Origin of the sequence: Acinetobacter sp. Ag2 (genome assembly GCF_001005515.1) — a bacterium.
GTDB lineage: Bacteria > Pseudomonadota > Gammaproteobacteria > Pseudomonadales > Moraxellaceae > Acinetobacter > Acinetobacter bereziniae.
This window is the reverse complement of sequence record NZ_LBNA01000053.1, coordinates 1-57671: the sequence shown is the minus strand read 5'-3', so window position 1 is coordinate 57671 and position 57671 is coordinate 1. Positions and strand designations below refer to the sequence as shown.

Below are 57671 nucleotides of genomic sequence, written 5' to 3'. Positions count from 1 at the left end.
CATAAATTCAAACGGCATCTCAACATCTTCAATACGTTTAAACTGCAAATGTTCAGCAGGCACTTTGGCTAAATAGTCTTTAGGCAAACGGGTCTTTTGATAGCGGTAAACACCATCAGTTTGAGTAACTTTGCCATGTGCCCCTGCACCAATTGCCAGATAATCACCAAATTGCCAGTAATTCAAATTATGCGCTGATGGTTGCTCTTTACGCCAAGCAGACACCTCATAATTGATAAAACCACTAGCTTTTAAATATTGCTCACCTTGTTCCTGTATCGCCTCTAAAACATCATCGACTGGCAAAATCGGTTGTGTACGGAAAAAAACTGTATTGGGTTCAATGGTTAATTGATACCAGGAAATATGTGTCGCACCATTTTCAACAGCCAGTTTTAAGTCGTATAACGCCTGTTCCAAGGTCTGTTCTGGTAATCCATGCATCAAGTCAACATTCACTCGTTGAAAGCCTGCTTCTCGAGCATTTCGAATCGCTGAAACAGCATCATCATTGGAATGAATACGCCCTAATTTCTTTAAATGTTCGGTATTAAAACTTTGCACGCCTATGGATAATCGATTAATACCTGCAGCTAAATAACTTGCAAAAGGATCATGTTCAACTGTTCCCGGATTGGCTTCTAAAGTAATTTCACAATCCGGCTCAAAAGGCAGTAAGGCTTTTAATTGAGAAAATAACCATTGATAACCTTGAGCTGAAATAAGTGACGGCGTCCCCCCACCAATAAACACACTATGAATTTCTCGCCCTTGGGCAAATTCAATTTGCGTTTTAAAGTCTTCAACCAATGCCTGTAAATATTCGTGTTCCAAATCTAAAGATAATTTTCCGTCGGGTACTGCATGCGAATTAAAATCACAATACGGACACTTACGCACACACCACGGCATATGGATATAAAGTGATAATGGAATATTTTGAGGGATTAAAGCAGTCAAAGAAAAGCTCAAAGCAACTAACAGAATAATTAATTTTAACATGACTTCTAGCTTCTGATTAGAACAACTCATCAAATTGCTTTAGACTGGATATGCGCAATAAAAAGTAGATGAACAAGAATGATGAAATTATCCAGTCAATTGTTATTTCTTTTACCACTCACCATGGGCATTGGTATTGCTATGGCGTTTCAAACAGCCATCAATACGCAACTGCGTGAATATCTTTACTCCCCTTTACAAGCCGCGCTTTTATCTTTTTTGGTGGGTACACTATTGCTCGTAGTTTTGGTAATCTTCCAGTCTGAACAAAAACCAACACTACACAGTTTAGCTGTGATTCCTTGGTATCTCTGGCTAGGTGGTTGTCTTGGGGTTTATGCCATTAGTATTAGTATTTATACTGCCCCCAAACTTGGTTTCTTAACCCTTTCAGGGTTGATTATCTTCGGGCAGATCGCCACATCAATGATCATTGATCACTTTGGTGTATTGGGTACAGATAAAGTGCCAGTCAACTGGCAACGTCTTTTAGGTGGCGTGGTGATTTTTATAGGTGTGCTTCTCACTCTACAACGCTAACCAGTTTATTTTTTCTTAAGCACATTTAAAACGAGTATTACCTGTGTCTGTATCAGTAAAAGCCACGACTACCCGCTTTGAATTAAAGCAACTTTTTCATTTGATGCTGCCGATTTTGATCACTCAATTTGCTGCCGCAGGTTTTGGATTGATTGATACCATCATGGCTGGGCATATGTCTGCCGAAGATCTCGCCGCAATTGCTGTTGGGGTTGGATTATGGATTCCAGTGATGTTGCTGTTCAGCGGTATCATGATTGCCACAACACCTTTAGTTGCCGAAGCCAACGGTGCACGTACACCTGAAAAAATACCATCCATCGTACGTCAATCATTATGGGTTGCTTTCTTACTTGGCTTGATTGGAATGATGGTTTTACAAATCATTCCATTATTATTGCCCATTGTCGGTGTCCCTGAGTCCCTGCTTCCGAAAGCCAGTTTGTTTTTACATGCGATTGCATTTGGTATGCCTGCATTTACCATGTATTCAACTTTACGAGGTTATTCTGAAGCCTTGGGCTATCCACGTCCTGTTACAGTGATCAGCCTCGTGGCACTGGTTGTGCAAATTCCACTTAACTTTATTTTTATGTATGGTATTGGACCGATTCCACATCTAGGGAGCGCGGGGTGCGGTTTCGCCACAGCATTATTGCAATGGCTCATGTTCATTACAATCAGTACTTATATTTTCAAAGCAAAGCGTTATCAGTCGACTCAACCCTTGAGTAAATTTGAGAAAATGGACAGTGCACTCATCAAGCGTATTCTTAAACTGGGTTTACCGATTGGCTTAGCGATTTTCTTTGAAGTGAGTATTTTTAGTACGGGTGCAATTGTGCTCAGTCCATTAGGGGAGATTACGGTTGCCGCACATCAAATTGCCTTATCCGTCACCTCTCAGCTGTTTATGATCCCAATGTCACTTGCTTTGGCACTAACGATTCGTACAGGAACCTATTTTGGTGAAAAAAATTGGTTCGCCATGCGTAAAGTGCAAAAAGTTGGATTAATGACCAGTACCTTATTTGCCTGTACCACCATGTTATTACTGTTGCTATTACGTCCAGAAATCGTTTCAGTTTATACGCGAGATTATGATGTATCTCAAGCTGCCATTTATTTGATTCTATTTGCAATTGGCTATCAGCTCATGGATGCTTGGCAAGTGAGTGCTGCTGGTTGTTTACGTGGAATGCAGGATACCAAAGGACCCATGTGGATCACCATGCTGGCTTATTGGATCATCGCCTTTCCAATTGGAATTTATTTGGCACGTTATACCGATATGGGTGCGGCGGGTGTCTGGACAGGTTTAATTATTGGATTAACGGTTGCTTGCGTCTTATTGCTTATGCGCTTATATAACAATAACAAGCGCTTAGCACAAAACCAATGATTAAAATTTTAAATAATGCTGTTTCATTAACAGCATTATTTTTTCTAAATCAAGTCAACTCAAACTGAGTTATATCATCTAAACAATACATCAACTGTCTAAATCCTCGGGTGACTTGACCAGATCATATCAAGTTCATGATGAACTTATATTCTTTCAGCTATTCAGATTGCAGTTGATAGGCCTGTTGAAATTTTTCAGACATTTCCGATACATCTGCAATCTCTTTGATGATTGCTTGCCCAACAATCACTTCAGTACCATTAAACGTCATGGTTGGCGCGCCGTATAGCGCATAACCTTCGTTAAGCGCTTTGCTCACCCTTGCACAAAAGTGAACATCATCTTTGCCCGTTAAATAACGATAAACTTTCATCCAACTACAACTATATAAATATGTGAAAACATTTTAATCCAAAATACACAAAAACAGGCTTATACTGTCCAACGAGTTTAAATATCAAAAATAGCCAAGCAGAAACAAACGCTTAACAAATTAGAGTAGGCAGTTTAACAATAGTCGCCTATGATCAAAATAAATGAAACATCTAATCTAAACTGAAGGATGATTACGAATGTCGAAAAGTACCAGTACACCCGGTCGCCGCTTTATGAAACTTGCCAGTATGACTGCAAGTATTGCGACAAAAACGGTATCAAATTCAATTCGTAACTTCAATGCAGATGAAGAGCAGAAAAATGAAGCGCGCAGCAAGCTGTTTCAAGATATTGGCGTACAAATCGCAGACACCTTAGGTGAAATGAAAGGTGCTGTAATGAAAGTTGGGCAAATCGCCTCTCAGTACAAAGATATTTTTCCGCCAGAAGTTGCTCGTGCCATTGCCAAATTACAACGCCAAGCACCTGCAATGCCCTTTATTGAAATTAAGCAGCAAGTCGAACGAGAGCTTGGCAAACCCATTGATCAAGCCTTTTTATATTTTGATGAGCAACCTTTTGCCGCAGCCTCAATTGGTCAGGTACATAAAGCAACTTTGAAAAATGGCACAGAAGTGGTGGTTAAAGTTCAGTACCCAGGTGTGGATGAAGCCTGTGAAAGTGATTTAAAACAAGTTCGCCTAGCATTACGTCTTATGGGGGTACTTAAAGTTGATAAGAAATTACAAGACCGCTTATTTAAAGAAATTCAAGACAGCCTGCATGAAGAATTGAATTACGAAATCGAAGCACAAAATTTACAAGTATTTCGAACTTTCCATCAGGCTTTGGATAGCAAAATTATTATTCCAAAAGTTTTTACTGAATACTCAAGTCGTCGAATCCTGACCTTAAGCCTTGAAAAAGGTGAAAGTATTGAAACTGCAAGCACTTGGGACTTAGATATTCGCAATGAAATTGGTCGTCGTTTGATTCTAGCACTGGGTCAACAGATCTTTTTCTTAAAACGCTTCCATTGCGATCCACACCCAGGCAATTTTGCTTTCCGTGAAGATGGCAGTGTAATTATTTATGATTTTGGTGGAGTAAAAACCTTATCCAATGAAATCATTACCCATTTTAAGGCTTTAGTCAGAGCTGCGAGAAAACAAGATATTGCTAGCATTGAAGAGCATTTAACCGCATTGGATGCATTGGCTGAAAAAGGCGAGTTCCCTGAAGAGCTTTATCAAGCATGGCTCGAAGTTTTATTACGCCCACTGACGACACATTATGATTTTGCTGAAAACTCAGCCCATCATGATGGTATTAAATTGGTGAAAAAATCTCTGAAATACTGGGATGTATTTAAGCCATCTCCAGATACTTTAATGGTAAATCGTACCATTTCAGGGCAATACTGGAATCTGATTCAACTGAAAGTTCATGATAATTTGAATGATCTTTTCGAAGAATTGGTTCCACTGCAAGATTAAGAAAAGGTTGATAACTAAGGTCATTTTACAGTGAGTGAATCAGGGGATGTATCGTTAAAACTCGAATTGAGTAATCATTCTCTCTCACGATAGTGATTAATTTTATTTTAAGTTAAGCATCTTAAATTAAAACCATATTTGAAACCTAAGCACCCTCCTCCTGCTTAGGTTTCTTTTTTATTTTCAGCAATATGAAATCATTTTTATCTGACAGATTTTACTCAAATTTAAATAGGCTTTACAAATTTAATGTTATATTATAATATTTCACTAAGTCAAAATAATGAGAGGATCAAATAATGCGTCCAGGTATCCATCCAGAGTATCGTGAAGTGTTGTTCCATGACACCAATGCAAATGCATTCTTCGTAATTGGTAGCACGATCAAGACTGCAAATACCAAAGAACATGAAGGTAAAATATATCCTTATGTAACATTAGATATATCGAGTGCTTCTCATCCTTTCTATACGGGTGAAATCCGTCAAGCAAGCAATGAAGGTCGTATTGCCAACTTTAATAAACGTTTTGCACGTTTTAAACGTTAAGTTTAAAACTGTTGTTCAAGCCTAAGTTACCTCTCTAAACTTAGGCTTTTTTTTATTCTTAGATTCTCTGATGAAGTGCAACAGAGATTTATATTATTTTGTTGATAAAATCATTTGCACAATATAAAAACCAATCGTTAAAAAGACGACACCGACAATAACACTTGAAACTGTATAGGCCAGCGCAATAGGAAAGTGTCCTTGGCGAATGAGTTGAAAGGTTTCTAAGCCAAAACTGGAAAAAGTCGTAAATCCACCGAGGATTCCCACCATGAAAAACAAGCGTGTTTCTTGTTGTAGAATTGGATAACGCAGGGTAAAAGCAAAGAAAACTCCTGCCAGAAAACACCCTAAAATATTAATTGACCATGTTGCCCAAGGAAAAAGGCTGAGAGGTTTAGAAATCAAAAAACCAGCCCCATAACGTAAGCTTGCACCAATTGCTCCACCACATGCGACCAATAGCCAATTCATGTTCTAACGTCCTTCAATCTTCTTTAAATCAATTCTTTTAACACTAACGACGCAATGCCACTTTGTTTGTGTATAACCCAATAGTTATCCACAATTTTACACAACAATAGTAAGCAATCTAATCGAGTGGTGTCTCATTTTTTACATAAAAGTTCAATGCAGGAACCACAAATGCAAAGACATCTTGTTCCCGAACTTCCCACTGTTGTAGTAATGGACAATCAATATTTAGCACCTGTGCTGCTTGAATTTGATTAAAATCAAAAGGCATTTCAATATCACCTTGTGACAAATGTTCAGGCTGATCAACCCATTCCACCCAAGCATGATCTTGATCCACAAGATAGGCAATAGCGTCTTTCCATGAAGGAAACAAAGGGTGCCAAGCTTGAGGGAGTTGCTGATCTGTTTTGATCTTAACTGCGCTGGAAAGTCGATAAAGTGCATCTAGCTCAATCTGTGTCTGAATAATATCATCTTGTCTTTCATGGACAAATTGCAAGGCATATTGTGCAGGCATCGCATCACTTGTTAAACGCCCACTGAGTACATAAAGTTTCTGATCAATCATGACCTGTTCAAAAATCACCGTTTTGTCTTGTTGCTCAGGTGCAATATAAAAACGCCAATTGCTTTGTCGAGGTGATGGCATGAGCTGACGTAAACGACCTAAAAAAGAAAAGCCAAAATGCTGGTGTTGGTAAGTCAAAATACTAAAAATCGTTTTACCTTGTTTTTCCCACAATTGAACATGACTCGGATAGCGTGAACGGACTTTTTCTATATCCACCAACCACGACAAATAAACAATATTTTTTACCTGACTTTGTAACTGCAAAAAGGGAATAAAACGCATCAAGATACGGCGTAAACGAAGTAAAAATGAGCATTGCGCAAAAAATGCAATGAGTTTTAAAGTAACGCCTGCAGTTTGTTTTTTAAGACGATGTCGGTTCATAAGGCACGATGACTGTTCCCTTCAAGCATTTGATTCTAACAAATAGCTTTAAAAAATAATTTATCTGGCAAAACACATAAGAACATTACTGATTTATAAACGATAGGTTATGCTATGTGCACGACTGAATATGGAATTCTCAAATCATGGTTCAAGATTTATTGAAACAACTTCAAGCTGGCGAAGCAAAATTTGCCGATGTTATTCAACATATTGAAGCGCGTTATACACATACCCCAACCGCATTTCAAAATGGTCAACAACATAATGCAGCAACAGAAAACCAAGGCAGTGCTAAAGTTTTTTCTTTTGCTCAGCTAAATCAACTCGACCAACAGCAAACCTTGAACTTGTTCGCAGAACACTATGCTTCTGTTTTGGCGACTCCAGATGCGTCAGATCATCAAAATATTCGTCAATTTATGCAAAATGGTTGGGATGGCATTCAATTTGAGGGTGTAGCTTTAACTGCGAAATAAGATCTATCATCATTGTAAACATCAATGAATTGGCTCAAGCTACATATCGCAATTAAAACAATAAAGGGATCAAATTGATCCCTTTATTCTGCGCTTATGGTCGCTCATCATATTGTGGCAAACCATCACAAATATGATCCCACTCTGCTTTATAGGCTGCATAAATATGCATGGTGGGTTGATGTTCCAATGCCGTGTCGAGTGTTCCAATTCTTAAACGATAGGTCTCTGGAGCTTCAGCTTTGATGCTGATAATCGGCGAGCCACACTCCTGACAAAAACATCGCGTGGTAGTCTCGGTTGATGCAAACTGTTTTAGCAACGACTCACCCTTTACGATTTTAAAGTCTGCTTTTTGAATGGGTGCATTGGTCGCAAATGCCGTACCATTTGCTTTTCGGCAACGTTTACAATGACATTGGATGACTGGACCTATTTCACCATGAACCTCATAATGAATCCCACCACACAAACAACTTCCTGTATACAATTTTTCAGCAGACATTTTTGAAAATCTCACCATGTGCAAAAATGATTAGTTACTCCATCAAATTAGCACAAAATATCTACTTTTAGCGGAAATAAATCCTTTTTTATAACAGGTCAGAAAGATATTGATGCACGCCTTCACCTGCCGCTCGACCAGTAGCAAAACAAGCCGTCAATAAATATCCACCTGTCGGTGCATCCCAATCCAGCATTTCACCACAACAAAACACAGAAGGATGAGATTTAAGTTGTAAATCCTGAGTCAATGCTTGTTCTTTGACACCACCTGCACAACTAATCGCCTCTTCGATAGGGCGGAATCCCTGTAATTCGATTTTGAGGTGTTTAATCTGTTGTGCCAACTGTTCTGGATCACTCCAGAGTGCTTTATTAACGAATTCACGCAGCAAACTTGATTTTGCTGTGTCTAAGCCTGCTTTACGCCAAATATTGGCAGTCGACTGCTTTTTAGATGGCTGTAATTTTTGTACCAATTGCTGAATAGATTGATCGGGTAACAAATCCAGATACATGACGAGTGGTTGACTTTGTTGAATCAGTTGACGCAATGAGCGTCCTTGCTTATAGATGAGCCCACTTTCCAAGCCATAATGGGTAATAACGATATCACCTTGAGTTTTAACCGAAGGCTCAACCCAAGCATCTACTCGCTTTAAAGGCTGACCAAAAACAGACTGCATATAGTCTGACCATGGATAAACTACACCCGCATTACTGGGTTGAAAAGTTTCAATTTCAGATGAGGACAACCATTTTTGCCATGCGCCATCACTGCCTAAACGAGACCATGACACAGCACCACAAGCCAAAATAATCGCATCAAATTTCTGCTCATTGATTTGATTACTTTTTAAATCAATCATCTTGAGTTGCTGATGTTTCAGGTCAGTAACTTGATGACGATAATGAAACTTAACCTGTTGCTCAACTAAATGCTTCAACCATGCTCTTAACAGTGGTGCAGCTTTCATTTCTACAGGAAAAATCCGCCCAGAACTGCCTACATAAGATTCAATGCCTAAACTTTGCATCCACTTTTGAATCCAAGCAGCATCCCACTTTTCAATCCAAGGTCTCAACCATTCCACTTGATCATAACGTTGAATAAATTGCTCAAAGGTTTCAGCATGTGAGATATTCAGTCCCGTTTTTCCCGCCATCAAAAACTTACGTGCTGCCGATGGCTTTTGTTCAAAAACATGAATCTCATAATTTTTATATTGGCTTAAAACATCTGCCGCCATTAAACCTGCAGGACCTGCACCAACAATTGCAACTCTCTTAATCGACATGTGCTTGCTCGGATGATGTCTCGGCTGCCTGCCCATGACGAGGTTGCATATCATCAAAACGAGTTAAATAATGCTCAGGCTTACGAATAATCAATTGCTGACACAACTCACCACGTTCTAAGTATTTAATTTCAAAATGTGTTCGTGCTGAATCTGATGCAATAATTTGTTTCTCGTAAGGAAGTTTCCAAACGTCTTGTAACTGTTGCTCTGCTTCAGCGATATATTCAGGAATATTACTGGCCAATGTAATACGACCATTTGGTTGTAGCCTAGATATCAAAAACTCAAAAAAAGGCATATTTAACCAGCGTTGTGCTGGATTATGCGGTTCAGGATTTGGATAGAGAATAAACAACTGTTGCACCTGCGCTGGGTATAATGCATGTACAACCCATGGCAATGCATCGGCATGAATTGGCGTTAAATTCGTTTGCCCTTCTAATTGATGCTGTTTTTGCATTGCCACAAATTTTTCTCGAGTCCGTTCGATTGCAATCAGGCTCAAGTCTGGATGTTGTCCTGAAAACAACAATGCATGTTTGCCTTTTCCCGCCCCGATTTCCACACAAATAGGAGTATTTTCAATACGTTGAAAATCACGAGGAGCATGCATACGCTGTGCTTGAAATTGACGAATCGGCATAATCAGATCAAACTAAGAAAAATCGCTGCAAGTTTAACAATTCTTTGCAGGTTTTGCTTTTCTAAATGAGAGTTTCTGTATGGCTAAAACATTTCCTTGTCCACGATGTGGTGAACCTTCAACATGGGAAGCAAATGAATTTCGCCCATTTTGTTCTGACCGATGCAAATTGATTGACCTCGGTGCCTGGGCGAATGATGAATATAAACTTCCTACTCAAGATGCACCTCAAATGGATCAAAAACGACATGAAGATGATTATGAGGATTAATCAATCATGTGGCTGCCCAAATTCGTTTAAGTACCTTAAGCCAATTTTTAAAGCATATTTGTTCAATCAATTGATCTGAATAACTGCGTTGTCGCATTGCACTGATGAGTTTCGAAACTCCCATAATATCTTTGAGTTCATTACTAATCAGTGCACCATCAAAATCAGAACCAAAGCCGACATGTTCTTCACCTAAGTAGCGCATCATATATTCCAAATGATCTAAAATAATATTGATGGTCGTATCGGCATTGCGCTGTCCGTCTGGGCGTAAAAATGCCACATCAAAATTTACTCCAACCATACCTTGACTATCGCGTATTGCCTTTAATTGAGTATCCGTTAAATTTCGTGCTTGTGGACACAATCCATAAGCATTGGAGTGAGTTGCAACAATCGGTTGCGCTAAAATCTCTGCTGTATCCCAAAAAGCACGCTCATTCATATGTGAGACATCAACGAGCATCTTTTTATCCGCACAACGTGCAATTAAAGCTTTACCCTCAACTGTAAGACCGGGACCTGTATTTGGAGAATGAGGAAATTTAGCATTTAAACCATGTCCAAACTGACTTGGTCTATTCCATAGTGGTCCTATACTACGCAGCCCTGCATCATATAAGACATCCAATAGTTTAGGATCTTGTTGTAAAGCTTCTGCCCCCTCCATATGAAGGACAATACTCAACTTTTTTTCAGTGATACAAAATTCAATGTCTTCAACAGATGTACAGATTTGAATATTGTGCGAACGTCTAGTCAACTGTTGAGCTAAATCAAGCTGCTGCAAACAAATCTCTTCAATCTGTTGTTGGGTAAACTCATCAATGCTTTGATCGAATAGTTTATTCGGATGATGTTGCTTTACATAATCAAATGGCGGTAGAAAAATAGCAAAAAAACCACCTGCAAAACCTGCTTTCTGACAGCGTTTGAAATCAAGATGCCCAGGCAATCCTTGGTGGATAAAAGCATCGACAGGATCATGATCATCAGATAACCACAGCCTTGTTAAAACATCATTATGACCATCGAAAATTGGAATTATATCGTGGCGCATACTGCACATCTCGCTAAAATCATCCATTTGAAATGTTTAGAACAGAAATGTGATTATTCATTCGTTTAGAATTTTTACTATTGCGAAAAATCAAATTACTGAGGGAAACAGCTTGTTCAGTTTCTGCTCGTGCTTGTTCAATCAAATGATGATATGGCGATTTAGCGCAGACTGGATCAGCATTAGATGCATTGCCCGTTAACATATAAGCTTGGCAGCGACAGCCACCAAAGTCACGGTCTTTATCAGGACATGTACGACAACCTTCAGGCATCCAAGCATCTCCACGATATTGGTTAAAAGCCTTAGATTCATACCAAATTTTTGCTAAAGATTGTTGACGGACATTCGGAAAAGTCATCGGTAATTGACGAGCCGCATGACATGGTAGTGCCATGCCATCAGGCGCTATCGTTAAGAATATTTTTCCCCAACTATTCATACATGCCTTTGGACGCTCTTCATAATAGTCAGGTACCACAAAAATAAGCTTACAAGGACGCTTTTGCAGACGTAATTTTTCTCGATAAGCATTGGTAATGTGCTCAGCACGTATTAACTGGGTTTGAGTAGGTAATAAATACTGACGATTTAAAAAAGCCCATCCATAAAACTGACAAATTGCTAACTCGACAGTGTCCGCATTCAATTCAAGACAAAGCTCAATGATCTGTTCAATCTGATCAATATTATGTCGATGAATGACAAAATTAAGCACCATTGGATATTCATATTTTTTAATAATACGGCACATATTGTATTTTTGTTCAAAGGCATATTTCGAACCCGCCAATGCATCATTTACCAACGGATCGCTTGCCTGAAAACTTACTTGTATATGATCAAGACCTGCTTGTTTTAAACTGCCTACTCTTTGTTCCGTCAACCCCATACCCGAAGTGATAAGATTGGTATAAAAACCTTGTTGATGTGCATGTGCGACTAACTGCTCTAAATCTTGACGAACCAAAGGCTCTCCACCAGAAAAGCCTAACTGCACAGCACCAAGCTGGCGAGCTTGATCAAAAACATCACACCATTGTTGGGTCGTTAACTCATTTTTATGTTGTGTATAGTCTAAAGGATTGGAACAATATGGACATTGTAATGGACAACGATAGGTTAACTCTGCAAGTAACCATAACGGTAGTCCAATATCGGTTGTCATTTAAAATCAATCCAATATTGTTGTTGAGCAACCAACATATAATCAAAAACATCATTGTCTATTTCAGCAATATCTCCAAATTGTTGTTTTAAATAAGTAATAATATCTAAAATACTATTTATCCCATCAATACATTGCCCAATCGCACCAGCGCTTTCATTTAACTTGATCATGCCTTCAGGATATAAAATAACAAAACTATTTTGCGCAGGTTCAAACTGAAAACGGTAGCCAGGTCGCCAAATAGGAATAAGATTTTGATCAAGTGCTTTATTGTTCATCTAAATAATCCTTTATGCCAAACTCGTTGTTTAGTCACAGTATGATAAGGCGCTTCATGATGTATATAAGCCAAAGTTAAAGCATCTAAAATGCTCCATAAAACATCAAGTTTAAACTGTAGTATTTCTAACATTCGTTGCTGTTGCTCATAACTGGTGAAGGAATCCAGTGTAATCGTCAAACCATGCTCAACATCTCGTCGAGCTTGACTTAATCGAGAGCGAAAATATTGATACCCCTGATCATCAATCCAGGGATAATGTTTTGGCCATGAGTCTAATCGCGATTGGTGGATTTTAGGTGCAAATAATTCAGTTAATGAACTACTTGCAGCTTCCCGCCATGACGCTCTGCGTGCAAAGTTGACATAAGCATCTACAGCAAAACGTACCCCTGGGAGGACGAGCTCTTCAGAAATTACCTGTTCACGTCGAAGACCTACAGCTTCTGCCAAACATAACCAAGCCTCTCGCCCCCCACCATCGGGATACGTACCATCTTGATCAATCATTCGTTGAATCCACTCCTGACGTACCCGTTGATCTGGACAATTTGCCATGATCGCAGCATCTTTAAGTGGAATATTAATTTGATAATAGAAACGATTTGCAACCCACGCCTGAATTTGCTGTTGGCTTGCCTTTCCTTCCGACATCATGACATGAAACGGATGATAAATATGGTAATACTGTCCTTTGTCTATAATCGCTTGTTTAAATTCTTCTAGTGTCAACGCTTTCGGTATTTGATTCATAGGGCATCTTATTAAAGTTCAATGTGCATTCCGTCGTAAGCAACCTCTACCCCATTTGCTTGAAGTTCAGCAAATTGGATGGAGTTCTCATTTAAAATTGGATTGGTATTATTAATATGAATCAGTATTTTTTTTACGTCTGAGAGCTGATTCAAATAAGACAATGATCCACCTTCACCACTAATGTATAGATGTCCCATTTCTCTTCCAGTTTTTACGCCTACACCACATTTTTGCATCTCATCATCTGTCCATAGTGTCCCATCAATCATCACACAATCTGAGTTCCTCATCGTCGCCATAATCATGTCATCAACTTTTCCAAGACCAGGCGCATAAAACAACTGCTTTTGTGTTTTTTGGTCTTTAATAATTAAAGCAATATTGTCACCCTCATGCGGATCATGGCGATGAGGTGAATATGGCGGAGCCGCACTTTGAATCAGCAAAGGAATGAATTCCAAATGCTTAAAACCATCTATTCGAAAAGCATGATTTGGGTCAATCTGGCGATATTGCAGTCCACCATTCCAGTGCTTCAATATATTAAATACGGGAAAACCTGTACTGAGGTCTTGATAGACCATTTCAGTACACCATACAGAGATTGGACATCCTTCGCGTAAACTAAGAAGCCCTGAGGTATGGTCAAGTTGACTGTCCATCAGAATGACATTCGTAATGCCAGTATCACGTAATTTACGCGCTGGTTGAGCTGCCCTAAAATCAAATAACTGTTGGCGAATATCTGGCGAAGCGTTTAACAAAATCCAGTCCGTGCCATTTTCAGAAATGGCAATCGAGGACTGTGTTCGAGCTGTAGCTTGGATCGTGCCTTTACGGATACCATCACAATTAACACAATTGCAATTCCATTGTGGAAATCCACCACCTGCGGCTGAACCCAATACATAAATATACATAGCAGTAAGATCTGATGATGATAAAGATCAAAGCCCCAGATCAAGGCTAGGGCTTATTTGGGTTTGAAAGTAAAAATAATTAACGGGCTTCGAAGTACATGGTAACTTCAAAACCAATTCGTAAGTCAGTAAAAGCTGGTTTTATCCATTGCATAAAATTTTTCTCCAAATTCAATTCTTATTTAAAAAATTAACACCTAATCAGTACCACAACAGTGTTCAAATTTTATTCTAAATAAAAATACTATCCTTGTAGACCCTGTTTAGTTAATATTTTGTTCGATAGTCGTTATCGTTAAAAATGAGTAAAAATTATTCGCCATGTCCGACGAGGTAGATCAAAATCCAAAATTAAGACAATTTTTGTTCCATATTTTAATTCAGTGTAACTTTCTTACTCTGATTAAACAGTTTTTTTATAATTTAAACACAATAGACATATATATTTCACAATAAACGCCTATTTTTTAACACACGCTTAGCTATATGATCATTGCGTGCTAAATGTCACACTTTTCCATATAAAAAATTAAAAAAAGTTTCATTGAAACTAAATTGGAGTATCAAAATGTATATAGGTTTAAAAGTTTTTACTGCTATTTTAGCCATTTTATGTGTATTTTTTACCACGATAGGCATTTATGCACTTGATGCATCACTGATTATTATTGGTATTCTCTTTGCAGCTTCAATTCTCTTGATTGTTTTAGAGGCGCAAAAGCGATCAACCAATCCGTTTATAAAACGCAAACACTACCATCGAATAAATATTTGAGAATGAACGATCATTAGCTCACTCATTGCATTATCCAACACTGACTGAGCTGTATTTTATTAGATGGCAAGTTTCGAAAAAATTACCCTGCTTTACTTGCCACGAATGGATTATGCTGTTTCTCAAACCCAATCGTACTCATAGGACCATGCCCTGAAATAAATTGGGTTTCATCAGGCAAGCTAAAACATTCACGCTGAATAGAATCGAGTAATTGTTGATGATTGCCTTTTGGAAAATCTGTGCGCCCAATTGAACCTTTAAACAATACATCACCCGTCCACAGCACAGCATATTTAGCATTGTAAAAGATGACATGACCAGGGGTATGTCCAGGCGCAAAACGAACTTCAAATTCCTCTTGCCCTAATTTCAAAGTTTCACCACCTTCAAGCCATTGATCAACTTTAACTGGCTCGGGAATAGGAAAGCCATAACGAGCAGACACTTCTTGAATCATATCTAACCAAAATTGGTCTTCTTTATGTGGACCAATCACAGGTACATTCCATACTTTAACCAATGCACCCACAGCACCAGCATGATCCAAATGCCCATGCGTTAACCATAACGCTTTTACCGTTAAGCCAAGCGCTTCAACTTCTTGTTTTAATTTTTCAGGCTCACCACCTGCATCAATCAGTACCGCTTCTTTAGTTTCCGAATCCCAAACAATCGAACAGTTTTGAGCAAACGCCGTTACGGGTACAATTTTGACTTGTAACATAATAATTTCCCTAAAAGAATAGCGTCTGTTGACATTGCAAAAAACGCTAAGCCTGTAACTGTGACTTGAGTGCCTCTAATTGAGTCTGTAACAGCAGTCCCAATAGATCAATGTGGTCGTCTCGATCATTCAATGCAGGGATATAAGCATAATCTTTACCCCCTGCTTTCAAAAACAATTCAGCATTCTGAATTGCCAACTCTTCTAAAGTTTCTAAACAATCTGCTGAAAATGCAGGACTCAGGATTTGCACAGATGCTACACCTTGTTCTGCCCATGCTTGCAATAATTGATCCGTATAAGGCTTGACCCATTCCTGTTTCCCAAAACGTGACTGGAAACTTATCGCCCATTGGTCATCACTTAACTGTAGTGCCTGAGCAACCTTTTGCGCAGTCACACGACAACGATCTGCGTACGGATCACCCTTATCTGCATAAGGTTGCGGAATACCATGAAAAGACATTAATAACTTTTCCGCTTGACCATGCTGTTGTTGATAATCACGGACACTATTGGCTAAAGCCTGTATATATAACGGGTGTTGATAATAATCACGAATGAAGCTTAGACCTGGAATATTTCGTTGTTTCAGCAGCCATTTTGCCACTGCATCATATAACGGTGCGGTAGATGTTGCCGAGTACTGAGGAAATAGCGGAAAAAGAATAATGTGATCATAAAGCTGTGATTCAGCTTCAGCTAACACACGATCAATACCTGGTCGACCATAGGTCATTGCAGGAACAATGGTTAAATCAAAATCAGTATTGAATACGCTCAATTTCTTTTGAAGTTGTTGAACCTGTTTAAATAAAATTTCTCGCATTGGAGAGTCATTCGACCATACCTGCGCATAGGCTTCCGCTACACGCTTAGGTCGGAACGGCAGAACAAAAGCATTTAAAATAATTGCCCACAAAATTTTGGGAATTTCAATAACCCGCTGATCCGATAAAAACTGCTTTAAAAAAGCCCGAACCGCTGGAGCTGTTGGTGCGTCTGGTGTGCCAAGATTGGCAATAATAATCAGGACTTTAGGTTTGGATAAAGACATTTTTACTCTGTTTGCACAATATCATGATCTCTAAATATCAGCTTAACAGAGTCAATCTATAAACAGAATTTTTATCTGTATATTCACACTGTATACCCTTAAAAAATAGAGGAACGATGACTGATACGTTGTGAATTTTCCAGCAATTTGACACATTTATCGGTCATTTGCCATAACATACGCTGACGATCATCACGCCCAACAGGGACAATCCATTCATTTTGACGAACTTGTTGTTTAATCGTATGTAAAGAACGTATATTGATCTGTGCTCTAGATACAGCATGCGCACGAGGCATGACTACTTGTGCATCTGTCAGACCTGTATTATTTAAATAGTCATTCAGCACTTTAGAGAAAAAATCCTCAGGTGTTGGTTTCCTGAATTCAACAGACAATATTTTTAATAACTCTGCCCAAGTCATTTCACGTGCTGGAGAAAGCTCCCTAAAATTACCATCTTGATAAGCATGCATACGGTAATCGAAGTTAAATACTTCATGCAGTGAAACTTTTGGTAAGGTTAAAAATGGATCTGCTTCTTTACGCCCTTGTTCAACTGAGACCTGTGCTAATTTTGCTTTTAAACGATCAATTTCGTCTTGCAAGACCTGAATATTTTGTGGTCTTACCCAACCAACAACAGGATAACGCTCAAGCATTTGTGGCATGTAAGAGCGTACAGCGAGCTCTAAATCTCGCAAGGTGCGATAGGTTACAACCTGCTCAACTTCTTTTTGTAGCTGATGACGAAATTCATTGAATTTGCCTTTTAATATCGTGCTTTCTTCTTTTAAATGTGGCTCACGAGAATCTGGATTTTCATGCATAAACACAATAATTGGCTTTTGTTTGGTCACTGCATAAATATATTCAAGATGTAAATAACTCACCCCTGAAACAGACTGCTCACCATATTGGCTTCCCAACAGCAATAACACATAATCACAATCATCAATCTGACGACGTGCAAAAGCGGTACTTAACGGTGTACGCTGTTCTAATCCCCAAGAAAAGAACCCCATCCCAATCAATGTTTGAGACACAACCATACGTTCTGGCTGCATTTCTTTGCCAGATGTTGTAATAAAAACTTGATAACGTTTATCGAGCATAGGTTAACCCATTTTTGTCATACTCAACTTAAATCCATCCTTGAGCTTTAAGTAGAATATGCCCTACACTTATTAAAAATATTAAATCTTTCCAATATTGAAAGAATTAGCCGAGTTTTTCAACAATATTTTCGATAGACCATGTAATTTCAGGTTGTATGAGATGCTTGAGGACGCTTTCTAATTCTTTTGCATTTTGCCCACTCACAAAACATCGCAACCGCACGCCACTCTCTTGCGAATCAGTCGATATTAACTCATTTTTCAATAATATACGCGCCGTTTGTCGTGCAACTGCCAGACCAGAATCGATTAAGCTCAATTTAGCACCATAAAGCTCTTGAATACTTTGCTTTAAATACGGGTAATGTGTACATCCCAGAACCAAGTAATCTGCACCTTTTGCAACAGCAGGATCCAAAACCTTCTGCAAACTTTGTTTACACTCCAGCGTGTTATAACGTCCAGATTCGACCAGCGGAACTAGGTCTAAATTGGTAATGGTGAGTACTTCGACTTGGGCAGGCTCAGCAAAGCGTTGGATAACATCTTTAATCAGTTGTCCACGAAAAGTTGCAGGTGTTGCCAACACTGAAACCACTTTAGACTGGCTTTGTAAAACCGCAGGTTTTAATGCAGGAACCAAACCGACAATAGGAAAGTTTTCACCATAATGCTCACGCAAATAATCCAGACTAAAAGCAGATGCAGTATTACAAGCGACAACAGCAATCTTACAGCCTTGGCGATACAGCCACTCAATCGCTTGTGCTGTTAACTCTCGAATATTCTGATCTGTTCGTGGACCGTATGGAACATGTGCGGTATCTGCATAATAAACAATACGTTCATTTGGCAAATAATTGGCAATCTCTTGTGCAATTGAAAGCCCGCCAATTCCTGAATCAAAAATCCCAATAGGCGCATTTGCCAAAGCTTTTGGCATGGGATTTTCTAAAGGATACAGGGGAAGAATAGCGCTCATTTGATCCACTATGGATAGGTATTGAAAATAATTAACTAGCTTAAACCTCAAGTGCCTAATTGCAAGTGCAAATCACCACTTTGTAAAGACAAAATGGTATCTCCTTGCTCATTTTCAAGTAAGCTTCCGTATTCAATTAAATGAAAAAAAGCATTGCGTTGAATTAACGCATTTATCCCAAAACGGATATGCACGTATGGTCTTAACTCACCTTGATATTCGCGCATAAAAATAGCATGTTCTTTATCCACCAAACAGATGTCTTGATTGGTGGTAGTGACCTGTAAATAAGTCTGTCCGTCGATCTCGACTTGATCAACCTGATTAACCAATAAAGGCTCATCTTCAACCTCAATTTCAATCTGCTCAACAGGCGTTTTTAAGTAGAATTTCCCTTGTTCCTTCCAAAGCACTTTTGTAAACAGGTCCAACAGCGCTTGACGCTTAATCAATTGACCTTCGTGCCACCATTCTCCATTGGCTTTTACCTTCAAATCCATTTTGCCACAATGCTTTGGTTGCCACTGCTCTAAAGGAGGTATTGACCTTTTGTGACCCGCCTGTACACCTTTTAAGTATTGTGCAATAGACATTAAGTTTTTATTATCAGAATCAGGCTGATTTTGAGCCGCTGATGTTGAATTATTTTGATTTACCATGGTTTATGCCTTGCTGACTAAAAAATAATACGACTCAGCCAATTGGCTAGATTAAGGTTTATAACTATACTAGCGCAAAATATATTATTGGTACGAGCGTTAATTCGTATCTCGGAATTTTTAGAACACTCATGGCAGCACCGATTTATTAATTCCCAATAAATGCTCACGGTTGCCACCCTTAGAAATATGAGGAGTCCTACATGGAACACATCGAACGCGAATCGATGGAGTTTGACGTAGTGATCGTAGGCGCAGGTCCTGCGGGTCTTTCTGCTGCGATTAAAATTCGTCAATTGGCTATTGAAAACAACCTTTCAGACCTTTCTGTCTGTGTGGTTGAAAAAGGCTCTGAAGTTGGTGCGCATATCCTTTCTGGTGCTGTACTTGAACCTCGTGCAATCAATGAACTTTTCCCTGACTGGAAAGAACAAGGTGCACCTTTAAATGTGCCTGTGACTGAGGACAAGACTTATTTCCTCATGTCTGCTGAAAAGTCTCAAGAAGCACCGCATTGGATGGTTCCTAAAACCATGCACAACGATGGCAACTATGTCATTTCATTGGGTAATGTTGTTCGTTGGTTGGGTCAAAAGGCTGAGGAATTAGAAGTTTCTATTTTCCCAGGTTTTGCTGCTTCAGAAATTCTTTATCATGAAGATGGTTCTGTAAAAGGGATTCAAACCGGTGATATGGGCGTTGGTAAAGATGGTGAACCGACGCATAACTTCACGCCTGGTTATGAACTTCATGCCAAATATACAATTTTTGCAGAAGGTTGCCGCGGACATCTCGGTAAACGTTTAATTGCAAAATACAACTTAGATCAAGATGCTGATCCACAACATTACGGTATCGGGATTAAAGAGCTTTGGGAAATCGACCCTGCAAAACATAAACCAGGTTTGGTGATGCATGGTTCAGGTTGGCCACTTGCTGAAACTGGTTCTTCAGGTGGTTGGTGGTTATATCACGCTGAAAACAATCAAGTGACTTTGGGTATGATTGTCGATTTATCTTATGAAAATCCACATATGTATCCATTTGCTGAAATGCAACGTTGGAAAACACATCCACTGATCAAGCAATATCTTGAAGGTGGTAAGCGTATTTCTTATGGCGCACGTGCTGTTGTAAAAGGTGGTCTAAACTCACTGCCAAAATTGACTTTCCCAGGTGGATGCCTGATTGGTGATGATGCGGGTTTCTTAAACTTTGCTAAAATCAAAGGCTCTCATACCGCAATGAAATCAGGTATGTTGTGTGGTGAGGCTGTATTTGAAGCAATCCAAGCAGGTCATGCAAAAGGTGGTGATTTAGCCATTGCTCGTGTGACTGAGGGTGAAGACTTCTTTGCGAAAGAGTTGACGGCATATACAGACAAATTCAACAACAGTTGGTTAAAAGAAGAGTTACATCGTTCTCGTAACTTTGGTCCTGCAATGCATAAATTCGGTTTATGGATGGGGGGTGCATTTAACTTTATTGACCAAAATATCTTTAAAGTTCCATTTACTTTACACGATCTTGTGCCTGACTTTAGTGCCTTGAAAACTGTAGATGCGTCTACCTTTAAACCGAACTATCCAAAGCCAGATGGTAAATTGACTTTTGACCGTTTGTCTTCTGTATTCGTTTCTAACACGGTACATGAAGAGAATCAGCCAGCGCATTTAAAACTGAATGATCCAACGATTCCTGTAAATGTCAACTTACCAAAATGGGATGAACCTGCTCAGCGTTACTGCCCTGCTGGTGTTTATGAAATCATGGAAAATGATGATGGTTCTAAGCGCTTCCAGATTAATGCAGCAAACTGCGTTCACTGTAAGACTTGTGATATTAAAGATCCTTCACAAAACATCACATGGGTAACACCTGAGGGTGGTGGTGGTCCTAACTATCCAAATATGTAAATCAATAAACCCGCTTCGGCGGGTTTATTATTATTTGATTTGAGTCATTCAAAGTTAGCGTTGGTTAGCTTTGACTGATTAGATTGATAAATATTATTTGAGTAATTTTTACTTAATTCAATTCTGCACTCCGTATCAATTTTTTCTTTTTTAATATCAATTGAGCAATCACCATTTTTACATATTTCGACATGAGCAGTATATTTATATAATTGTCCGTTAACTTCTTCTGAGTCGATATCTAGCCCTCCTTTAACAGTGAGCTGATTTTCTATACAACTTAATTTAGAAACAGGAAATGCATTTTTTTCAGAAATTTCTTTCAAAGAAGAAGAGCTTGTAATAAAACCTTGGTAAGTTTTTTCCCCACTATACATAGATTGGGAATATTTAAACTTTCCAAAATTAATATTTGTAGTTTGATATTCAATATTTTGGGAAGAACAACCAGTTAATAAAATTATCCACACATATAGTAATTTCATTTTATTTGAACCTTATTTAATTCTGCTTGCAATATTTGTTCTGGAGATTTAGAAATGCTTGGTATAGTTTCACGCATCATTTTACTAAACCATGCATGACTAAATTTAGTCTCGTGAAACGTATTACTTTTTTGTTTCGGATAACTATCCCATTGTCCCCCCGCATCCGCTATGACATCATCTGTTGTATAACTCGTTGGGCTAGGTCTATATCCTTTCCACTTTGGCTTATAACCTTCCCATTCCACGGTATTCTTCAAGTCGCTAAAAACATTATTATCTGGCTTACAAAAAACATTTATCCAATTATTTGCAACAGGTCGAGGCGCTAATAAGTAAATTTGTGCTCTCACGGCAGGAGTAGCCAATATATTTGGCGTTGCTTTTGATAAAAGAACACCGACTGGATCAATTGTAATTAATAAATTGACAGGTATTCCAGCTTTATTGAGTTCTGCAACTAAGCCCGATGAATTCCAGCCCCCTAGACTGTGTCCAATAATATTAATTTGGGTTTGCGGATTCTGTGTGTAAACATCAACAATATCTTTGAAAGCATTTCTTTTACCAGTAGATATGGGAGCAGCTACTCTTCTATTGTTATACGCTTCTTCATAACCGTAATATTGTTTTAAATTTTTTGCATTTCCAGTATTAAAGTTCTTTGCATAATTACCAACAATTTCTGTCGGTCCTAACGAGTCCCCTACACCTGGTGGTTTAATATCTCCATATACAAAAGGATATTTATCAGCAGCACCTCCAACAAATGCCGTAAAACTTTGGGTATAAATTGTAAGCTGAACAGGTACAACAGGCGGTGTAGGATTAACATTTCCCATGGTTGTTCTAACTAAATTTGAATATGCTTGTACTTCAGCGCTCATATTTATATCACCACATGTATTTTATATTGTTTATTTGGTTCTTCGGTCTCTAACTTTACTAGACCTGTTTTATCCAATTTCCCTCGTTCAATTTCTTTATCATTTTCATCGAAAATAATATATTCCGTACCTTGGGCCAGTTTTTTTCCTTGATGATCCATAACATCAAACCATACTCCATATTTTTGTTTTTCTTTTTCAGGTAGATAAGGTAGCGGATTATTGATACTTGCACCACTCAAAAACTTATGTTGTCCAGCTTTAACTTCAAACAGACCTGGTGTGGTTGGCAAAACACCTGCATCACTAATCTCAATTTGAGTAGTATCAGCAATTAACACAATTTTCTTACTGGCTTTAATCTCAATACGATCTTCAGTCGAAATGATTTGAATACCTTTACGGGCAATCAAATCCGCACCATCCCCTTGGGCTTGGATCTCCACTTTACCTTTTGCTGCATAAAGCCTTGCACCTTCCTGTGCTGCAAACATACTGATCTTGTTTTGTGCATGCACCAAGAAATTCTTTTGTGTACTCAGATTGATACTATCCCCTGCACTATGACTAATTTGTTTATCCGCAGAGACATGAATGTCTTCATTGCTCGACAAGCCAATTGAATTCGGCGAGGCTAAAACCATCAAGGCTTGTTTAAATGCATCGGCTTGATTCTTGGATTCATCAGACTGATCTTTTTCCAAATCCGAAATAAATGATTTCAAATAATCTAGATTTTCTAAAGGATCAGTCTGTTGATTCTTGGCAACTTCACTTAAGGCTTTGGCATTGTTCAGGCTACTTTCTAGCTGACTTTTGGCTGCGGTTGTATCTAGATGATTACCTGATGCCCCATCTTGTGCATGGCTACTCAGCAGTAAGCCTTGACCTGCGCGTACCGCCCCCCATTGATCCGTTCTTAGCTCAAAGCCTTCTCCTCGCCCTTCACTACTATCTGTCTCTTTTGGATGACTGAGGTTGCCAAGGTTGAGTTGAGTTGCGCCATGACTGCTCTGTAACTGACTGCTGATCTGGTTGCTGGTATCGTCAAATCTCAGTTGGTTATAGCCACTACCCTGATATTCCTTGCTTTTAATCCCTGCCAATTTCTTGGTATCGGGCAACTTGCCTTTGTCATCAAACTTGCTCGGGCTGCGTTGTGCTTCATGGATTCGCCCCACCACAAATGGTCTGTCAATGTTGCCATCAAAGAAGTCGATAACAACAATCTCCCCAATCCTCGGTAGGAAGCGAGCTCCATAACCTTCGCCTGCCCATGGTGTCAATACATCAACCCAAGCTGAGTCAGTATCATTGTCATTCGAGCCTGCACCACCATCATGGCTGTGGTCTTCATTGCGGGTAAAGAGGAAGCGAACCTTGATGCGTCCCCATTCATCTACATGGATTTCTTCTCCACTTGGACCAACCACTTTGGCGCGTTGTGGATACGCCACTGGACGGTGTTTGAGTGGGTTGTATTCTGGCGCTGTACTGATGTTTCTGCGTTGTAAGATCAGCTGATTGGCTTGGCGTTCTTCACTGTTGTTTGTGGGGATACTGGTGAGCTGCCAATGGCTGTGTTCAACTAAACGATTGATTTGTTCGTTGAGGTCTTTGGGTAAATTATTTTGGTTATAAAAGGTTTTGGAGATGATCAAGAACTGCTGATCGGCAGAATCTTTTTGATCGATTTGAGGATGCCCTTTTAGCTCAAGATAATAGCCGACTTGTGCATCTCGTACCGTCGATATTGCCGTAAATTGTTTGGCTTGGGCATCGTAGTAGTTGCTAAGGTTTTGGTTAAAGCGTTCGATCTGACTGTTGCCTGATGGTGTTGCACCATCTTCCCCATTCAGGTCAGGTATCCATGCAGGGCTAAAGTGCCATACTTGTTCTAAGCCTAGACTGGCGTTGTCGTACTGGTCACTGTGCTGATGTTTGCTTTGTACATTGCCTGCACCTTCTTCAGTTTCAAGAATATCGGCTTGCCAACGGTGAATATGTACTGAAGTCGGTTGGAGTGAACGTATACCTGTAAATGATGTAATCGTGTCTTGCTGTTCTACCGCGGAACTGCGGTGAAAGCGGATGCTTCTGCGTTCTAGCGCAGTGTATTGGCTGTTGTCATCAATTAAACGTAGTTTTTGGGCTTGGATCGGTGCTGAAATGTTGGCAACATTGAGTTCGGCTTCATCAATCAGCCAGCTTAAATTTTCACTTCTCATCAAACGAGTAAGTAGATCGTAGTCGCTTTCGTTCATCTGTATAATCAATGGACGAACATCGTAGTCTTTGGTCAGCCCAGTTTTATCTAAACTCAGACTAGCAGCAAACAGCGGACTTCTTTTCTGCCATTCTTTATGAAGTATTTCAATGACTTGAATCACTGACTTATTCATAAACACTCTACTATTACGGCGTTTATGCCACAGTGACGTCGCATCCTCAAGTTTGAGCTTATAGACCGTCAGTGCACCATCACTTTGTCCCTGTGCAGCTTCGGTAATGATGCCTGTGGTACGGAACAGTTGTCCTCGGTCGGTGACTTGGTCGATTGCAGCTTGGCAACCGATAAACTGTTTGAGTGGAATATTTGCAGATGTTGCAAGACAGATCAGTTCCGCAGACACGCCTTGATTGATGGCATGTTGTCCATCAATACGTTGCAAGAACACTTGGGCGGTCAAATCAGGATTGCTAAACTGAATATGCAAAGCTCTTTTTTGAGCGGTTAATCCTAACTGATCCAATACTTTATAAATACTATTGACTAAACTATTCATTAGAATGATTTAATTATTATTAACAAATGTGTTTAGATTATACTCAAAAGTCAAAAAACTGTCATTGAAAATTTGTAAAATTTAATATTTTCTTATATTTATCAAAAATATAAAATAACTAAAACAAAGTACAAAGATTATCCAACTATCTAGACACTCTCATTTGTAATTGATTTTAGAAAGAATTTATTCAAAATCTGTATCACAATTATCAATTATTTTTAAAAGCTTTATCTCTCATTTTTGTATTCAACTTTATAAAAATGTTTACTTGTTAATTGGCTTTTAAACATTGATGAGCTGTTGAATATCGCTAGCCAGATGCACTTGATAAAAACAATAAAATTATGTTTATGCATCTGCCTCAACGAATATTCTATGATTTTGCTATTGTTTAAGAATTAACCTTTTTTGACGAGATAATGAAATTCTTTATTGCCCGCATCATCCAAAATTTCTTCTTGTAAAACGAGTTCATGTCCCAAATGCATACAAAACTTAGGAATATCCCAAGAGGTTGAATTATCGGTCGCGAAAACCTCTACCACATCACCAGATTTAGATTTCCGAATTGCTTGATGCAACATCATTACAGGCTCAGGACAACGCAAGCCACGTGTATTTAATTGAATGTTTGCTATAGGCAATGGTTCAGACATATCTCATCTCAAAAAAGCTAAATCAGTCCAAGATTTTAACACAAACTCAAATAATCAATAAGGCTTGTTATCTCTGTGTAAAAATGACGCATGCATTCATCTATTTACCTTATTTAATAGATAGACATCTGTATTTTCTTCGGTATTATAAAAAAACATTTACTAGATATTAAGAGTCTTTAGGAAAGATCATGCACGAGGAATCAGGCCCGTCGTGGGGAATGCGTGGCTTACGCAAATGGTTAGGTACAGCACCAGAAACCCGCGATGAACTGCTAAAATTAGTACAAGATTCACGTCGTTTTTTAGAACCCGATACTGTGGCAATGTTAGAGGGCGTGTTAGACCTTCCTGCCACAAAAATTCGTGAAGTAATGACCCCTCGCACAGCGATGGTGAGCTTGCAAGAAGACGACCAACTTCTTGATATTTTAGATGTGCTGATTGAGTCCGCACATTCACGTTTTCCAGTTTTCTCATCTGACCAACCTGAAAACGTGGTAGGGATTTTATTGGCTAAAGATCTATTGCCATTTTTAACCAATCGTAGCTCTGGTGTAGATGTTCATGCATTAATGCGCCAGCCTTTATTCGTCCCTGAAAGTGCGCGATCAGATCAAGTTTTGAGAATGTTAAAAAATACCCAGACTCATATTGCCGTTGTCATTGATGAATATGGTTCAACTGCTGGTTTGGTGACTTTGGAAGATATTCTTGAAGAAATTGTTGGCGAAATTGAAGATGAGCATGACAATGCCGATGAAGAAGCTCAATTTATCATTCCTGATACCACCCATAACATAGCCAATGCATGGATTGTGCAAGCACTTACACCAATTGAACATTTTAACAATGTTTTAGATGCTGAATTTTCCGATGATGAAGTAGAAACTATGGGCGGATTACTGCTTCAGGAAATTGGTTTAGTCAGTGATCTTCAAGGTCAAGTGGTTGAACTTGAAGATTGGCAATTTACCATTGTTGAAGCAGATGCCCGCACTATTCATCTGATTCGAGCTGTACGTAAATGAGAGCCTATTTTGACAAGCTGTTAAATTCATCACAACAACAAAAACAATTGCCCCTCATTTTCCCTTTAATCATCGCATTAATCTCAGGTGCAGTATTTAGTTTAGCACTCGCACCTTATTATTGGTGGTGGCTGGCAATCTTATCACCAGCCTTACTTTATGCTTGCTTAAAAGGTCGTAGTCCTCGTCAAGCCTTTGCCATAGGTCTTAGCTATGGCTTTGGACTGTGGTTTGTTGGGGCATTTTGGCTTTATACCTCCATCCACGTTTATGGTGATACCAACGCAGTCCTCAGCGTATTGATGATTGCAGTTATGGCATTTGTGATGGGGCTATTTACGGCAGTCCAGACATGGGTTTATCGTCGTTTTTTCCCTGAAACCCCATTAACATTTACACCGCTTTGGATCATCTTTGAATGGTCTAAAACATGGGTGTTCACCGGTTTTCCGTGGTTGTTTGCAGGATATGCGTTCACTGAACGATTCTTAGATAGTTATGCGCCTTTATTTGGTGTATTTGCGGTGTCTTTTGCGGTTATTCTTCTTGCCTGTGCGGTGGTGGAAATACTGAATAGGAAAGTGTTTTGGGTTGTTCCTGCGCTTGTTGTTTTGCTTGGCGCCTGGGGAGCTTCTTTTATCACTTTTGTACAACCGAAAGCTGAAAAACCGCTCTCTGTATCGCTCATTCAAGGTAATATTCCTCAAGATTTAAAATGGCTAACCGAATACCAAGTCAAGACTTTAGAAATTTATGTCAACTTAAGTCGTACTGAATGGGGTAGAGATCTCATTGTTTGGCCTGAATCATCCATTCCCCTATTTCAAACAGATATTGAACAATTTTTGGAGATGATGGATCAGCAAGCCAAAAGCTCGGGTACAGCATGGGTGACAGGCATTCCTTATTGGGATTTAAAAGAATCAAAAAAGAATGGCTATCCAATGTATTACAACAGCATGATGGCTTCTGGTGCAGATTCTTCAGGTTTGTATAAAAAACAACGTTTAGTCCCTTTTGGTGAGTACATTCCACTTTCTGGATTGTTATCTTGGGTCTTACCCGCTTTGCAAAATGATCCATCGATGAGTGGCTTTTCTCAAGGTGCATCGAATCAAAAGCCTTTTAATATTAAAGGACATGATTTAGCTGCTGCGATTTGCTATGAAGTTGCTTATCCAAATCTTACCCGACGTAATGCGATCAACAGTGATTTTTTAGTGACTGTTTCGAATGATGCATGGTTTACGGGAACTGCAGGTCCATTACAACATTTGCAAATGGTTCAAATGCGTGCCAAAGAGAATGGGCGTTGGTTTATCCGTGCTACCAACACAGGCGTAACTGCTTTTATTGACCACAATGGACATATCGTAAAACAAGCGCCTGTAGATCAGAAAGCGGTTCTGCGTGGGGATTTACCCGCAATGCAAGGTGAGACGTGGTATACCCGCTTTAGCGATTATCCGATTTTAATTTTATCGATTTTATTGTTAATTTTAGGTTGGTTTTATCGCCCTAAAACAGTCGACATCAGTTTTAAAGCACGACGCTAAAACAGTCCCCAATCGCATCAAAAGCACCTTCTCTATGCATCATAAAGGAGGTGTTTTTGATACGGATATATCATAATGTATTAAAGTAACTTGGTCCCCAAAGGCACATCCAAATCTGGGACACACAAGGCAACATGCCCATCTTGATTATGAAAACCTGTCACTAAACACTCAGATTGAATCGGACCAATTTGTTTCTTTGGGAAATTAATCACAGCAACGACCAACTTTCCAATTAAGTTTTCAGGCTGATAGAGTTGGGTAATCTGCGCACTGGATTTTTTAATACCAATCTCCTCTCCAAAATCGACATGTAAAATATAGGCAGGATTACGCGCCTTCTCAAATACTTCAGCTTGAATAATTTTTCCTACACGTAATTCCACTTTAAGAAAGTCATTCCATTCAATTTGTTGCATTTGGTTTCCCTCTTTCTATTGATCACCATAAATATCTAGGATCTGCTGACAATTCACCTATGTTTGAGACTATGTGTGTTTTTAGCCGACACTAGGCAAAAAATACGAAATTTAGCCATTCTAAATGATGAGAAACACTGTTTCACAGGGGAACGACGAAGCGATACAAAACACACAAGTCCCCCGCTGCAACTTGCGTTACAAACAAAGTCATGCTTTTTTTTTGCTCAGGGTTGTGGTTCAAATTATCTCAGCCGGTGTTATGAAACTTGAAAATAGTCTCGCTATTCTCTTCCTTTCCTTGCGGAGTATATTCCTCATGCCTGCTCAATTTTAACCTACAACGTAAGCCATTTATGAAATGTCAACAGCCCTAACATCTTAAATAAATTTAGCCCCATCGACCTTATATGAAATGGACAATGAATCATTTAAAAAGGACATTTATTCAACATATCAATTTTTTAAAAGACGAATCTAATTCAATTATATGTCGCTATACTTTATCTACCATTCACTGATTTTTTCTTTCAATTATTTCTCGCTTTATGCTACATTAGCTGTGCTGATCATAAAGCCGTAAACGTTTACGTCAATCAACGTGCCAACATATCTCCAACAAGGCTTGGAGCTATTTTTTATCAAAATTTGAATATTTTGATGTGGCACTGGCGTTTGTTGGTTTACGGAGTAAAAAATGCAAAAATCTCAATCTTTTTATTTAAGAAAAATTCCAAATCGTTATACTGCAATTGTAATGCCTTTCTTTTTATCAATTATTATGACCTTTATTGTGTCATGTATTAGTACGTTGAGAAGTATGGGTTTCGACAATTTTTCCGTCAATACGTGGGTTTCAGCATGGGGAATTTCATGGCTGATCGCATTTCCAGTATTGCTTCTGGTTTTACCGATTGTGCGTAAAATAACGATGCTTATTGTTCAACCGAGTTAATTGGATTAAATTTCAGTTTTTAATCAAAACAGTAAAACACAGAAACGAAAAACCGAGGACATTTCCTCGGTTTTAACGCGCCAATTAAATTTGAGTCACTAAATATGACAACATGCCTGCTAGAAACAGCATAGGAACATAACGGTATAAACGTACTAAATATTGTTCTAATAATGATGAGAATTCAGTTTTTAACTGAATCACCGTTAAATTTAAAGCATTATAAAAACTGATAATAGATAATGCACTAAATACGCTAATCGCCATAAACCCAATCACGATTTGACTACTGGCATCGGCATTTTGCCAAAGGTTTAAAAAAAACTGGCTAATCGGCAATAAGCTCAAAATTAAAAGAACAGATTTGAGCATCGTCCAATGAAATTGGCTAATTTCATCTGATAATAATAATGCTTTCATCTCATCCTCCAAGCAATTTAAATTGCCTTGAGAACTATTATGCAAGCTTTTTAATAAATAAAAAGTCTATTTTTATTCACAATTTAACATTCTTGTAACTATCAAATATGGGAATAATTCTTATTATAACTCTCAAACATTAATTATTTAATATAATTGATAAATTTCAACAACTTACAATATATTTATCAAATAAGAAATATTATCACTTCACTCCACATTTATTATCTCGATAAAGTGAAGTGATTAATTCCATAAAGTACTGCAAAAAATACTTTTTATTATGGCTGGTAATAAATATCAGCATCGTTTCCTTCGCCGCCCTGTTTACCATCGGCACCAAAAGAATATAAATCAAACTTACGACCTTCTGAACCGGGAATGACATATTGAATATCATTTTCCCAACTGTCTTTTGGATAGCCACCTTTAACATAACCACCTGGTAACCAGTTTTTCGCTGTTGCAGGTTGGTTGACCAAGGCATCTAAACCACCTTCTTGGCTATTCGGATAATGACCATTGTCCAACTTATATTGATCAAGTGCACCTGCCACACCTTTTAAAGTAATCTTTGTGGTATCAACTTTGGCTTTTTCTCCACGTCCCATCACATTCGGCACGATCAAAGCGGCAAGTACACCTAAAATCACAATCACAACCATCACTTCAATTAAGGTAAAACCTGACTGACGAGTCCTATTCATCTTACGTAGCATCTACTTACTCTCTATTCTTTATAAAAATAATTGGCTTAAATCATATTGTTCATATTGACGATTGGCAACATGACAGCAATCACAATCACTAAAACAATACCCGCCATAAATACCAACATTAACGGTTCCAATAATGCCAATAAGGTTGAAATAAATGAAGATACTTCTCGATCCTGCATATCTGATGCACGACTTAGCATTCGATCTAACTCACCAGAAGCTTCACCGCTTTTAATCATTTGTACCATCATTGGTGGGAAATAACCACAGCGCTCCAATTGCGTTGCCAAATTCCCACCTTCTGTCACTTTTTCTGCAGCAACATTGACTGCATCACGAATGACCCAATTACTACTCACGGCTGCGCCAATTTTTAAAGCATCGACCAAAGGCACACCTGATTGAGTGAGAATGGACAAGGTACTGGCAAAACGTGCAGCATTTATACCACGAGATAATTTACCAATTAATGGCAGTTTGAGCGTTAAACGATCAAAAGCATAATGCCCTGCCGACGTTCGTAAAAAACGAATCAGTAAGAAGATTCCCACCACACTGGTCACCAAAATAAATGGCCAAGCTTGCCGAATAATTTCACTGGCTTTCATCAAAGCCACCGTAATCCAAGGTAAAGCCTGTTTGCTTTGGTCAAACGTTTTGACGATGTCTGGAACAACATAAGTCATCAAGCCCATAACGATTGCAAAAGACATAAACATGAGAATAATCGGATAGATCATTGCACCTTGAATTTTCTTTTGCATCGCAAAACGGTTTTCCGTGTAGTCTGCAAGTTGGTCTAAAATTAAGTCTAAATGTCCAGAACGTTCACCCGCAGCAATTGTCGCAATATATAAATCAGGGAAACGCCCTATTTGTTGCATCGCTTGTGCTAGAGAATGCCCTTCTAAAACTTTGGAACGTACAGAAAGCAAAAGATTTTGCACGTAGACTTTTTCACTTTGTTTGGCAACGGCACGTAAAGCCTCCTCAAGTGGAATTGCAGCAGCAACCAAAACGGAAAGCTGACGTGTCATGAGTGCCAAATCATAGGCTGAAAATTTACGTTGAAACAAACCCGAACTTTTATTTTTGTCTTTTTGTTCAACAGCATCTACGCTTACAGGAATCCATTCTTTATCCCGTAATTGTTGACGAATCTGACGTGCTGAATCACCTTCTAACACGCCTTTGTGCTGCTTTCCTGAAGCATCAAGCGCAGTAAATTGATATGCTGGCATTGTTATGCTCTAATTTTCCCAAATTTTTTGATTACGCTGTTGCGTCATACCCTATAAATCATTCATATTCATGTCTATCAATGACGGTTACACTCTAACACAAGCCGAATATGGACATGAAACAATTTCATCACAGCCTCACTAAATTAATGAGCCACTGAATTTAAAATGCCGAATACCATTGTTACACCACAAACTATTTATCGTGTTCAAGTTGCTGTTCCAGTGTATTTGAATGACTGTTTTGACTATCAAGTGAGTGCTGAACAGTACGCACAGGCAGAAATCGGTGCACGTGTTGCTGTGTCTTTCGGACGACAAAACCTTGTTGGGGTGATTGTAAAAAAAATTCCGATTGATAAACCTATAGACTCTCATTTTAAACTCAAGGCAATTACTGAACTATTAGATGATCACGCTATTCTAGACAGTAAAGTTTTAAATTTATTGACATGGTCATCGCAATATTACCAATTCCCAATTGGTGAGGTGATTCAAACTGCCCTTCCTACATTACTCCGCCAAGGTAAACCTTATGATTTATTGGCTCGTGTCTGGAAAGTAATCGATTTAAATGCTGAAGACAAAGTAAAGCGTTCTGAAAAACAACAAGATGCTTATAAAATTCTAAAATTACATCCAAAAGGAACGCAGGAAAATATCCTAAACCTGAGTGGTATTGAAACAGCAACACTAAAAGTGCTTGAGAAAAAAGCAATTATCCAATTTGCACTTGAACCTCAAAATACTCAACCTGAACCAGTTCAACTGGCTCAGTTGCCACTCACTCCCAATGAAGATCAAAAGAAAGCCATCCAAACGATTTTAAAGGCACTAAAGAAATATCAAGCATTTTTGTTAGATGGTTTAACGGGAAGTGGTAAAACTGAGGTTTATTTACAAGTGATGCACGAAGTACTGAAACAAGGCAAACAAGTGCTTGTTTTAGTCCCTGAAATTGGCTTAACACCACAAACCATCAGCCGTTTTCAGTCACGCTTTCATTGCAATATTGCATTGCTTCACTCTGGTTTAAATGACAGCAAACGTTTACAAGCATGGCAACATGCACAAACAGGTAAAGCCTCTATTATTTTAGGGACTCGCTCTGCAATTTATACACCCTTACCTAATCTCGGTTTAATTATTCTGGATGAAGAGCATGATCTTTCATTTAAACAACAAGAAGGTTTCCGTTATCATGCCCGTGATGTTGCTTTATACCGTGCGCATTTAGAAAATTGTCCAATTATCTTAGGTTCTGCCACACCAAGTATTGAAAGCTATTATTTGGCTCGTCAAGAAAAGCTGACACGTATTGAATTAAATCAACGTGCAGGCGTCGCGTTGATGCCGAAAATGCATTTGATTGATTTAAAAGTTGCTAAGAAGCAACAAGGCTTAAGTGATGTTTTAATCGGGGAAATTAAAAAGCGTCTAGATAAAAAAGAACAGGTCTTAATTTTTTTAAATCGTCGCGGTTATGCACCTGTATTAATTTGTGAAAGTTGTGGATGGCAAGCCAACTGCCCAAATTGTGATGCACACTTTACCTTACACTTAAAACCTTATCAGCATTTACACTGTCATCATTGTGGGACGATTAATCGTTTGCCTGATGCCTGCCCACAATGCAATCAACAACAATTAAAACCAATCGGCATGGGAACTGCAAAGGTTGAAGAAACATTAACTGAATTATTCCCCAACTTTCCTGTACTTCGCGTCGATCGAGACTCAACTAGCCGTGTCGGCAGTTGGCAGAAAATCTATGATCAGATTCAAAAAAGTGAACCCACGATTTTGCTTGGGACGCAAATGCTCGCCAAAGGGCATCATTTCCCATATGTCACTTTGGTTGCAATCTTAGATATAGATGCAGGTTTACTCAGTGTCGACTTTCGAGCAACAGAGCGTACAGCCCAATTGATTATTCAAGTTGCAGGTCGGGCAGGTCGTGGAGAGAACAAAGGAGATGTCTATTTGCAAACACTTCGACCTGATCATCCTTTATTAAATACTTTGATTCACAATGACTATCGAACCTTTGCCAAGCAAACCTTAAAAGATCGTCAAGCCGCTTTGCTTCCCCCTTTTCGCTATGCCAGTTTGATACGTTGTGAATCTAAACATCAGGAAGAAAATCTAAAGTTTTTGACTGAAATGACGCAATTACTTCGTCAAATGTCGGAACCACATTTAATTGATATTTGGGGACCTATTCCAGCTCCAATGGAGCGTAAAGCAGGTCGTTACCAAGCACATGTGGTATTGCTTTCACAAGATCGAGCAAAAATGCACTTTTATGTCCATCAATGGTGGCCACTATTGTTACAGCAAAAACCATCTACAATGAAAGTAACGATTGATGTTGATCCACAAGAGTTGAGTTGAGTCTTAATGTGTATTGAGTTTAGATCTATATCTACAATCCATGATATAGATCTATACTTTTTTGATGTATTGACGCACATCACAATATAAATCTTAAGCTGAGCTGTAACGAATCACCATAAGAATTCGACCATAGATCTGTGGATAGCACCCAATTTCAGAATTACACAAAAAAAAGTTACTCAATCCATAACAATGGAAAATAAGTGATATTTACTAAAACCAATCCTAGCAAACCAATGATAAAAGTTGATAACTCAGATGCTAGCGGGATGAGCGCTATAGTCAACTAAACCTTTTATTTCACAAGACTACTGATCAATGCCAAGCATTAAAACAATCTATTATTTTAAAGCTTTAAATTTAAAGAAATTATTCACTTTTATTCTACTCACAAGCAATTTCTCAATAAATATCTCCAAGTCAGTCACAAAATCAAGCTACAATTTCCTGAGAAAGAAAAGAATGTAAGGCACGTGAATGTCATTGTTACTCCAAATCACCATTTTTCTTGGTGCAGCTTTAATCCTTGTTCCCCTTGGGAAAAAACTGGGCATTGCGACTGTGCTCGGTTATCTATTTACAGGAATATTGCTCGGTCCAAGTGCGCTGAATATTGCCAATGACCCGGAAGAAATTATGCATCTCGCTGAGTTTGGCGTGATTCTGTTAATGTTTCTGATTGGCTTGGAACTTCGCCCACAACGTTTGTGGGAAATGCGTCAGTCGATTTTTGTCATGGGGAGTTTACAAGTCGTTGTGACCGGCGTGGTACTGATGGGTACACTCTTTTTACTGTTTCAACAATCACTGCCCGCAAGCTTTGTCATCGGCTTTGCTTTAGCATTGTCATCAACTGCTTTCGTTTTACAACTCTTAGAAGAAAAACAACAACTCAACACCACCCACGGTCAACAGTCTTTCTCTATTTTACTTTTTCAGGATATTGCCGCAATTCCCTTACTTGCTATCATTCCGCTTTTAGCAGGTAGTGAATCTAGCCATCACGGTGTCGCTTACTTTGCTGCAATTGTCGCAACATTTACAGGTTTATTTCTTTTTAGTCGTTATGTCATGCGCCCCTTTTTCCGCTTTGTGGCAAAAAGTGGTGCTACAGAACTCATCACCGCAGTGGGATTATTTATCGTTCTAGGTGTGGTTTTATTGATGGATACACTGGGCATCAGCACGACATTAGGTGCATTTTTAACTGGTGTATTGCTTGCAGACTCAGAGTTTCGTCATGAACTAGAAGCCAGCATTGCGCCATTTAAAGGATTATTACTCGGTCTCTTCTTTATGACTGTGGGTATGACCACACAAATCTCATTAGTCATAGACATGCCGCTCCTGATCGTCGGTGGGGCGATTGGTTTAGTCCTGATTAAACTGCTGACCATGCTAGCGATTGCACGCTATAAAAAAATGACTTGGACCAACAGCTTGATGGTTGCAAGCTGTTTGGCTCAAGGTGGTGAATTTGCATTTGTGGTTTTGAATGTCGCCAAGAGTGAAAAAGTGTTGACTGAAGCAATTTTGGAACCGATCACCTTGATTGTGACTTTGTCCATGATCTTCACCCCTGTTGTATTTTGGTTGGTCAGCAGTTGGCTTTTACCCTTAATCAATAAAAATACAGCACCTAAATACGATGACATTCCCAATGAACATCCTGCTTTAATTATTGCTGGATTTGGTCGTGTCGGACAAATCGTTGCACGTTTAGCACGTATTCGCCATTTTCCATTTACTGCAATTGACAACAATCTGCAGCAAATTGACTTTGTTCGCCGTTATGGCGGTACTTTATATTATGGTGATGTCACACAACCCGATTTATTACGTTCAGCAGGAATAGAACAAGCCAAAGTTTTTGTTTTGGCGATCGACGATGTTGAGGACTCCATGAATGTTTCTCGCCATATTTTACTTAATTACCCCAACCTGACATTATTGGTACGTGCTCGTGATCGCTATCATATGCATTTACTGCGTGATGTGGGGGTAAAACATATATGGCGCGAAACCTATTTAACCTCATTGGGTATGGGTTATCGAACACTCTGTGAACTGGGCATGAGCAAAGAAGAAGCTTATAAAAGTGTCGAGTTGTTTAGAAACTATGATGAAGAATTGTTAGCACGCCAACAGCGTATTTATACGGATGAGCAAAAAGTTTTTGAAAGTTACCGTGATTTTATTTCTGAACTTGAGCATCTATTTGAAAGTGATGCCCAAGTAGAACATCAAAATCTGGAGAAATACAAAGACATGCCAGATCTGGATGAATCAGGTCTAGAACGTCCTGCAGCTCAACCCGAAAACGCATCTACCCAATATGATCGTATCAATATTGCCCGTGATGACGAAAATTAACTTTAAGAAGTATAGTTTTTAGGGTGAAATGAACTTGTGATTTATAATATCGTCACCATCTAAACAGGGATTTGGAGAATTTTATGTCTGATTTACGTCAACGTTTTTATATTGAAGATAGCCCTGTGCGTGGTGAGATTGTGCATTTAGATACGGCACTACAAACCATTTTGTCACAACGTAATTATGCGCCTGCTGTGCGTATCTTACTTGGTGAAATGTTGAGTGCTACCGCATTATTGGCAAGTACATTAAAAATAAAAGGACGTATTAGCTTACAAATTCAAGCCCAAGGTACATTTAAATGGGCGATGGCTGAGTGCAATCATTTAGGTGATGTACGTGCGCTTGCAGATTATGAAGAAGATCCACACTTTATGTTGAGTGAAGACAGCAGCACTGTACTCAGCACGCTACAACAACCTGTTTTATTTATTAACATTGAACCTGAAATGGGTGAACGTTATCAAGGAATTGTACCACTTGATCAACCTACCCTTGCGGGTTGCTTAATGCAGTACTATGACCTTTCTGCACAAATTCCAACACGCATTGTTTTAGCGAGCACCCACCACAATGCGGGGGGACTACTGATTCAGTTATTACCACGTAATAATGAAGAAGAACAACAGCGTGTAGATGAAGATTTGTGGCCACGTTTGATTATGTTGACCCAAACTCTCAAACCTGAAGAGTTAACCGACTTGACTGCGCAAGAAATTCTGTATCGTTTATACAACGAAGAAGAAGTTCGCTTGCCTGATGTTGAACAACTTCAATTTAACTGCACTTGTTCACGTGATAAATGTAAAAATGCATTGATTCAAATTGGCTTAGATGCAGTGAAGGAAACTTTGGAAATCCAAAATCCAATCGAAATGGATTGCCAATTCTGCAATAAAAAATATCAGTTCACAGCAAAAGAAGCATTAAATCTCTTTGGTGAACATTTAAGTTAATTGATCGACATTTTAGTGATTTATATTTAAGTTTTTAACCCTTTAACATATTGATTTTAATTTAAAAAAGAGCAAACTAATTTGCTCTTTTTTTATTCTATTTCAATTCATCACAAAGATGTCCAATGAAAATAAAAGCACTTGTTATGTTCAGTTGCCTGTTGTTTACAGGCTTGACACAAGCAGCAGATCTTGCGGGTAAATGGAAGGCGATTGATGACAAAACTGGCTATTCCAGAGCAGATGTTGAAATCAGTAAAAATCCAAATGGGACTTATAGCGGTAAAATTTATAATACCCGCCCCCTGCCCAATAGCCCTTTAGTGGGATATTGCCATAAATGCAAAGGCAATCTTAAAGACGCCCCAATCGTTGGCTTGAAAATTATTGATGACTTTAAACAAAGTCCAGATAATCCTAGTGAATATGTTGCAGGACATGTTTTAGACCCATTATCTGGCAATGTCTATTCGGGTAAAATTAAAATTAATCCTAAAGGCAACCGATTAACACTCCGTGGATATATTGGAATTTCCTTATTGGGTCGATCTCAAACTTGGGTCAGAATTGAATAATTGTGGTTAATTATAAAAAAAGCGCTTCGGCGCTTTTTTTATAATATTTTTGATGTGAGTTCACAGGATTCATCTTTTTGGATACATTTATTTTTCAATGAATATTACATGATACAAAGCTGTCATCATGGCTTATACCCTTTTTTATCTTAATGCATTTTGACTCACGATGATGCCAATATGACTCAAAAATAAGTTTTGAAACAATAACCACACTAAGTTACTCTTCCATCTGCCTAAAAAAAGGCATAAAAATAGAATAAAGTTAAACAAAATAATGACCTGAACTATGGCAAAAAACTATTACGAAGATTTAGGTGTTTCTCGAACTGCGACACCAGATGAGATAAAAAAGGCATATCGAAAATTAGCGCGCAAATACCACCCTGACGTGAGTAAAGAGGCAGATGCCGAAGCCAAAATGCAAGCAATCAATGTGGCTTACGACACATTGAGCAATGAAGAAAAGAAAAAACAATATGATTTTGAGTTAGACAATCCTTATGCAAATGCAAGTGGCTTCGGTGGGCAATCTTCAGGGCAAGGTGGTTTTGATGGTAGCCAGTTCCATCGCAGTTATAATCAAGGTGGTGGCGAAGACTTTAGTGGCTTTGAAGACCTATTTGGTCGCTTTGGCAGTGGTTTTGGTGGTGGGCGCTCACAAGATTTTGGACAAAGAGGCTCTCAACAGCAACGTAGTTATCGAGGTGAGGATCAACATGCCAGTATTCAAATTCCTGTAAATATTGGTTATGAAGGTGCAACACAAAGCATTACCTTGCAAATTCCCACTTACAATGCTTATGGTGAGCCTGAAGTACAGCGAAAAACCTTGCAAGTTAAAATCCCAAAAGGCATGAAAGAAGGACAGCAAATTCGTCTGTCCAAACAAGGTCAGGCGGGTATCAATGGGGGTGAAAATGGTGATCTGTATATTGAAATTCAATATCAAGACACTGACCGCATTCGCGTTGAAGGCGCTGACGTTTACTACACAGTTGATGTCACACCTTGGGAAGCAGCGCTTGGTCAAAGTATTGAAATTGACACCCCTGCTGGTAAAGTCAAAGTCACTGTTCCAAAAAATGCCAAAAATGATCAACAGTTACGCCTAAAAGACAAAGGCATACCCAATAAGACACCCGGGCATCTTTATTTGGTGATCAATATTGTTTATCCCAAAGTCACCACAGACCAACAGCAAAAAGCATATCAAGATTTTGCAGATGCTTTTAATGACTTTCACCCACGTTCATAATTTTTATAGATGCATATAACGATGCTAAAGGAGAGCAATCATGACAACCATTCAATATCGTGAAATTGTCTATGACGGTTTCCATGATGCGGAAATCGTAGATGAAAACATAAATTTAGATCTCAAACATTTTGCTGAAGCATGCGGTCAAAGCCCTGAATGGATTTTGCAATTATTGGAATATGAGATTTTACCTGCACGCCCAGAAAATCGTATCCATCAATTTTTTGGAGAAGATATTTCACGAGCACGTCGAGCCTACCGCTTGCAACGTGACTTTGAAGCCAGTCTATCTGCTGTCGCGATGATGATGGATTTACTTGACGAGGTTCAACAATTACGCAAACAAGTCAAACACCTTCACCTCCATGCTCATTAATTCATTTCAAAATGTTAATGCCTAGTGACAGGTTAATATTTAACCTGTCATGATGCAGAACTTGTCTTTCCGTTTTTGTTTGATTGTTAGAATTTTTATGCAAGAGGTTATAGGCGCTAATGAATTCGAAAGTAATGAATAAAAAGTTGAAACACATGTTCCCAGAATATCGTGATCTCATGTGTATGCTAAAACAAGAAGATCCACATTTTGCCAAGCTTTTAATTGATCATGATGAACTGGATCGTGAAATCAGTCATCTTGAACTTGATCCCCTCAATCATATTCATGAAAATATTGAGCAACTTAAACGTAAAAAATTGAGATTAAAAGATCAACTCTATTTGATTTTACAAAAAACAGCTCATATCAATCCTCAACCAGAATAATATTTAATTATTTCAGTTTTGTGATTTTTTCAACTTCCTTCATGGTTTGTTTGATCGGCTCATAATCCAAAAACCAGAGTAAATTCACGTGTTGATTTTTATGTTGTTGTGCCAACATATCAATCACACTTCTTTCACCACGTCCAACCAAATGACGGCGGTAAAAGTAGATTAATAAGCCGATCGTACATGCCAGCATCACCCCAAGCATAATCCAGAATCCCATTGGACTACGCAAACCGGGAATAAATTCAAAATTCATTCCATAAACACCCGTTAATAAGGTGAGTGGTGCAAATACCGCAGTAATAATGGCAAGTATTCGCATGTTTTCATTGGTTTGATTGGCGATCGCTGAAAAATGTAAATCAATTGCTGTTTGGATGGCTGTGCTTAATCTCACCGTATACTTTTGGATACGTTCGACATGGCTCACCAAATCATCGACTCGAACCAAAATAATATCTTGCTTTTCACTATGCTTTTTACCCTTTAAATGGGCATAGTTTTCAACAATTTCATCTCGAAGTTCCTGTAAAGAATCAATTTGCTCTTCACATAGGTTTTCGATTTGTTGAAACACCATATTCTCTTGAAATAGCTGATGCCATTTTGAAAAGCGACGATTGCCTTGCAAAAGTTCTTGTTGCCAAAACTCGACACGGCGTGAAAGCGGATTGCGCAAATCCAGATAGCCATCAATCATGCTATTTAATAAACGTAATGCTAAATCTAAGGGTGTTCTCGGGAGTTTGCGTGGTTTGTTTTGCTCTTCTAAATCCTTATTCATGATATTCAGGATACGAGCTAAATAGCTTTCAAAGGCATGGTTGCCCCGCTCACGTACGGTGATTAAAGCTTGGGGGGTAATAATAAAACTGACTGGAGATGTCGCTAAACCAAAAACACGATCATGTTGTTCTAATGCCGTGTCACCACTACTGATCTGATCATCTGGGGTAATCAGTTTCCGAAAAATTAATAAATCATAATCTTCCATCGTATCAAAGGCACATGGGTGTTCGATGTTTAAAATATCTCGAATATGATATTCATTGAGATGAACGTCCGTATCATTATGAATTTCTTTTTGCCATTGCTCCGCACGATTAACTACATCTTCACGCGTACAATCCACCCAAACGAACTGTTGTTCTGCATCGAGCACAGGTTGTTTCTGTATACAAGTATAAGGTTCATCAGGATGCTGAAAAAAATAGAAACTTTGCATATTCACAGTAATTATTGATCTTTCTTGCTATGCATCATGCCATAAAAAAAGCCCTGAGCAAGCCAAAGTTGTTACTTTGGCAAAACTCAAGGCGGGCTTTTTTTATTAGACTTTAAACAAACTAAAAAGGTCTAAAGCCTTGCAAGCTTATGCTTGGTCTACATCTTTCATCGTTAATTTAATACGACCACGGTTGTCTACATCAGCAACTTGAACTTTAACATCTTGACCTTCAGCCAAAATATCTGTCACGTTTGCAACACGTTCATTTGAAATTTGTGAGATGTGAAGTAAACCATCTGTACCCGGCATAATGTTTACAAATGCACCGAATTCAACAATACGAATCACTTTACCTGGGTAGATTTTACCTGGTTCAACTTCTGCAGTAAGTGCTTGGATTTTTGCAATCGCTGCTTGAGCTGCTGCTTTAGTTTCACCAAATACACGTACTGTGCCGTTGTCTTCGATATCAATTGCCGCTTTAGTTTCTTCAGTGATTTGACGAATTGTCGCACCACCTTTACCAATCACATCACGGATCTTATCAGGGTTGATGTTGATCACTTGGAATGTTGGCGCATGCATTGAAATTTCAGGGCGAGCACGTGAAATCACTTGGTTCATTGCATTAAGAATATGCATACGACCTGCATATGCTTGATTCAACGCAACTTCCATAATTTCTTCTGTGATTCCTTCGATTTTGATGTCCATTTGAAGTGCAGTAATACCGTTTGCAGAACCTGCAACTTTAAAGTCCATATCACCTAAGTGGTCTTCATCACCTAAGATGTCAGAAAGCACAGCAAAACGCTCACCTTCTTTTACCAGACCCATTGCAATACCAGCAACTGGCGCTTTAAGTGGAACACCTGCATCCATAAGTGACAATGATGCACCACATACAGAAGCCATTGAAGATGAACCATTTGATTCAGTAATGTCAGACACGATACGAATCACATACGGGAAGCGATCAGCTGGTGGAAGTACCGCTTGAACACCACGGCGAGCCAAACGACCATGACCAATTTCACGGCGTTTAGGACCAGATTCACGACCTGTCTCACCCACAGAGTATGCAGGGAAGTTATAGTGCAACATGAAGTTGTCAGTTTTTGTACCCGCTAAAGTATCAACCATCAATGCATCACGTGTATTACCTAAAGTCGTTGTAACCAACGCCTGAGTTTCACCACGCGTAAACAATGCTGAACCATGAGCACGATCCAATACACCTACTTGTACGTCTAATGCGCGAACAGTTTTGGTATCACGACCGTCAATACGTGGTTTACCTGAAAGGATATTGTCACGCACTGTACGGTATTTTAAATCTTCAAAGAGTTCATTTAAGTCGTCAGCGATACCATCAACATCTTCTTCTGGAACAAACTGCGCAACAGCCTCAGCTTGTAAAGCATCTAATGCAGCATAACGGTCATGCTTAACCGCAATGGTATATGCTTCAGAGATTTTCGCTTCAAATGCGTCTTTTAATTTTGCACGAAGGTCTTCGTTTTTAACTGGAGCAGTCCAAGTTGACTCTGTTGCACCAGCGGCAGCAGCAAATTCTTTAATCGCTTGGATCGCAATTTGCATTTCATCATGACCGAAAAGCACAGCACCCAACATTTGGTCTTCTGAAAGCTCTTTCGCTTCAGACTCAACCATCAATACCGCAGATTCTGTACCTGCAACAACAAGATCAAGATCAGATTGAGCAAGTTGTTCTAAATTTGGGTTAAGAACATATTCACCGTTGATTAAACCAACACGCGCACCACCGATTGGACCACGGAAAGGTGTGCCAGCGATAGCTAAAGCTGCTGAAGTACCCAACATTGCAGCGATATCGGCTTCCATTGTTTTATCAGAAGAAACAACTGTAGCAGTCACTTGGATTTCGTTATAGTAACCTTCCGGGAACAATGGGCGAATTGGACGGTCAATAAGACGAGAAATTAAAGTTTCTGACTCTGAAGCACGACCTTCACGCTTACCATATCCACCTGGGATACGACCTGCAGCATATTGTTTTTCTTGATAGTTTACTGTAAGTGGAAAAAAGTCTTGTCCTGCTTTAGCAGTAGGTTGTGCAACGACAGCTACAAGAACAGTTACACCACCCATAGTGATCAATACAGTGTTTGCTTGACGAGCAACACGACCTGTTTCTAATACAACTTGATGTTGACCATATTGAAATTCTTTACGAATAACATTAAACATTGACATGTATTTTTGTTTCCTAATTTTATTCTAGTGGAGACCCCTAAGGTTTGGCATTCATATCTGTTACATAAATGACAAAGCTTAGAAGCCGACCTCACTAGACAATAAATCTTTATTTAGACTAATTTTAAACACGAAGAAGGAGCGAATATTCGCCCCTTCCCTTTTATCCAGTAAATACTGGATAGACTTTAGTTTTCATCAATACAGCATTCAGCATGCAATAATCCGAAAATAAAAGTTTAAATCGAATTAACGACGTAAACCTAAAGCAGCAATCAAATCGCTATAACGAGTAGCATCTTTACCTTTAAGGTAGTCAAGAAGCTTACGACGTTGGTTAACCATACGGATCAAACCACGACGGCTATGATGGTCGTGTTTGTGTTCTTTGAAGTGACCTTGCAAATCATTGATTTGAGCAGTCAATAAAGCAACTTGTACTTCTGGTGAACCAGTGTCATTTTCAGCACGAGCGAATTTTGCAACGATCTCTGCGCGATCTGCGTTTGTTAAAGCCATTCGATTTCTCCGAGATGCTTAATTTAAATACTTGATACAAATCAAATTGATTCTTCAAAACCAATTTAACTGCCGTGCATCACTACAGCAGAGGCTTATTTTAAAGGAAGTATGTTGAGATTGCAAAAATATTGTACATCTCAGTTCTAGCAAGTTTCACTTGATGATAAAAGCACATCAATATTGCACTTTTTTTACACAGTGCATGGCAATTCGGACACAGACATTTATCTCGACTCAGTTCACACTTGTTCTGAATAAAAATAAGCATGGACAACGATTGTGAAGTTATTTTCGACCAACACCTGTTTTGTACCCAAGGATTTGGGCAGCATCACCAGTAGTAAAAATGAAGTTCATCCTGAACTTGGGGGAATGACAGTAAAACAAGTAGATAAAATCTGGCAGAGTATTGAACACCTTTATCAAACAGGTAATCATCCTCTGATCAGTGTGTGTTTAAGACGTAAAGGTCAAATCATATTGAACCGCAGTTTGGGGCATGCCTCAGGAAACTCTGCGGATGGTTTAGCCAAAAATGCCGTGATTGCAAATCCAGATACCCCCATTTGCTTATTTTCAGCATCCAAAATGATTACCGCCATCTTGATTCACATGTTAGATGAAACAGGTGAAATCAACTTATTGGACCCGATCAGTCATTACATTCCTGAATATGCACAAAATGGCAAACGCCGTGCCACAATCTTTCATTTACTGTCGCATCGTGGCGGCATTCCACGTATAGAAATGGAAGTCACCCCAGAGCTCTTATTTGATAAAGATCAAATTTTACAATATCTCTATGCTGCACAGCCGATTTCCCCTGCAGGCTCACATTTAGCTTACCATGCAGTCACAGCAGGTTATATTCTCGGTGAATTGATCGAGCGCGTGACTGGACAAGATCTCCGTCAATTTCTCCATGAAAAAATTGAAAAACCCATGAATATGCCGTTTTTCAATTATGGTTTAAAACCTGAATATCGCGATCAAGTCGCGCTGAATTATCCGACTGGTGTACATCCAAAACTTGGAACTGATTTATATTTAAATCATGTTTTAGGTGGGGGATTACAACTTGCGGTAGATGTAACCAATGATCCACGCTTTATGGATACTGTCTGCCCTGCTGGCAACATTTATACCAGTGCAGAACAAGCCAACCGTTTTTTTGAAATGTTGTTGAATGGCGGAGAATATCAGGGCAAACGGATCATGAGCCCAGAAACGGTTTTCCGTGCAACGCTACCAACATCCACCACCAATATTGATCGAACGCTACTTGCCCCTATGCGCTATGCATTAGGTCCAATGTTAGGCAGCAATCCTTTGGGTATTTTTGGTCCAATGACAGGACAAGCGTTTGGTCATCTTGGATTTTCCAATATCTTATGCTGGGCTGATCCTCAACGCGATATTAGTGTCAGTATTTTAAATACAGGAAAAGCCGTCATGGGTACACATATTCCTGCTTTGGCACAAACACTTTATCAAATTTCCAATAACTGCCCTAAAATCCCGAAAGCACAACGTCGTGCTGTATTTGGTACAGATCGTACTGAAACAGAATTGGTTTAAATCAGAAAGTAAGATATGAAAAAGCCCTAAGATTACTCTTAGGGCTTTTCCGTTGCGCTGTAGTTTCTTGTTTAGTTATTGTCGGTATCTTATTTATTATCTTTATTGTGCTCTCGACACTTATTGTTTTATCACTGACATTCATTTTCACAACCATGTGACCAATTATGTCCATATATGACTTATTATGCATGTCAAATATGTAAGACAAAAGTCGTATTTAACTCATCTTTATGTGAGAAATTGCGTACAGAAAAATGACCGTGGTGAGTTTCATAAAAAGCCTTTTAAAATGTGATAGATGACATAATAAATGTAGATTTCAAGTATAATTTTTAATCTAAACTAACAAAAATAAAAGATGAACCTATCATAATTTGAAAACTAGAGTGGCAATCCCTTGGCAATAAAAAAGCCCTGTAGTCTCTCCCAAAACTACAAGGCTTAGCGGCTGTAAGTTTCCTCTTTTATTACTTACTTTCTTGTAAGTTCGCAGTCTCACGACTTCAAGTTGTTCTTATTTTGCGATTTTACTCAACGATCCTTGCCGAGCTCTTTATGGCTTCATCATCTCAAAAACTAACATGAAGCTCTATGCGCAAATCTCTCGAATTCATGTAAGCAATTTCGTACAATGTTCAAATTATCAATTTAAACTTCAAAATAATTATACCGCATTAACCATCCTAACCAATCCACTAGTACGTGTGGTCGCTATATTCAGAGATTGTACAAATGCGCTTTGATCCACCAAGAGACTGACCACAGACTTGGCTCGTGTAATTGCGGTGTAAATCAACTCTTGACTTAATAGCCGAGTTGCTGCCGAATCTAAAACCACTGCAGTATGAGTAAATTCTGAGCCTTGTGATTTATGAATCGTCAGTGCAAAAGCCGTCTGCATTGCTTTAGGCAAACGAGTTGCAGGAAACCATTTATCCAAGCTAGGGAAATAGACTTCGAATTGTCCCTGCTGTTGACGGTGTTTCAGACAAATCCCAATATCTCCGTTAGAGAGTCCTAATTGGTAATCATTGTAGGTCATCATCACAGGACGCCCCACATACCAATCACCTCGTTTGGATAGGGTCGGAATATATTCAAATAAAGCTTTTTCCATTTCTGTATTTAAACTGTTTAAACCCATTACCCCATGACGTATCGCGGTGAGAATCCGGTAACTGTCAAACGCGTGTACAACCATCTTGGCTTGATCATGTGCTGTGTCGGTATTCAAATAAACCTGAAGGCTTTCAAAATAAGTATGGAAACCTAAACTTAATTTCTTGTAGTAGCCCGCTAAATCAGCTTGCGCAATTTTTTCAGGAAGATACTCAAGTTGAATGACATCTTGCATGTCTGGTAATAAATCGACTGGTTTAAGTTCTCCTGCAACAACCACCTCTTGTTCAAAGTGTGCTAAAAGTTGCGATGGAGCAGTATCCAGCGTTTTTTGCATTTGAATAAACTTTGCCATTTTCCCAATCAATGCACCTTCTTTAAAGCGTTGACTGGTCATTAAATTAACCCGATGATCAGACAAAGTTTCCATCTGTTGCAGATCAGCAAGGACTGCACCGACATCCACTGAAGCCAATTGATTTGCATCGCCCAACAGGATTAAACGTCCATGTTCAGGAATCGCCTCAAACAGCATGGTTGCTAAATTTAAATCCAGCATCGAAGCTTCATCTACAACCACAACATCATAAGGCAGTGGTTGGCGTTGGTTAAAGCGCGGGGTCTGTTGATGACCTAATCCCAACAAACGATGCAAGGTCATCGGATTAAATAGATTTTGACTTAAACCAAAATGTTGTAATTTAGGATCAGACAAGGACTTCTGCAAAGCTTCCCCCATACGTTGTGCAGCTTTTCCTGTAGGTGCTGCCATCGCGATCCGAATATCTGGAGTTGCTTGATATAATACGGCAATGATTCTTGCCAAAGTATAGGTTTTACCTGTACCCGGTCCCCCCGTAATCATACTCAAAGCCGATTTCGCGACCATAGCCAAAGCCGCTTTTTGATGAGCATCAGTCAATAGTTCATCAAATTCCGAAACATCCACCTGAGCAGTAGATTGCACACTCAGACGTTTAATTTGTTGTGCCAAGCGTCTCTCAAGTTGCCAATAACGATAGAGATAAAGATATTCATGATCTTGTACAAACGGCGCAACTGCGCTTTCTGGGTTGTCTGCCTGAATCATCAAGGACTTTAACCCTGTTGTATTTTTATCCTTTACGGGAATACAACTATCACCCTGAGTGCTTGCCAAAAGTATTTCTTGTGCCAGTTCAAGTGCATGTTCATCTAATTTAGGGCTTGTGGAATACTGTGTTAAAACATATTTACTCCATGTCTCAATCCATTGTGGGACTTGGCTTTCTAAATCCTGTTGATTTTCCACACAGTTATCCTCAGAGTTATCTACAAGGTTTTCAACACAGTTATCCACATGATAACCTATTGTTTATACAGTTTTTCAAACAACTATTCACACAATTTCACTAGATTTATCCTCAACAAAATAGCCCAGTATCGCATCTAATCTCAAAATAAACTCTGTGGTGGGGCGCCAGAAATAATAGCCTTGACCGACTTGAGCATTCATACCACGTAAATACAAATAAGTTGCACCACCTAAATCCCGTTCAATTTGGTAGTCTTCAAGTTGGATTTTTAAATAGCGATGTAAAGCCACCAAATATAACGCTGCCTGCAACCAATAACTGGCATGTGACATACTCTCTTGCACGGCTTCTGAGGTATAGTTGTGTTGATCTGCACCCAGAAAATTACTTTTATAATCGGCAATATGATATTGCTGCCCATCAAAGAAAACCAAATCAATTGAGCCATTGAGATAACGGGCTGAACGAGCATCATTAAACTCAGGCATTTTTATTCCGTACTCATCAAATAACTGATAAATCCGTTGAATTGCCAAAACTCGATCTGAAAGCGATAAATAGAATGGGAACTCAGCCAAATGTTGATGAGGTTCAAGCTGTTTTAATTGGAAATTTTTGAGAATTGGTGTGGATAAGACCTCAGCCAGCCACTCAGCAACCCAAGTCAGCAAAGTTTCTTCAGCATTGGATTGAGCTAAAGCATTCTCCTCGACAGTTTGGTTTAAAAAAGCCAGTCGGTATTTTTCAAGCAATTCCGTCCATAAACTGGAGTAGTCATTTTTAAAACGTCGACGAATTTCAAGATGCCAATATCGTGTATCCTGAAAATCAATATGTTCAAAGATTTCATGCAAGAAATTTCCTGCAATGGTGCCCATTGGAAAATTGGCTTTGATCCATGCAATCGGTTGCTCAGGCTGTGTTTGCTGAATAATTTCAATCATCGGCTGTTGAATTTCATCTTCTGCACGGTCTTGCTTTTGTTCAGAAACTGCCAAGGCATCTTGGATTTGCTGTCGTGTTAAATGTTGGGCCAACGCACTAAAACTGGTTTTTCCCCGCGGATAAAAACGCTGTGTTGGAAATGCTTGTGCAATTAATGGTAAAGGATGTTCAGACTTAGGTTTTTCCAGTATTTTAGGACGCTCAGTCAGTAAGTCTTCCATACAGCTACCGATATGCTGAAAAACATCAGCACCTTGACCCCGCCAAAATGCCAAGCCTGTTGTCGACTTTTCTTTGGTATCACTCAACATGGCATAAACACGATAACTGGCACGAGTCAACGCCACATACCACAAACGATGATGTTCTGCTAAAGCACGCTCATTATGTTGTTCGATATCTTTTTTATCCAGTAAATTACTGTCATTAACAGCCACCACACGCTGTTGTTCAGTCTGCCCTGTCTGGCTATTTAATTGGACTGCTGTCGAAAAGTTCAAAGTCTTATTGATTTCTTTAAACTCTTTGTCTGCACCCAGTAAAAAAACAAATTTAAACTCTAAACCCTTCGATTGGTGAATGGTCATCAACTGGACCCCTGCCTCATTGGACAGTTTACGCTCCATTTCCCACTCTCGTTCCATTGGTGCAGTCAGCTGTTTTAAATACCAATGATAAAGATTTTGCGCACCTTGATATGTTTCACTGTGTTGGCTGAGCAGTTCAGTTAAATGACGTAAATTCACCACCACACGCTCATTATCACGACTACGCTTTTCCACCAGTTTTTTCCAGACCGCACACTGATTGAGTAGATATTGCCAAGCAGTTAAGAAACCTTGATTCAGCCATATTTCACGGACCTGATCAAACAACTCGATGTATTCACTTAAGCCATCTGCATGCTGTTCTAAGGCAATCAAATCTTTTAAGCTCAAACCCATCATACGACTTAATACAGCACGTTTTACTTTCGCTTCATGGTAAGGGTGCAAAATTGCAGTCAGTACAGCACCAACATCATGGGCAATCTGACTTTCAAAAACACTTTTTTTCGAAGGTCGATTGGTGCGAATCCCCAGAAACTCTAACGCAGCTTGTGCCTTGTCTAGCCCATCGTGGTTTTTCGATAAAATAGCAATGTCATTTTCATCTAACGGACGCTGCGCGGATTTCTCCTTAAACAATAAACTGCCTTGAATACCTTGATTGAGCAAATCACGGATTTTCCATGCCACTTGTTCTGCTTCAAGCTGTTTATCTGCTAATTTGAGCCATCTTAAAGGTTGAGGATTTATCTGTCCCTGATCCAACAGATCTGGATGGGGGCGACTACCTGCTTGCACAGGGGTATAGATCACCTGCTCGCCAAAATCCATTTGTCTTTGAAATAAGGCATCGACCACCTCAACCAAGGGTTTTACTGAACGATGGTTATAGATCAAGTTATATTCATTGCCATCTTTACCAAACACATCCTGATGTGCTTTTAAAAAAGTCAGCATGTCCCCACCACGGAAACCATAAATCGCTTGTTTACGATCACCCACCATGATCATACAGCCATTCTTAACTCGACTTGGATGACGCCAAATTTGCGCTAACATATCGTCTTGATCTTGGTTGGTATCCTGAAACTCATCAACCAAAATTAAGGGATAACGTGCATGGACAAAAGTAGCAAACCGTTGTCCTTGTTCACCTTGTAAAGCTTCCGCAAGCGTTCGAATTTGCTGGGCAAAGGTTGTTTCACCCTTTTGCTGTAATACTTGTGGCAAGCGCTGTTTCACTTCTTGCGCCAAATAATATTTAAGAAAAGTATTGGTTCCGAGCAACTGATTTTCAAATACTTCGATTTGCGCATAGATACTCAACAGCTGTTGAACAATCGGATGTTGATAAAATCCCAGCTGTACATGTTCAGGGGCTGCTTTCTTAAAGATCTGTTGTTCACGAAGCACTTTGATTAAAGTGGAAAAATCAGACTTTTCCACTGCCAACCCGGAACTCAAATAATGTTTATAGCCCTGTTGTTGGGTGGTTTGAATAATTTGTGGCAGACTCTTGGTAAAAATACGATGAAAACGATCACTCCTAAATTTTGTCCCATTACAAAACTTATAATAATCACCGTCCAATAAATAATAAGCTTCAAGTGTTTGTAACTGTTGCAATTGAATTTGCGACAGTTGTTCTATTGCCTGTTGAAATGATTGAGCATCCACAGTAGAAAATTGTGGCTCAACAAATTTTGCCGATGCGAAATTTAAACTTTGCTCAACTGTCGATGCATAGTAGTCGACACCATGTAACTCTCCTGCAAACATCAAACTATCGACAATATCTTGCGGTTGTTTTTGAATCCATGCCCTTAAAACATCATGAATCAATTGATAAGTATAGCTTTTTGCATCATCAGTAATTTCTGCACGTTCAATCTTGCCACTTTCAAAAGCAAATTCACGTAATAGTTTTTGACTAAAGCTATCTAAGGTCCCCACAAACAATTCATCAAGTTGATCAATCACCAGTTTTAGACGTTCACAGGCATAAGCCACTTGCGATGCAAATGTTTTCAACAACTTAGAAAATAAAGGATCGGTTTCCTGCTGGGCTTTGTTTAAAACCTGTGATTCAGTCAGCTCTCGACAGGATTCAAAATAGTGAAACGTATCTTGTAAACGTGAACGAATCCGACTTTTCAACTCTGCAGCAGCTTTTCGAGTAAATGTAGTTGCAATCACTTGGCTTGGTAAGTATTTTTCTAAAAAAATCCGCACCATCAAACTGGACAAGGTATAGGTTTTACCTGTACCTGCAGAAGCTTCGATCCAATGTAAACCAGCAAAGTGCATATCTTCAATCGGTTGAATCGAAACCTGCTTTTTTTTGCTACTGGCTGTGTTACTAAGCGATAAATTTACGGAAGTCATCATGATTCCTCCGCAACAGTTTGATACTGATAAATGGGTTGATACAGATCATACGCAAATTGATCACAAGCATGCTTGAGCAGTGCAGTCGCATCTTGTTCTTGCAAAATAAATTGCCAATCCCGATGCTTTTTACTCCACTCCATTTCCGTCAAATCATAAGGTAAAAATGCATCACTTTTATTCCACTCATTGAGTATTACTGTGAAATCCTCAATCACTGAACGACCAGAGTCTTCAGCTATCCAGGTCAATGTTTTATTATTTTCAGTGAGCTTCAACAACAATGCAGCGGGCAATACCAAAGGTTCAGACTGCCCATAAGCAAAGGCTTTAAACCATGCCAGTAGATACTGTTTTGCTTGTGCTGAACTTAATCCTGTATTGATGATCGTCACATCACTAAATACCGCAATCCGTTGTAAACCTTTCGACTGTTCGGCATCCAGATTTAAATAACTTAGCCACAACAAATACTCTAACCAAACTTTAGTACGACGTTTAGCACGACCACTTGAGGCATCTAAACTGACCCAATCTGTGCGCTGCTGTTGAGGCAAGGTAATGTTCATAACCAAACCAGATTCAATCCGCCACTGACGCTGTGTGGTCAATGTCACTTCAGGCGCATAATGCTTTAAGCGTGCTTTTAAACTGTCTTGTTCAGCCAAGCCGATTTGCCATGCACTGAGCTGAACCTTGCCTATCGGAAGTTGATTCTGCAATAACCGCATATCATTTACCGCAGCATCATCTACAGAATGAAGCGTCACCTTTTGTAAAAAATCTCGGATTTGATAACGTGCCAAGCCATCCAAAATCAAAGGTTCATTCAATGCTGGCATATCATCTGCGCTTAGATTTTCAACCCCCAAGGTTTTTAAATATAATCGTGCAGGGAAGGTCATATCTTGAATCCACTGCCCTGCATCCAATACCATAATATCCTCTTGAGCTGATGGATAAGGGGTATTCACCCAAGCATCACGTTGAGCCAATGCCTCTGTTTGACGAATCTGTTGTGCGACTTGGAACCATTGATCTTGATAGCGAATATGGTGTTGAGATTCAAATCCTCTTGGCTCAAAGGGCTGTAAAGTATGGACATGGTATAAAGTTTGAATCTGTTCTGGTACTTCAATTCCATCTAAGGACACGGTTTGTGCTACAGCAGTCAAGTTCTCAGGGCTTGTATTTGATGTGGATGTTGATTGCAAATGATCGGCTTGACTAATAAAGGCAATATGATTGATCAACTCTTGTAAGACACTCGATGGATCTCGAACCTCACCATCACTGACATCAAAGCCATTGTAAAATAACCATAGATTTTCTTGTGCCAACAGTAAAGCATCTAAAAATGCACCTTGATCATCATCCAAACGTGAACGATCACCCAACTGTGGTTTAAGGATTTGCATTAAGTCGAAAGGGACATGAACATCACGATCTGGGAATTTACCGCCATCCAAATTTAACAGTACGATCAGCTTATAAGGCAGCGGGCGAATTTGTCCGATCTGACTAAACGTAATCTGCCCTGTCGGTAAAGCCTGATCAATTTGCCCCTCTAATAAGTTTTGAATTTCATTGAGTAAATATGCCAAAGGCAAATCAATATCTTGGAGAATAGACTGTTCTTGCTCGTCATAGAAACTCGCCAAAGTCAGCATACGTTCTTGTTTTTTTACGATCTCACGTACCGTTTTTAAAGATTCGACACCTGCTTGTTCAAATTCAACAATATCCTGCATCAGCAATTTTAACCACGCTTCCACATTACATTTTAATGTGGTTTGCTTGCCGAGCTCATGTGCAATCATCCAATCTCTACGATGATCAAAGTCTTGGTAAATCTGTACCAAGGTCGTGATCAGCTCAAAATCAGCTGTAAAGACTTGCGCATAACTCAACACATTTTCAAATAATCGATGTTCTGGAATTGCAATGCCCAATACCAAACGATCCAATGCAAATTTAAAACTAAAACGAAAATCATCGTCATCTTGACTCAACGAACGCTTTAAGTGTTGCGCATCTAAACCACGTTTAAATCCAGCATTGATCAGCAATTCAATCATGCGTTCTGTATTAGCAATATCTAAATCATAACGTAATTGAGTCGCAGTTAAACTTAACCAATCTGCAAAATCTTCAATGCTAAAACGACTTTCAATCAATTGAATACGTCCTAGCACAGCACGCCAAGCATTATGAGCATCCAATGCCGTCACTCCTGCAATTTTCACAGGTAAATAAACACTGTCCTGATTCGGTGTATGTGGGAATACACTGCGAATCAGTGGCTCAATCTGTTTTAAGTCTGGCACTAAAACTAAAATATCATTTGGACGGCGAGGTTGATCTAGCGAGCTTTTGGCTAACCAAGCAATCAATTGATCTCTCAATACTTCAAGTTGTCTTAATGCAGAATGACATACATGAATCTGAATCGAATCATCCTCTTTTGCGATTGGATAAGCATGTGCCTCTGGCTCAACTAAATAAAGAATATCGGACTGGAGTTTAGTCAATAAATTAATCGGTTCTTCATCGACAAAAGCATCTACCCACTGTCCTTCTTCTCCAGAAGAAAGGTTGGAAAGAATCGAAAAATGATCACGCGCTTGTTTGCCAAAACGTGTCAATAAAGGATGACGAGATTCTCGAATTTCAGCATTAAAATTTAAGGTAAATTCATCGAAAAATTTTTGAATATCCGCATCTGTTGCATTGGGATTTTTGCCAATAAAGCGTTCTTTAACCCTTAAATCGTATTGTTTTTTCCAATTGGGATCGACACTGTCTGCCCAGTATTCTTGTGATGGATTGTAATGTAAAATCACCACATCCAGATATTGTCCAAGTCGTCTCAAAAACTGTAATTGACTGGGTGGCAAATCCAACAAGGTAAAGACAATCAGTTGACTTGGTAATTTTTTTAGAGCCTGTGGTCGTTGTTGAACATCCTCCATCACATGCCAAAAATCAGCATCAATACTCTGCATTTCAATAAAATCATCATGAAATGTATGTTGCCATAACCAACGTTGCCAGTTTTCCAGTTCTTGTGCCTGATTCAGCGTAAATGCTGAAATCTGCTGATTGGTCTTAAAAAATTGCTGTTCTAAATTCAGTGCTTCTCCACGCCCCCATTGCGCCAACCAATTACTTGGGCACTGACAAGCTTGATTCTGCGTACAGCCACGTAGACAATCAGCACGGTACAACATATAGTGACTAAACAGTTTTGAAACCTGCTCAGACACCCAATACAACATACTTTGCTTTTTCAGTTGTTTGTCTAAACCTTGTTGTAACTGTGAAGCGGCGTCATAGATCCGTTGAATAATAGAATGCAACGGATGGTCTTCAGCCAGACTATTTTCCTCATGTTCAATAAAGCTTTTTAAAGTCTGATAAATCCGCCACTTCATAATCAGACGTGGAATATTGGCTTTACGCACTTTGTCTTTATCATCAAGTACTTGTTGATAAGCAAACCATTGAAATCCACGGATACGCTGATGAAATTGGCTATTGGCGCTAATGCCCTGTTGTTCTGCGATACGTTGACTCAACCACTCCTGCACCGCAGGACTGGGTACAATAAAATGTTGCGTTTGCAAAACTGCAAAAGGATTTTTGGATGGCCGAATGGTATTTTGCAAAAGTCCTTGCACCAAGACATCAATGCGTTGGCTTTGAATCACATGTATTGCCATAATTCCTCGACTTTCAATATTCTATTGTCTATGTTCATGCACAAAACATAAACATTCGCCACTATACAACAACAATATACTATGGCATTTTTAAAACATTATTTGGAAATAACTTCACAATTTCAAGCTCAAACATGAGTTTCCAGAAATATGACAAAAAGCTTGAAACATAGGTATTTGATTTATGAAAATTGATAAAATTCCAGACTCGATTGATCCCACCTTGAATCTAGAACAGATTCGTGAAGAATGCTTAGAACTTGTCAAAAAGCGTTCCTATGTCTCCGCAGGTGCAGCTGTTGTACCAGTGCCATTTTTTGATGTGGTCATTGATGTCGGTATGTTGTCTTTCCTGATTCCTGAAATCAATGCTCGCTTTGGTTTAGCACCAGATCAAATCAGTGTTTATGATCCTGCCACCAAGAAAATCCACTGGAATGAACTGCGCAAACGTGGTTTCGAATTTTCAGGTTTAGTGGTGGCACGTACTGCTGTTAAAGCATCCTTTAACAATATGGCTGCAAAAATCATCACCAAACAAGTGACCAAATTCATTCCGCTTGGTGGTTCAATTATTGCTGCAAGTTTAGGCTATATTGTCATGAAAAAAGTGGCTGAAACGCATGTAGATGAATGTTATAAGCTTGCCAAAGGCATTCAGCAAAAACAACAAGCCAGCGTTGTTAAATATTCATAATCTCTATTTATACACTCATAAAGCGCGACTTAGTCCGCTTTATGAGACAAATCAACATAAAAAATGAACATAGAAAAAGAAAATTCGTCATTCAAGCACAAACCGATTTTTGATCCACGCCTCAACTTTTTTACGTTGAATTATATAGGCAAACCGCCTGATTATTCATACAAGTGATTTGGATGATTCATTTATTTTGAACTTTTGAATCATAAACAGTCTTGCTATCACGAGGCGACATGGATGTCGCCATGTTGAGCGGGGGTATTAGGATGTACCCCTCGCTCAACGGAAGATTTTTGTTACTTTTCATCTCTGAAAAGTAAAGTATCGCCTACGCAAAACAATTTAAACTTTAGAGCTAAAGCGTGGCTGTGCAAGCTTTAGATCATCAAACAATATATTGATCGCTTTAATCTTATTGATCAAGAGAAGTGATATTCTACTGTATGAATTTTTCAACAGATTGACTATATC

The 57671-nt window shown here is 39.0% G+C and carries 52 protein-coding genes (1 of these 52 running past the window's edge); 20 read left to right on the top strand and 32 right to left on the bottom strand.

The window, feature by feature from the left end; translation table 11 throughout:
- Window positions 1-1002, bottom strand: partial view of a radical SAM family heme chaperone HemW gene (gene hemW / locus AAV97_RS13660; protein ID WP_046760856.1) — the 5' portion only. It extends 195 nt beyond the left edge of the window; 1002 of the gene's 1197 nt are visible here — the first part of the coding sequence; its start codon is at window positions 1000-1002; its stop codon lies off the left edge, out of view.
- Between the two features lie 78 nt (window positions 1003-1080).
- Here hemW and AAV97_RS13655 point away from each other — a divergent pair, with 78 nt between their 5' ends.
- Entirely contained in the window at window positions 1081-1542 is a 462-nt protein-coding gene (locus tag AAV97_RS13655) for a DMT family transporter (protein ID WP_046760855.1), read from the top strand.
- 43 nt (window positions 1543-1585) lie between these two features.
- Window positions 1586-2944: an MATE family efflux transporter gene (locus AAV97_RS13650; RefSeq protein WP_046760854.1), complete on the top strand. Its 1359-nt coding sequence runs from the start codon at window positions 1586-1588 to the stop codon at window positions 2942-2944.
- Between the two features lie 160 nt (window positions 2945-3104).
- Here AAV97_RS13650 and AAV97_RS13645 read toward each other — a convergent pair whose 3' ends face one another.
- Window positions 3105-3320: a DUF1737 domain-containing protein gene (locus tag AAV97_RS13645; protein WP_046760853.1), complete on the bottom strand. Its 216-nt coding sequence runs from the start codon at window positions 3318-3320 to the stop codon at window positions 3105-3107.
- Between the two features lie 199 nt (window positions 3321-3519).
- On the opposite strand from AAV97_RS13645, the gene AAV97_RS13640 reads away from it, so the two are divergent.
- Together AAV97_RS13640 and AAV97_RS13635 are read left to right on the top strand one after the other, a co-directional pair.
- Window positions 3520-4818, top strand: coding sequence for an ABC1 kinase family protein (locus AAV97_RS13640; RefSeq protein WP_009584941.1), 1299 nt, complete (start codon window positions 3520-3522; stop codon window positions 4816-4818).
- Window positions 4819-5117: 299 nt separating this feature from the next.
- Window positions 5118-5366: a type B 50S ribosomal protein L31 gene (locus AAV97_RS13635; protein WP_005034202.1), complete on the top strand. Its 249-nt coding sequence runs from the start codon at window positions 5118-5120 to the stop codon at window positions 5364-5366.
- Window positions 5367-5459: 93 nt separating this feature from the next.
- Here AAV97_RS13635 and crcB read toward each other — a convergent pair whose 3' ends face one another.
- Both crcB and AAV97_RS13625 read right to left on the bottom strand, forming a co-directional pair.
- The gene (crcB, locus tag AAV97_RS13630) at window positions 5460-5840 is read right to left on the bottom strand and encodes a fluoride efflux transporter CrcB (RefSeq protein ID WP_046760852.1); all 381 of its coding nucleotides are present in this window, start codon (window positions 5838-5840) and stop codon (window positions 5460-5462) included.
- A 118-nt stretch (window positions 5841-5958) separates the two neighbouring features.
- Window positions 5959-6798 (bottom strand): DUF2071 domain-containing protein, encoded by an 840-nt coding sequence (locus tag AAV97_RS13625; RefSeq protein ID WP_005034206.1) that lies wholly within the window; start codon window positions 6796-6798, stop codon window positions 5959-5961.
- 146 nt (window positions 6799-6944) lie between these two features.
- Between AAV97_RS13625 and AAV97_RS13620 the strand changes: the two genes are divergently transcribed.
- Entirely contained in the window at window positions 6945-7277 is a 333-nt protein-coding gene (locus tag AAV97_RS13620) for a HopJ type III effector protein (RefSeq protein ID WP_009584948.1), read from the top strand.
- A 94-nt stretch (window positions 7278-7371) separates the two neighbouring features.
- Here AAV97_RS13620 and AAV97_RS13615 read toward each other — a convergent pair whose 3' ends face one another.
- The 3 genes from AAV97_RS13615 to AAV97_RS13605 form a co-directional block, all read right to left on the bottom strand.
- Complete coding sequence (locus tag AAV97_RS13615; RefSeq protein ID WP_046760894.1) at window positions 7372-7782, bottom strand: GFA family protein; 411 nt, start codon at window positions 7780-7782, stop codon at window positions 7372-7374.
- 88 nt (window positions 7783-7870) lie between these two features.
- On the bottom strand, window positions 7871-9079 hold the full coding sequence (locus AAV97_RS13610; RefSeq protein ID WP_046760851.1) for a TIGR03862 family flavoprotein: 1209 nt from the start codon (window positions 9077-9079) through the stop codon (window positions 7871-7873).
- Window positions 9069-9731: an SAM-dependent methyltransferase gene (locus AAV97_RS13605; protein WP_171249381.1), complete on the bottom strand. Its 663-nt coding sequence runs from the start codon at window positions 9729-9731 to the stop codon at window positions 9069-9071. The genes AAV97_RS13610 and AAV97_RS13605 overlap by 11 nt, the downstream gene beginning before the upstream one ends.
- Window positions 9732-9804: 73 nt before the next feature.
- Between AAV97_RS13605 and AAV97_RS13600 the strand changes: the two genes are divergently transcribed.
- The gene (locus AAV97_RS13600) at window positions 9805-9996 is read left to right on the top strand and encodes a DNA gyrase inhibitor YacG (RefSeq protein WP_005034213.1); all 192 of its coding nucleotides are present in this window, start codon (window positions 9805-9807) and stop codon (window positions 9994-9996) included.
- Window positions 9997-10000: 4 nt separating this feature from the next.
- On the opposite strand, the gene AAV97_RS13595 is transcribed toward AAV97_RS13600, so the two are convergent.
- The 6 genes from AAV97_RS13595 to pqqA all read right to left on the bottom strand — a co-directional run bounded on the left by AAV97_RS13595 (window position 10001) and on the right by pqqA (window position 14337).
- A complete protein-coding gene (locus AAV97_RS13595; RefSeq protein WP_046760893.1) occupies window positions 10001-11056 on the bottom strand; it encodes a dipeptidase in 1056 nt (351 codons plus the stop codon).
- A 19-nt stretch (window positions 11057-11075) separates the two neighbouring features.
- A complete protein-coding gene (gene pqqE / locus AAV97_RS13590) occupies window positions 11076-12224 on the bottom strand; it encodes a pyrroloquinoline quinone biosynthesis protein PqqE (RefSeq protein WP_046760849.1) in 1149 nt (382 codons plus the stop codon).
- A complete protein-coding gene (gene pqqD, locus AAV97_RS13585) occupies window positions 12221-12505 on the bottom strand; it encodes a pyrroloquinoline quinone biosynthesis peptide chaperone PqqD (RefSeq protein ID WP_005034218.1) in 285 nt (94 codons plus the stop codon). The genes pqqE and pqqD overlap by 4 nt, the downstream gene beginning before the upstream one ends.
- On the bottom strand, window positions 12502-13260 hold the full coding sequence (gene pqqC / locus AAV97_RS13580) for a pyrroloquinoline-quinone synthase PqqC (protein WP_005034221.1): 759 nt from the start codon (window positions 13258-13260) through the stop codon (window positions 12502-12504). The genes pqqD and pqqC overlap by 4 nt, the downstream gene beginning before the upstream one ends.
- 11 nt (window positions 13261-13271) lie before the next feature.
- The gene (gene pqqB, locus AAV97_RS13575; RefSeq protein ID WP_009584942.1) at window positions 13272-14183 is read right to left on the bottom strand and encodes a pyrroloquinoline quinone biosynthesis protein PqqB; all 912 of its coding nucleotides are present in this window, start codon (window positions 14181-14183) and stop codon (window positions 13272-13274) included.
- 79 nt (window positions 14184-14262) lie between these two features.
- The gene (gene pqqA / locus AAV97_RS20945) at window positions 14263-14337 is read right to left on the bottom strand and encodes a pyrroloquinoline quinone precursor peptide PqqA (protein ID WP_009584944.1); all 75 of its coding nucleotides are present in this window, start codon (window positions 14335-14337) and stop codon (window positions 14263-14265) included.
- A 414-nt stretch (window positions 14338-14751) separates the two neighbouring features.
- On the opposite strand from pqqA, the gene AAV97_RS13570 reads away from it, so the two are divergent.
- Window positions 14752-14958 carry a hypothetical protein gene (locus tag AAV97_RS13570; protein ID WP_046760848.1) on the top strand — a complete coding sequence of 69 codons (207 nt, stop codon included), beginning with the start codon at window positions 14752-14754 and terminating at the stop codon, window positions 14956-14958.
- Window positions 14959-15040: 82 nt separating this feature from the next.
- Here the strand turns inward: AAV97_RS13570 and AAV97_RS13565 are convergent, their stop codons facing one another.
- The 5 genes from AAV97_RS13565 to AAV97_RS13545 all read right to left on the bottom strand — a co-directional run bounded on the left by AAV97_RS13565 (window position 15041) and on the right by AAV97_RS13545 (window position 19501).
- Window positions 15041-15685, bottom strand: a complete 645-nt coding sequence (locus AAV97_RS13565) for an MBL fold metallo-hydrolase (protein ID WP_046760847.1) — start codon at window positions 15683-15685, stop codon at window positions 15041-15043.
- Window positions 15686-15731: 46 nt separating this feature from the next.
- Window positions 15732-16742 (bottom strand): ferrochelatase, encoded by a 1011-nt coding sequence (gene hemH, locus AAV97_RS13560; RefSeq protein ID WP_042086775.1) that lies wholly within the window; start codon window positions 16740-16742, stop codon window positions 15732-15734.
- Window positions 16743-16840: 98 nt separating this feature from the next.
- Window positions 16841-17857: a DUF4062 domain-containing protein gene (locus tag AAV97_RS13555; protein WP_046760846.1), complete on the bottom strand. Its 1017-nt coding sequence runs from the start codon at window positions 17855-17857 to the stop codon at window positions 16841-16843.
- A 106-nt stretch (window positions 17858-17963) separates the two neighbouring features.
- Complete coding sequence (murI, locus tag AAV97_RS13550) at window positions 17964-18842, bottom strand: glutamate racemase (protein WP_042086777.1); 879 nt, start codon at window positions 18840-18842, stop codon at window positions 17964-17966.
- A 47-nt stretch (window positions 18843-18889) separates the two neighbouring features.
- A complete protein-coding gene (locus AAV97_RS13545; RefSeq protein WP_009584945.1) occupies window positions 18890-19501 on the bottom strand; it encodes a DUF1285 domain-containing protein in 612 nt (203 codons plus the stop codon).
- A gap of 203 nt (window positions 19502-19704) precedes the next feature.
- On the opposite strand from AAV97_RS13545, the gene AAV97_RS13540 reads away from it, so the two are divergent.
- Window positions 19705-21417 (top strand): electron transfer flavoprotein-ubiquinone oxidoreductase, encoded by a 1713-nt coding sequence (locus AAV97_RS13540; protein ID WP_046760845.1) that lies wholly within the window; start codon window positions 19705-19707, stop codon window positions 21415-21417.
- 44 nt (window positions 21418-21461) lie between these two features.
- Here AAV97_RS13540 and AAV97_RS13535 read toward each other — a convergent pair whose 3' ends face one another.
- From AAV97_RS13535 to tusA, 4 genes are all read right to left on the bottom strand, one after another.
- Window positions 21462-21902: a hypothetical protein gene (locus AAV97_RS13535; protein WP_046760844.1), complete on the bottom strand. Its 441-nt coding sequence runs from the start codon at window positions 21900-21902 to the stop codon at window positions 21462-21464.
- Window positions 21899-22789, bottom strand: a complete 891-nt coding sequence (locus AAV97_RS21455) for a hypothetical protein (protein WP_046760843.1) — start codon at window positions 22787-22789, stop codon at window positions 21899-21901. The genes AAV97_RS13535 and AAV97_RS21455 overlap by 4 nt, the downstream gene beginning before the upstream one ends.
- A 2-nt stretch (window positions 22790-22791) precedes the next feature.
- Window positions 22792-25575: a type VI secretion system Vgr family protein gene (locus AAV97_RS13525; protein WP_046760842.1), complete on the bottom strand. Its 2784-nt coding sequence runs from the start codon at window positions 25573-25575 to the stop codon at window positions 22792-22794.
- Between the two features lie 401 nt (window positions 25576-25976).
- The gene (tusA, locus tag AAV97_RS13520; protein WP_046760841.1) at window positions 25977-26234 is read right to left on the bottom strand and encodes a sulfurtransferase TusA; all 258 of its coding nucleotides are present in this window, start codon (window positions 26232-26234) and stop codon (window positions 25977-25979) included.
- A 191-nt stretch (window positions 26235-26425) separates the two neighbouring features.
- On the opposite strand from tusA, the gene AAV97_RS13515 reads away from it, so the two are divergent.
- Together AAV97_RS13515 and lnt are read left to right on the top strand one after the other, a co-directional pair.
- A complete protein-coding gene (locus tag AAV97_RS13515) occupies window positions 26426-27265 on the top strand; it encodes an HlyC/CorC family transporter (RefSeq protein WP_004825299.1) in 840 nt (279 codons plus the stop codon).
- The gene (gene lnt / locus AAV97_RS13510) at window positions 27262-28821 is read left to right on the top strand and encodes an apolipoprotein N-acyltransferase (protein ID WP_046760840.1); all 1560 of its coding nucleotides are present in this window, start codon (window positions 27262-27264) and stop codon (window positions 28819-28821) included. The genes AAV97_RS13515 and lnt overlap by 4 nt, the downstream gene beginning before the upstream one ends.
- Window positions 28822-28901: 80 nt before the next feature.
- Here lnt and AAV97_RS13505 read toward each other — a convergent pair whose 3' ends face one another.
- Complete coding sequence (locus tag AAV97_RS13505) at window positions 28902-29240, bottom strand: tRNA-binding protein (protein WP_009587167.1); 339 nt, start codon at window positions 29238-29240, stop codon at window positions 28902-28904.
- Between the two features lie 697 nt (window positions 29241-29937).
- Here AAV97_RS13505 and AAV97_RS13500 point away from each other — a divergent pair.
- Window positions 29938-30195, top strand: a complete 258-nt coding sequence (locus AAV97_RS13500; protein WP_005034240.1) for a DUF2798 domain-containing protein — start codon at window positions 29938-29940, stop codon at window positions 30193-30195.
- Window positions 30196-30279: 84 nt separating this feature from the next.
- On the opposite strand, the gene AAV97_RS13495 is transcribed toward AAV97_RS13500, so the two are convergent.
- The 3 genes from AAV97_RS13495 to gspF form a co-directional block, all read right to left on the bottom strand.
- Window positions 30280-30615, bottom strand: a complete 336-nt coding sequence (locus AAV97_RS13495; protein ID WP_005034242.1) for a hypothetical protein — start codon at window positions 30613-30615, stop codon at window positions 30280-30282.
- Window positions 30616-30896: 281 nt separating this feature from the next.
- Window positions 30897-31334: a type II secretion system major pseudopilin GspG gene (gspG, locus tag AAV97_RS13490; protein ID WP_004825310.1), complete on the bottom strand. Its 438-nt coding sequence runs from the start codon at window positions 31332-31334 to the stop codon at window positions 30897-30899.
- 35 nt (window positions 31335-31369) lie between these two features.
- Complete coding sequence (gene gspF / locus AAV97_RS13485) at window positions 31370-32575, bottom strand: type II secretion system inner membrane protein GspF (protein ID WP_046760839.1); 1206 nt, start codon at window positions 32573-32575, stop codon at window positions 31370-31372.
- A 168-nt stretch (window positions 32576-32743) separates the two neighbouring features.
- Between gspF and AAV97_RS13480 the strand changes: the two genes are divergently transcribed.
- The 7 genes from AAV97_RS13480 to AAV97_RS13450 all read left to right on the top strand — a co-directional run bounded on the left by AAV97_RS13480 (window position 32744) and on the right by AAV97_RS13450 (window position 40905).
- On the top strand, window positions 32744-34969 hold the full coding sequence (locus AAV97_RS13480) for a primosomal protein N' (RefSeq protein WP_046760838.1): 2226 nt from the start codon (window positions 32744-32746) through the stop codon (window positions 34967-34969).
- Between the two features lie 480 nt (window positions 34970-35449).
- Window positions 35450-37345 (top strand): monovalent cation:proton antiporter-2 (CPA2) family protein, encoded by a 1896-nt coding sequence (locus AAV97_RS13475; protein ID WP_046760837.1) that lies wholly within the window; start codon window positions 35450-35452, stop codon window positions 37343-37345.
- A gap of 83 nt (window positions 37346-37428) precedes the next feature.
- Window positions 37429-38304: an Hsp33 family molecular chaperone HslO gene (locus AAV97_RS13470; protein ID WP_004825322.1), complete on the top strand. Its 876-nt coding sequence runs from the start codon at window positions 37429-37431 to the stop codon at window positions 38302-38304.
- A 125-nt stretch (window positions 38305-38429) separates the two neighbouring features.
- On the top strand, window positions 38430-38879 hold the full coding sequence (locus AAV97_RS13465) for a DUF2147 domain-containing protein (RefSeq protein ID WP_009587191.1): 450 nt from the start codon (window positions 38430-38432) through the stop codon (window positions 38877-38879).
- 289 nt (window positions 38880-39168) lie between these two features.
- Complete coding sequence (locus AAV97_RS13460) at window positions 39169-40137, top strand: DnaJ C-terminal domain-containing protein (RefSeq protein WP_046760836.1); 969 nt, start codon at window positions 39169-39171, stop codon at window positions 40135-40137.
- 40 nt (window positions 40138-40177) lie between these two features.
- Complete coding sequence (locus AAV97_RS13455) at window positions 40178-40516, top strand: chaperone modulator CbpM (protein ID WP_009587211.1); 339 nt, start codon at window positions 40178-40180, stop codon at window positions 40514-40516.
- A 119-nt stretch (window positions 40517-40635) separates the two neighbouring features.
- Window positions 40636-40905 (top strand): YdcH family protein, encoded by a 270-nt coding sequence (locus AAV97_RS13450; RefSeq protein WP_004825328.1) that lies wholly within the window; start codon window positions 40636-40638, stop codon window positions 40903-40905.
- Window positions 40906-40912: 7 nt separating this feature from the next.
- Here the strand turns inward: AAV97_RS13450 and AAV97_RS13445 are convergent, their stop codons facing one another.
- The 3 genes from AAV97_RS13445 to rpsO all read right to left on the bottom strand — a co-directional run bounded on the left by AAV97_RS13445 (window position 40913) and on the right by rpsO (window position 44896).
- On the bottom strand, window positions 40913-42136 hold the full coding sequence (locus AAV97_RS13445) for a magnesium transporter CorA family protein (protein WP_046760835.1): 1224 nt from the start codon (window positions 42134-42136) through the stop codon (window positions 40913-40915).
- A 147-nt stretch (window positions 42137-42283) separates the two neighbouring features.
- Window positions 42284-44371 (bottom strand): polyribonucleotide nucleotidyltransferase, encoded by a 2088-nt coding sequence (gene pnp, locus AAV97_RS13440; RefSeq protein WP_171064930.1) that lies wholly within the window; start codon window positions 44369-44371, stop codon window positions 42284-42286.
- A gap of 255 nt (window positions 44372-44626) precedes the next feature.
- On the bottom strand, window positions 44627-44896 hold the full coding sequence (rpsO, locus tag AAV97_RS13435; protein ID WP_004725514.1) for a 30S ribosomal protein S15: 270 nt from the start codon (window positions 44894-44896) through the stop codon (window positions 44627-44629).
- A gap of 282 nt (window positions 44897-45178) precedes the next feature.
- Here rpsO and AAV97_RS13430 point away from each other — a divergent pair, with 282 nt between their 5' ends.
- A complete protein-coding gene (locus AAV97_RS13430; RefSeq protein WP_004825331.1) occupies window positions 45179-46477 on the top strand; it encodes a serine hydrolase domain-containing protein in 1299 nt (432 codons plus the stop codon).
- Between the two features lie 667 nt (window positions 46478-47144).
- On the opposite strand, the gene recD is transcribed toward AAV97_RS13430, so the two are convergent.
- From recD to AAV97_RS13410, 3 genes are all read right to left on the bottom strand, one after another.
- Entirely contained in the window at window positions 47145-48890 is a 1746-nt protein-coding gene (gene recD, locus AAV97_RS13420) for an exodeoxyribonuclease V subunit alpha (protein ID WP_212771921.1), read from the bottom strand.
- A gap of 87 nt (window positions 48891-48977) precedes the next feature.
- The gene (locus AAV97_RS13415) at window positions 48978-52772 is read right to left on the bottom strand and encodes a UvrD-helicase domain-containing protein (RefSeq protein WP_046760833.1); all 3795 of its coding nucleotides are present in this window, start codon (window positions 52770-52772) and stop codon (window positions 48978-48980) included.
- A complete protein-coding gene (locus AAV97_RS13410; RefSeq protein WP_046760832.1) occupies window positions 52772-56497 on the bottom strand; it encodes an exodeoxyribonuclease V subunit gamma in 3726 nt (1241 codons plus the stop codon). The genes AAV97_RS13415 and AAV97_RS13410 overlap by 1 nt, the downstream gene beginning before the upstream one ends.
- Before the next feature lie 184 nt (window positions 56498-56681).
- Between AAV97_RS13410 and AAV97_RS13405 the strand changes: the two genes are divergently transcribed.
- The gene (locus AAV97_RS13405; protein WP_004825336.1) at window positions 56682-57194 is read left to right on the top strand and encodes a hypothetical protein; all 513 of its coding nucleotides are present in this window, start codon (window positions 56682-56684) and stop codon (window positions 57192-57194) included.
- The last annotated feature ends 477 nt before the right edge of the window (window positions 57195-57671 follow it).

What these genes read in the sequence shown, in the direction of transcription:
- murI (WP_042086777.1), bottom strand. Translation starts at nt 18,842, where the DNA reads ATGAGCGCTATTCTTCCCCTGTATCCTTTAGAAAATCCCATGCCAAAA.
- AAV97_RS13610 (WP_046760851.1), bottom strand. Translation starts at nt 9,079, where the DNA reads ATGTCGATTAAGAGAGTTGCAATTGTTGGTGCAGGTCCTGCAGGTTTA.
- AAV97_RS13455 (WP_009587211.1), top strand. Translation starts at nt 40,178, where the DNA reads ATGACAACCATTCAATATCGTGAAATTGTCTATGACGGTTTCCATGAT.
- pqqD (WP_005034218.1), bottom strand. Translation starts at nt 12,505, where the DNA reads ATGAACAATAAAGCACTTGATCAAAATCTTATTCCTATTTGGCGACCT.
- AAV97_RS13620 (WP_009584948.1), top strand. Translation starts at nt 6,945, where the DNA reads ATGGTTCAAGATTTATTGAAACAACTTCAAGCTGGCGAAGCAAAATTT.
- pnp (WP_171064930.1), bottom strand. Translation starts at nt 44,371, where the DNA reads ATGTTTAATGTTATTCGTAAAGAATTTCAATATGGTCAACATCAAGTT.
- gspG (WP_004825310.1), bottom strand. Translation starts at nt 31,334, where the DNA reads ATGCTACGTAAGATGAATAGGACTCGTCAGTCAGGTTTTACCTTAATT.
- AAV97_RS13405 (WP_004825336.1), top strand. Translation starts at nt 56,682, where the DNA reads ATGAAAATTGATAAAATTCCAGACTCGATTGATCCCACCTTGAATCTA.
- AAV97_RS13615 (WP_046760894.1), bottom strand. Translation starts at nt 7,782, where the DNA reads ATGTCTGCTGAAAAATTGTATACAGGAAGTTGTTTGTGTGGTGGGATT.
- AAV97_RS13555 (WP_046760846.1), bottom strand. Translation starts at nt 17,857, where the DNA reads ATGCTCGATAAACGTTATCAAGTTTTTATTACAACATCTGGCAAAGAA.
- AAV97_RS13470 (WP_004825322.1), top strand. Translation starts at nt 37,429, where the DNA reads ATGTCTGATTTACGTCAACGTTTTTATATTGAAGATAGCCCTGTGCGT.
- AAV97_RS13645 (WP_046760853.1), bottom strand. Translation starts at nt 3,320, where the DNA reads ATGAAAGTTTATCGTTATTTAACGGGCAAAGATGATGTTCACTTTTGT.
- AAV97_RS13525 (WP_046760842.1), bottom strand. Translation starts at nt 25,575, where the DNA reads ATGAATAGTTTAGTCAATAGTATTTATAAAGTATTGGATCAGTTAGGA.
- lnt (WP_046760840.1), top strand. Translation starts at nt 27,262, where the DNA reads ATGAGAGCCTATTTTGACAAGCTGTTAAATTCATCACAACAACAAAAA.
- AAV97_RS13415 (WP_046760833.1), bottom strand. Translation starts at nt 52,772, where the DNA reads ATGACTTCCGTAAATTTATCGCTTAGTAACACAGCCAGTAGCAAAAAA.
- AAV97_RS13535 (WP_046760844.1), bottom strand. Translation starts at nt 21,902, where the DNA reads ATGAAATTACTATATGTGTGGATAATTTTATTAACTGGTTGTTCTTCC.
- AAV97_RS13625 (WP_005034206.1), bottom strand. Translation starts at nt 6,798, where the DNA reads ATGAACCGACATCGTCTTAAAAAACAAACTGCAGGCGTTACTTTAAAA.
- AAV97_RS13565 (WP_046760847.1), bottom strand. Translation starts at nt 15,685, where the DNA reads ATGTTACAAGTCAAAATTGTACCCGTAACGGCGTTTGCTCAAAACTGT.
- AAV97_RS13515 (WP_004825299.1), top strand. Translation starts at nt 26,426, where the DNA reads ATGCACGAGGAATCAGGCCCGTCGTGGGGAATGCGTGGCTTACGCAAA.
- AAV97_RS13600 (WP_005034213.1), top strand. Translation starts at nt 9,805, where the DNA reads ATGGCTAAAACATTTCCTTGTCCACGATGTGGTGAACCTTCAACATGG.
- pqqC (WP_005034221.1), bottom strand. Translation starts at nt 13,260, where the DNA reads ATGAATCAAATACCGAAAGCGTTGACACTAGAAGAATTTAAACAAGCG.
- AAV97_RS13460 (WP_046760836.1), top strand. Translation starts at nt 39,169, where the DNA reads ATGGCAAAAAACTATTACGAAGATTTAGGTGTTTCTCGAACTGCGACA.
- AAV97_RS13655 (WP_046760855.1), top strand. Translation starts at nt 1,081, where the DNA reads ATGATGAAATTATCCAGTCAATTGTTATTTCTTTTACCACTCACCATG.
- gspF (WP_046760839.1), bottom strand. Translation starts at nt 32,575, where the DNA reads ATGCCAGCATATCAATTTACTGCGCTTGATGCTTCAGGAAAGCAGCAC.
- pqqE (WP_046760849.1), bottom strand. Translation starts at nt 12,224, where the DNA reads ATGACAACCGATATTGGACTACCGTTATGGTTACTTGCAGAGTTAACC.
- AAV97_RS21455 (WP_046760843.1), bottom strand. Translation starts at nt 22,789, where the DNA reads ATGAGCGCTGAAGTACAAGCATATTCAAATTTAGTTAGAACAACCATG.
- AAV97_RS13595 (WP_046760893.1), bottom strand. Translation starts at nt 11,056, where the DNA reads ATGCGCCACGATATAATTCCAATTTTCGATGGTCATAATGATGTTTTA.
- AAV97_RS13505 (WP_009587167.1), bottom strand. Translation starts at nt 29,240, where the DNA reads ATGCAACAAATTGAATGGAATGACTTTCTTAAAGTGGAATTACGTGTA.
- crcB (WP_046760852.1), bottom strand. Translation starts at nt 5,840, where the DNA reads ATGAATTGGCTATTGGTCGCATGTGGTGGAGCAATTGGTGCAAGCTTA.
- AAV97_RS13540 (WP_046760845.1), top strand. Translation starts at nt 19,705, where the DNA reads ATGGAACACATCGAACGCGAATCGATGGAGTTTGACGTAGTGATCGTA.
- AAV97_RS13640 (WP_009584941.1), top strand. Translation starts at nt 3,520, where the DNA reads ATGTCGAAAAGTACCAGTACACCCGGTCGCCGCTTTATGAAACTTGCC.
- AAV97_RS13570 (WP_046760848.1), top strand. Translation starts at nt 14,752, where the DNA reads ATGTATATAGGTTTAAAAGTTTTTACTGCTATTTTAGCCATTTTATGT.
- AAV97_RS13545 (WP_009584945.1), bottom strand. Translation starts at nt 19,501, where the DNA reads ATGGTAAATCAAAATAATTCAACATCAGCGGCTCAAAATCAGCCTGAT.
- AAV97_RS13500 (WP_005034240.1), top strand. Translation starts at nt 29,938, where the DNA reads ATGCAAAAATCTCAATCTTTTTATTTAAGAAAAATTCCAAATCGTTAT.
- rpsO (WP_004725514.1), bottom strand. Translation starts at nt 44,896, where the DNA reads ATGGCTTTAACAAACGCAGATCGCGCAGAGATCGTTGCAAAATTCGCT.
- AAV97_RS13480 (WP_046760838.1), top strand. Translation starts at nt 32,744, where the DNA reads ATGCCGAATACCATTGTTACACCACAAACTATTTATCGTGTTCAAGTT.
- AAV97_RS13445 (WP_046760835.1), bottom strand. Translation starts at nt 42,136, where the DNA reads ATGCAAAGTTTCTATTTTTTTCAGCATCCTGATGAACCTTATACTTGT.
- AAV97_RS13495 (WP_005034242.1), bottom strand. Translation starts at nt 30,615, where the DNA reads ATGAAAGCATTATTATTATCAGATGAAATTAGCCAATTTCATTGGACG.
- AAV97_RS13475 (WP_046760837.1), top strand. Translation starts at nt 35,450, where the DNA reads ATGTCATTGTTACTCCAAATCACCATTTTTCTTGGTGCAGCTTTAATC.
- hemH (WP_042086775.1), bottom strand. Translation starts at nt 16,742, where the DNA reads ATGTCTTTATCCAAACCTAAAGTCCTGATTATTATTGCCAATCTTGGC.
- pqqB (WP_009584942.1), bottom strand. Translation starts at nt 14,183, where the DNA reads ATGTATATTTATGTATTGGGTTCAGCCGCAGGTGGTGGATTTCCACAA.
- AAV97_RS13450 (WP_004825328.1), top strand. Translation starts at nt 40,636, where the DNA reads ATGAATTCGAAAGTAATGAATAAAAAGTTGAAACACATGTTCCCAGAA.
- AAV97_RS13465 (WP_009587191.1), top strand. Translation starts at nt 38,430, where the DNA reads ATGAAAATAAAAGCACTTGTTATGTTCAGTTGCCTGTTGTTTACAGGC.
- AAV97_RS13410 (WP_046760832.1), bottom strand. Translation starts at nt 56,497, where the DNA reads ATGGCAATACATGTGATTCAAAGCCAACGCATTGATGTCTTGGTGCAA.
- tusA (WP_046760841.1), bottom strand. Translation starts at nt 26,234, where the DNA reads ATGTCTGAACCATTGCCTATAGCAAACATTCAATTAAATACACGTGGC.
- AAV97_RS13635 (WP_005034202.1), top strand. Translation starts at nt 5,118, where the DNA reads ATGCGTCCAGGTATCCATCCAGAGTATCGTGAAGTGTTGTTCCATGAC.